Here is a 55,612-nt window from a genome sequence, read left to right as displayed (position 1 = left end):
ATGCAGCGTATCCGCTTGTGGGATCCGGTCGTGCTGGCCTGGCTGGGCGGCGGTGCCTTGCTGTTGGGCGGGTTCATGGCGCTGCTGGCGACGCTGTCCGCGACGGCGCTGGCGTCGTTGTCCTCGCTGCTGGGCAATCTGACGCTGTTCGCCATCATCATGGCTTTCCTGATCGCCGGCGCGTGGCGCAAGGTGCCACTCTACGAGACCTTCATCGAGGGCGCGAAGGACGGCTTCGACGTCGCCAAGAGTCTGTTGCCGTACCTGGTGGCGATGCTGTGCGCGGTCGGCGTGCTGCGCGCGTCGGGTGCGCTGGATTTCGCGTTGGACGGCATCCGTTGGCTGGCGCATGCCGCGCATCTGGACACGCGTTTCGTCGACGCGCTGCCGACGGCGCTGGTCAAACCGCTGTCGGGCAGCGCGGCGCGCGCGATGATGATCGAGACCATGCAGCACTCGGGCGTCGACAGCTTCCCGGCGCTGCTGGCGGCGACCATGCAGGGCAGCACCGAGACCACCTTCTACGTGCTGGCCGTGTACTTCGGCGCGGTCGGCATCCAGCGCGCGCGCCACGCCGTGGGCTGCGCGCTGATCGCCGACCTGGCCGGCGTGCTGGCCTCGATCGGCGTGTGCTACTGGTTCTTCGGCTAGCCGCTTCGGACACCTGCACGCAACGCATTGCGGCTACCATGTTGGGGAGTCTTTCTCTTTGCTCGCCTGAATGGACGTCTATCCCATGCGCATCGGTCTCGCCGTCAACCAGCTCCATCACGCCAACCGCGACGCCGCGTTGTATCGCTGGCTGCGCGTGTGCGAGGACAGCATCCGCGCGCTGCAGATGGAACTGCACGTGGTCGGCCGCACCTACGACGCGATGCTCGGCGAGGGCATGCTGCAGGGCTATCCGCCGCTCAAGCGCTATCCGTACGGCCGCCACGGTGGCCTGATGAAGCTGGTGGCCGAGGTGGTCGGCCTGGGCGAGACGCGCACGCTGGACGGCGCGATCTACCTGATCGATCCGGTCGATCCGTCGTCGGACTATCCCGAGGCCGCGGCGCTCAAGCGCCAGTGCGTGATCCACCACAAGCCGTTCGTGTCGACGGTGGCCGGCGCCATCGACTTCATCGAGTGCCAGCGCATGCACGCGGGTCTGGAGCCGCTGCCGGCCGCCGACCGCCTGTTCGCCTTCGAGCGCCAGACCGTGGCGCTGATCGCCCACGATGCGCTGAAGCAGGAAATGTTCGACTTCGCCGGCGCGCATTTCGATCTGCTGTCGCGCTTCGCCACCCGCGTGGCCACCGGCACCACCGGCCAAGGCCTCAACGAGTTGGCCTGGTCGCGCGGCTGGCCGAAGGACAAGGAGTGGGTGGTGCGCTACAACAGCGGTCCGCTGGGCGGCGACGCACAGATCGCCGACCGCATCCTCGATCAGCGCTGCCAGCGCGTGATCTTCTTCGAGGACCCGCACGTCGCGCGCCAGCACGAGGCCGACATCCGCCTGCTGGAACGCGCGGTGACCACCGTCACCGATGAGGCCATGTGCATGACCACGCCGGTCGTGGCGCAGCGCTGGATCGAGGCGGTAACCAAACGCGAGGCATTTTGAGCGCAGGCTGCCCTTGTGCGTGAAAGCGTAGGGGCGGGCGTTGTCCGCCGTGCACGCGAGATGCCGAAGCGCGCGACGTTCGTGCGGATGGCGGAAGCAGTCCGTCCTGCGCTTCAGCCGCCCAGGATGTCGCCGTCGAGGTAGTACCAGCGACCGTCCTCGCGCAGGAATCGGCTGCGTTCATGCAGGCGCTGCGCGCGGCCGCCGCCGACGCGGAAGCGGGCGACGAATTCGACCATGGCATGGTCGTCGTCCTGGTTTTCGTGCGCCTTCACGCTCAGCCCCAGCCATGTCGGCGTGGGTTGCTGCACGCCCAGACGTAAGGAGGTCGGGCGGGTCGACGGGTGCCAGCTGGCCAGAAGATAGTCCTCGTCGCGCAGCACATAGGCGCTGTAGCGCGAACGCATCAGCGCTTCGGCGGTGGGTGCGGGTTCGCCCCGGTGCAACGGCTGACAGCATTGTGCATAGCCGAGCAGGTTGCCACAGGGGCAGGGCGTAGAGGTGTCGACGGCTTTGAGAGTGTGGGCGCGAGCCATGCGCGCATCATGCCGCGTTTGCCGCGGGCGGGCGAGTCCTGCGCCGGGCGGCGCAGGACTCGCGACCGGAACTTACTTGTCGGCGCCAGTACCGAGGTACTTGGCGAACCAGTGGGCGGAACGCTTCATCACGTCGATGCGATCCTTCATCTTGTGGAAGCCGTGGCCTTCGCCGGCGTAGACCACCAGCTGCGTCGGCACGCCCATGGCGCGCAGCGCATGCCAGAACTCGAACGACTGCGGCGCCGGGCATTCGGCGTCACGTTCGCCGACCACAACCAGCGTCGGCGTCTTGTTCTGCTTGATGAAGTTGATCGCCGAGCTCTTGGCGTACACCGCCGGATCGTCGTAGACCGATTTGCCGAAGAACGGCAGCATCCACTGGTCGATCATGTTCTGGCCGTAGTAGCTCTGCCAGTTGGACAGGCCGGCGCCGGCCACCGCGGCGCGGAAGCGATGCGTCTGCGTCGGCGCGAACATGCTCATGAAGCCGCCGTAGCTCCAGCCGCTGATGCCCAGGCGCTTGTCGTCGACCGGGTACAGCTTCTCGACCTTGTCGACGCCGGCGAGGATGTCGCGCAGATCGCCGTAGCCCATGTCCTTGCGCACGGCCTGGGTGTAGGCCGCGCCCTCGCCGAGGCTGCCGCGCGGGTTCGGCATCAGCACGAAGTAGCCCAGCGCCGAGTACAGGCCGTTGCCGCCCCAGCCCGAGCGCACGTTCCACACCGGGCCGCCGTGCACATTGACGATCATCGGGTAGGTCTTGTGCGGATCGTAGTTCGCCGGCAGCAGCAGCCAGCCTTGCACGTGGTAACCCTCGTTGGTCCACTCCACCGACACGGCCTTGCCCCACAGCGGCTTGAGGTCGTTGTTCTTGTGCGTGACCGCGCGCGGGGCTTGGGCGATGCGCGTCGGCTGGTTGTCACGATCGGTGGCGAAGCGACCGCTGTAGATCTCCGGCGCATGATCGAAGGTGCTGCGGATGAAGGCGAAGCGCATGTGGTTGGCGGCCACGGCGACGGCCGAAGCCACGCTGCCGTCGCCGAGACCGGACGGGTCGGTCAGCAGCGGCTGCTCGTGCGCGGGCTTGTCGCCGTCGAGGGTGAAGCGCGAGATGCGTGTCTTGCCCGAGGCCATGGCGGCCACCAGCAGATGGTCGTTGCCGGTCCAGGTCAGCCACGACGGCGAGGTGTGGATGCCCGGCGTCACGTCGACCGGCGCGCCGCCGTGGGACGGCACCACGTAGATATCGCCGCCGGTTGCGCCCTGATCGCTCATCAGGCCGCCGATGAAGGCGATGCGCGAGGCGTCCGGCGACCAGCGCGGCAGCGCGATCTGCAGGCCGTGCAGCGAACCCTTCACGGTGCCCGGATCGACCACCACGCGCGGCGCGCTGCCGTGGGCGGTGTCCTGGGCGTACAGCTTGGCCACCCACCAGTTGTTCTCGCCCGGCGGCGGCGCGGCGACGAAGGCCACGGCGTCGGACTTCGGCGACCAGCTGTATTCATAGACGAACAGCGACTTCGGCGTGACCGCGTGCGGCACGCCGTCCATGCCGACGACGTTGAACTGCTGATGCGAGATGTTGCTGACGCCGATCACGCCCACGCGCGCCTTGGTGGCGGCGGTGGCGCCGACGCGGTGGCGATCGCCGGCCACGTACAGCAGGCCGAACTGCTTGCCGTTCGGCGCCCAGGTCAGGTCGTGTGCGTAGCCATCGAGCTTGGTCACCGCATGGGCGACGGGCTTCGACGCGGCGGCGTCGGCGACGAAGATGTCCGCCTGGCTCGGGTGCTTGTCGTTGCCGCAGTTGCCGAGAAAGGCGATGCGGGTACCGTCCGGCGACCAGTGCGGGCGCGCGATGTCGCGGCAGGCCTTGTCGGTGCCGGTGACGCCGACGTTGCGCACGTGACGGCCCCTGGCGTCGGCCAGTTGCAGGTGCTCGCCGTCCTTGTCGTGGAAGGTCCAGGCCAGCGTCTTGCCATTCGGCGAGACGGCCACGCCGCCGAAGCGCGTGGTCTTGCCCAGCGTCTTCAGGATCGCGGAGATCTTCGCGCTGGTGGCGTCCGAAGCCTTGGGGGCGGGCTGGTCGGCGTGAGCGGCGGCCGGCACGAACGCGGCCGCGAGCAGGCAGGAAAGCAGAGTGTGGGTCTTCATGGGGATTCCCGGGGACATGACCGATTGACGCTAGCACACCGTCCGGAGTGCCGGCCTGTGCCAGACGTACGGGTCGAGAGGATGTCCGTGAAGGCCGGAATCGGGATCGATGCGCACGCAGGTTATTGAAACCAGAGCCGTCTATACGTCCATTCGTCATTTTGACGTATCGCGGTCCCTGTGCTTTAGTGATGGTTCCCCTCACGCACCGCGACGTACGTGCTCAGGAGCGACTTGCCTTTGTGGCCGGACGCTAGCGGTGGTCCGCCTGTTTTCGAGGTATCGCTTGACCGAATCGCGCGCACGCACTCTTTACGACCCCGCTTTCGAGCATGACGCCTGCGGCTTCGGCCTGCTGGTGCATGTGGATGGACGCACCAGCGCGCAACTGGTCGACGACGCCTTCGTCGCTCTCGCACGACTTTCCCACCGCGGCGCGGTGAACGCCGACGGCGTCAGCGGCGACGGCTGCGGCGTGCTGATCCACGGCGCGCAGGATTGGCTGCGCGCGCTGGCCGAGGCCGACAGCATTGACCCGGCGCCGCAATTCGCTGCCGGTCTGGTGTTCTTCGAGCGCGCCGAGGCCGAGCGCCATGCGCAGACGCTGGAAGACGCACTGGTCGAATCCGGCCTGTCCGTCGCCGGCTGGCGCGAGATCGCGGTCGACACTGAACCCTGCGGCCCACTGGCGACGGCGACCATGCCACGCATCCGCCAGGTCTTTGTCGACGCGCCGGGCGACATGGATGCCGCCGCCTTCGAGCGCGCCCTGCTGCGCGCGCGCCGCCGCGCCGAGACCGTGTTCGACGACGACGGCTGCTACGTGGCTTCGCTGTCCGCGCACGCCGTCGCCTACAAGGCCATGGCCGCGCCGGGGCGTCTGCGCGACGTGTTCGCGGACCTGAACCATCCGGCCCTGCGTGCCCGCGCCGTGCTGTTCCATCAGCGCTTTTCCACCAACACCACACCGCAGTGGCGCCTGGCGCAGCCGTTCCGCGTGCTGGCGCACAACGGCGAGATCAACACCATCCGCGCCAACCGCCGCTGGATGCTGGCGCGCGCGCCGGTGCTGGCCTCGCCGCACATCGATTTCACCGAGCTGGGACCGCTGGTGCGCCAGCACGGCTCGGATTCGGAAAGCCTCGACAACGCGCTGGAGATCCTGCTGGCCGGTGGTCTCGATATGCTCGCGGCCATGCGCGTGCTGGTGCCGCCGGCGTGGCAGGCCAACGACAACCTCGACGAGGATCTGGCTGCTTTCTACGAGTACTACGCGCTGCACACCGAGCCGTGGGACGGTCCGGCCGGTCTGGTGATGTGCGACGGGCGCTACGCCGCCTGCGCGCTGGACCGCAACGGCCTGCGCCCGGCGCGCTGGTCGCTGTCCGACGATCAGGTGTTGTTGGTGGCCTCGGAAACCGGCATCCGCGATGTGCCGACTTCGTCCATCGTCGCCAAGGGCCGCCTCGGCCCCGGGCAGATGCTGGCCGTCGATCTGGAGCGCCATCGCCTGTTGCACGACGCCGACATCGACGCCGTCAACGCCGCGCGCGCGCCGTTCCGCAACTGGCTGCGCGCCGGCGTGGAATATCTGGAATCGGACCTGATCGATCCCAGCCTGGCCGCGCAGCCGCTGCCAGTCGATGAATTGCGCCGCCTGCAGAAGCTGTACGGCCTCAGCCGCGAGGAGCGCGAGTCCGTGCTCAAGGTGCTGGCCGAGACCGAGAAGGAAGCCACCGGCTCGATGGGCGACGACACCCCGATCGCCGCATTGTCGCGTCAGGTGCGCGCGCTGTACGACCGCTTCCGCCAGGGCTTCGCTCAGGTCACCAACCCGCCCATCGACCCGCTGCGCGAGCGGCTGGTGATGTCGCTGACCACGCAGATCGGCCCCGAGGGCAACTTCTTCAAGCTGGCGCCGGAGAACGCGCGCCAGATCATGCTCAATTCGCCGGTGCTCTCGCAGCGCAAGCTGCGTCAGCTGCTGGCCGTGGAGCCGTTCGTCGGGCACACCGTCACGCTGGACTTGTGCCGTCCCGGCAGCGAGGACCTGGAATCGGCCATTCGCCGCCTCTGCGACGAGGCCGAGCAGGCCGTGCGCGAGGGCGCGGCGCTGGTGTTCCTGACCGACCGCTACCCGCGCCGCGACAGCGTGCCCGTGCACGCGCTGCTGGTCACCGGCGCGGTGCACGCGCGGCTGATCGACGTCGGCTTGCGCTGCCGCTGCAACCTGATCGTGGAAACCGCCACCGCGCGCGACGCGCATCACTTCGCCTGCCTGATCGGCTACGGCGCGACGGCGGTGTACCCGTGGCTGGCCTACCAGAGCCTGCTCGACCTCGGTCGCGCCGGTTTCATCCGCCAGGACAAGGACGAGCCGTTCGAGGTCGGCCGCAGCTACCGTCGCGGCATCCGCAAGGGGCTGTTGAAGATCCTGTCGAAGATGGGCATCTCCACCATCGCCGGCTACCGCGGCGCGCAGCTGTTCGAGATCATCGGTCTGGCGCCCGAGGTGGTGGACCTGTGCTTCCCCGGTACCCCCGCGCGCATCGGCGGCGCGAGTTTCGACGACCTCGACCGCGACCAGCGCCAGCTGGCCGCCGAGGCGTGGGACGAAAGCGTGGCGCTGCGTGCAGGCGGCCTGTTCAAGTACGTGCACGGCGGCGAGTACCACATGTACAACCCGGACGTGATCGCCTCGCTGCAGGAAGCCGTGCGCAGCGGTGATGCCACGGCCTACCGGCGCTACGCCGATCATGTCGATCAGCGCCCACCGTCGGCGCTGCGCGATTTGCTGCGCCCGATCGAAGCCGAGACGCCGTTGCCGCTGGAAGCGGTCGAGCCGCTGTCGGCCATCGTGCGCCGCTTCGATTCGGCCGGCATGAGTCTGGGCGCGCTGTCGCCCGAGGCGCACGAGGCCCTGGCCATCGCCATGAACCGCCTCGGCGCGCGCTCCAACTCCGGCGAGGGCGGCGAGGACCCGGTGCGCTACGGCACCGAGAAGATGTCCAAGATCAAACAGGTCGCCTCCGGTCGCTTCGGCGTCACCCCGGCCTACCTGGTCAACGCCGAGGTGCTGCAGATCAAGATCGCGCAGGGCGCCAAGCCCGGCGAGGGCGGTCAGCTGCCCGGGCACAAGGTCAATTCGATGATCGCGAAGCTGCGCTTCGCCAAGCCGGGCATCGGTCTGATCTCGCCGCCGCCGCACCACGACATCTATTCCATCGAGGATCTGGCGCAGCTGATCCACGATCTCAAGCAGGTCAATCCCGAGGCGCTGATCTCGGTGAAGCTGGTCAGCCATGCCGGCGTCGGCACCGTCGCCGCGGGCGTGGTCAAGGCCGGCGCCGACCTCATCACCGTGTCCGGCCACGACGGCGGCACCGGCGCCAGTCCGCTGACTTCGCTCAAGTACGCCGGCACGCCGTGGGAACTGGGCCTGTCCGAGACCCGCCAGACGCTGCTCAAGCACGGCCTGCGCGACCGCGTGCGGCTGCAGACCGACGGCGGTCTGAAAACCGGCCTGGACGTCATCAAGGCGGCCATCCTCGGCGCCGAGAGCTTCGGCTTCGGCACCGCGCCGATGGTCGCGCTGGGCTGCAAGTACCTGCGCGTGTGCCACCTCAACAACTGCGCCACCGGCGTCGCCACCCAGCACGAACTGCTGCGCCGCAACCACTTCGTCGGCCTGCCGGAGATGGTCGAGAACTTCTTCCGCTTCATCGCCGAGGATGTGCGCCAGTGGCTGGCGCGGCTGGGTGCGCACAATCTGGAAGAGATCATCGGCCGTACCGAATTGCTCGAACGTATCGACGCGCAGCTGGCCGGTCTGGAGAAGATCGACCTTGCACCGCTGCTGGCCCACGAGCACGGCCACCGCGATATGAAGCCGTACTGCATCCGCAGCCGCAATCCGGTGCGCGAGACCTCGGCCCTGGTCGAGGCCATCCAGGCCGACACCGCCGCCGCGGTCGCCGTCGGCAGCGGCGGACGCTTCGCCTACGCCATCCGCAACGCCGACCGCGCTGTCGGCGCGCGCCTGTCCGGCGCCATCGCGCGGCAGTGGGGCGACGCCGGCATGGCCGACCGCCCGCTGACCCTGGCCCTGTCCGGCAGCGCCGGGCAGAGCCTGGGCACGTGGAACGCGGCCGGCCTGCACATCGACCTGACCGGCGAGGCCAACGACTACGTCGGCAAGGGCATGGCCGGCGGCCGCATCGTGCTGCGCCCGCCCGAGGACGCCGGCTACGCCAGCCACGAGGCACCGATCCTCGGCAACACCTGCCTGTACGGCGCGACCGGCGGCGAGCTGTTCGCCGCGGGCACCGTCGGCGAGCGCTTCGCGGTGCGCAACTCCGGCGCGCTGGCCGTCACCGAGGGCGCCGGCGATCACTGCTGCGAATACATGACCGGCGGCGTGGTCGTGGTCCTGGGTCGCGCCGGCCTCAATTTCGGCGCCGGCATGACCGGCGGCTTCGCCTACGTTCTCGACCTCGACCGCGATTTCGTCGACCGCTACAACCACGAGCTGGTCGACATCGTCCACATCACGCCCGAAGGCACCGAGCACCACATGCAGCACCTGCGCAACCTGATCCGTCGCCACGCCGAACTCACCGGAAGCGCGTGGAGCAAGCGCCTGGTCGACGACTTCCGCGGCGTGCTGCACCGCTTCTGGCTGGTCAAGCCGCGCGCCGCCAGCCTGGAAGCGCTGGCCGAGGAACTGCGGAGGGCCGCATGAGCGACGAATCCCTGTTCCGCTTCGTCGACATCCCGCGGCAGATGCCGCGCCGCGTGCCGGTCAAGGTGCGCGTGATGGGTCACGACGAAATCTACGGCGACTTCCTGCCCGACGACGCCGGCGAGCAGGCCGGTCGCTGCATCGACTGCGGCAACCCCTACTGCGAGCACGCCTGCCCGCTGCACAACTACATTCCCGACTGGCTGAAGCTGGTGCAGGACGGCCACCTGACCGCCGCCGCCGAGCTGATGCACCAGACCAACCCGCTGCCCGAAGTGTGCGGTCGCGTGTGCCCGCAGGACCGCCTGTGCGAAGGCGCGTGCACGCTGGAGCAGGGCGACTTCGGCGCCGTCACCATCGGCGGCATCGAACGCTGGGTCACCGACCAGGCGATCCGCCAGGGCTGGCGTCCCGACCTCAGCCGCGTGCGTTCCATCGGCCGCCGCGTGGCCGTGATCGGCGCCGGACCGGCGGGCCTGGCCTGCGCCGACGTGCTGGTGCGCCACGGCGTCGAGGCGCATGTGTTCGACCGCCACGAGGAAATCGGCGGCCTGCTCACCTTCGGCATCCCGCCGTTCAAGCTCGACAAACACGTCATCCGCCAGCGCCGCCGCGTGCTGGAGGACATGGGCGTGCACTTCCACCTCAACACCGAGATCGGCATTCACCGTCGCTTCGACGATCTGCTGAACGACTTCGATGCGGTGTTCCTGGGCACCGGCGCCTACCGCGCCATCGATGGCGAGCTGCCCGGCCGCGACCTGCACGGCGTGCATGCCGCCCTGCCGTTCCTGATCGCCAACGTGCGCCGCATCCTGCACCACCAGCCGCTAGACCCGCGCTTCGACGTGGCCGGCAAGCGCGTGGTGGTGCTGGGCGGCGGCGACACCGGTATGGACTGCGTGCGCACCGCGATCCGCCTCGGCGCGTCCGAGGTCAGCTGCGTCTACCGCCGCGACGAGGCCAACATGCCCGGTTCGCGGCGCGAGGTGCAGAACGCGCGCGAGGAGGGCGTGAACTTTCTGTTCCACCGTCAGCCGCTGCGCATCGTCGGCGACACGCAGGTCGAGGGCGTGGACCTGGTCGAGACCAAACTGGTCGACGACGGCAGTGGCCGTGCGCGGCCGCAGAACGTGCTCGGCAGCGAGAAGGTGCTGGCTGCGGATGTGGTCATCATCGCCTTCGGGTTCCAGGTCGATCCGGCCGAGTGGATGGATCAGGCGGGCATAGAGCATCTGGCGTCGGGGCGCACCATCGCGGGCGGCGACGGGCGGTTGCCGCATCAGACGGCGCATCCGCGGGTTTTTGCGGGGGGGGATATGGTGCGGGGGGCGGATCTTGTCGTGCGCGCCGTGCTCGATGGGCGTGAGGCGGGGCATGCGATGGCGCGGATGTTGCGCGCTGAGCTTCAAGCGGCCTGAACTTCCTGCACCGTTCTCGACGGTTCATGACTTCGATGAAGAGCGGTTCCGACCGGCTGGCGCCGGCTGGGTTCCTTTCTTGTTCGCCCAAGAAAGGAACCAAAGAAGGGCGCCCCAACGTCCGCGCCTTCCGGCCCTTCGGGCCTCCAGGTCCGCTCCGGGTTCCGGGGGTTCGTCGACAGGTCATCCTGACCTGACGACGAACTGGCGCACATCCCTGTGCGCCACCCTGCGGGCCTGATCCTCCACCCTCCGCCGCTATCGAAGGGGAGGCGTAAACCGGCACGTTACGGCACGAGCTAACTACCCCGTCATCTTTGGCGCGCCCTTCCTTCACACGGCAGGTGTCACAAGTTCGATCCTTGTACCGCCCACCAATGAACGCTATGACAAAGGCCACCCCTCGGGGCGGCCTTTGTCGTTGTACGGACATCTGTACGGAAAGTCCGGATCAACTTTGTGTCAGAAAGCTATCTGTCAGCCAGCAACGAACTAGCGATCTTCGCAATCCTGAATATGGCAGCCATGGTAAAGACTGCGAGGCCCCCCAAGACCACTTGAAGGAACCAGCACGAATCGGGCACCCAGAACGATACCCACGTAACAAAGCACAGCAGCAAGCTGGACCATAGAGCCTCATGGAGGTAATCCAGAAGATCTTTGAGGTACTTGGAATCTCGCAGTCGTTCGAATGTCTCGTCTCGCATCGAATACAACAACGCGGTCAAGGTCGCCATAAAGCCCGCGAATATTCCACCCAAGGTCAAGAGCGCAGACTTGTACGAATCGCCGGTAGGCATCTGGAGCCCCCAGACATAGTGACCCACGAGCAGCGCCGCTGCGGAGCATACGCCCCACAGCCAAGGGAACAAGCGTTCGCGCTGCAATTCGGTCATCTGAGGATGTCTCTCCAGTGGTTACGCGCCCAGATCAGGGCACGGAATCTTTCCTCTTGGTCTAAGCGTCGACCCGGGCCAATGGTGATGCTGGCCTCCGCAGTTAGCTTTTCTTCCAACAGGTCAATGACCTCAACTTGCCCTTCCGGGGTCTCACGCCCTGCGATTTGAGCCCCAGTGACCATTTCTGAGTTCTGGATCATGTCAGTTACGGCATCCTTAACTTGTCCGCCCAGTCGACGTTTCCTGTCCATGCCCACGGAAAGGGTAAGCTTCAGCTTGGCTCCGTTGAGGTTAGCGCCGTATTGCGCAACAGTGCCAAGTCCCAACCCCCGATCCCTGTCTGCCGCGCGCATCTGGGTTAGATCTAGGTCGAGCTCAACGCGACGGACGTCATTCGTTTCCATGAAGCGCCGCTCAGCATCAGGGTCGAGTTTGATGCTTAATTCATAAGAGTTGGTTTGCTGTTGGTCGAAGTAACTGAAATATGACGCCATGGCATTCGGACGAACGCCAAAATGGTTGTACTGGACAAGCAGCCATCTCGATTCAGGTACGTAGAGCGCCGCTGTTTCCTCACCGAAATATTCGTCCGGACCCAAATCGAAGTCACTAACTGCGTGATCGCGAGACGCTTTCCCCGGACCATGCGTATCACGAAACCTCACGAAGTCCATTAGCTTGTAGGTCTCCCGAGGCGCATCGTTGTGCCTCGTGGTTACCCTTTCAATGCGGACGCTGGAGGTTACGATTGTCCTAACTCGGTCCTCTAGGCGGTGGCGACCGATCCTATCGATTAAATTTTCGAGGTGAGCACTGTTGGCGGTTTTCGAAACTCGAAAGGCGTGGATGTGGATTCTTGCGGTATCAGGCATGGTTATTCCCTTAGTCCGACCATGGACGGGAGCCGGCATTACCTTTTAACCCCGTTCCCTTCGCCAAATCCTAACGCAACTGGATCTCCCGAGCGGGCAGTCCCAATGGTCCTGGATAACGGTTCGGTTGATAACGGTTCCGGTTGATAACGGTTCCAGGTTCACTTACAACCGTTTGAAGTGAATGCTGCAGTGGCTTCCGGCGTGCAACCCTATCCCCTTCGGCAGCGGCGGAGGGTGGAGGATCAGGCCCGTAGGGTGGCGCACAGGGATGTGCGCCAGTTCGTCGTCAGCACAGGAGGTGCTGTCAACGAACCCCCGGAACCCGGAGCGGACCCGGAGCGCCGCAGGCGCGTAGGGCGCGGACGCTGGGGTGTCCTTGTCTTGGTGACTTCTATTGGACAAGCAATAGAAGTGACCCGGCCGGCGCCAGCCGGTCGGAACCGCTCTTAAGAGATGAAACGCAACGGAAAACAGCGCGCAGTGCCCGCCTTACGAGCCGTCCTTCAACAGGAGTCGGGGGCATTAAATGCTTTCGATTCTCTCACTCTGTCCAGCAGGCATCATGAGGCGGCATCGTCAAAGAACGGGGCCAGGTTCTCTTACGCCCGATTGAATGGAGTATGGGACTGTACCCGGCACTGTTCTTGGGCCGCTGGATGGGTACGGAGCGGCGTTGGATGTATCGGCCATGCTGCGGTCGTCTCCTCAGGCTGAGTATGCAAGTGACTGTCTTGCATATGGAAAATGATTTCCGGAAGATGGTCTTCAAGCCCGAACGGTTCGCTTCAGGCCGGGTTGCGTGTCTCGCACAGTCTTCAGGTCACGCGATGCGCCGGCAACCGCTTCGGGGAGGGGGACGGGTTCGTACGAACCTTCGCGTATGCCATCTCGGGGGAGCATGGCGACGATCCCTTCTTCGCTGGCCTTGCCATGACGGCGTGGCTTCCAATGCAGCGTTCTTGCCCCCTTTGCGGTGGGGCGGGCGCGAGGTCGTCGACAGGACACGGGGGCGGCAGCATTCGATCGATGATGTGCCTGGAGACCATGATGCTCAGGAAACTATTCTTGCTGGCCGGGATCTTGCTCTCGGTCACCGCGCAGGCTGGCAACATGTCATGCCAGAGGCGATATGAGGTCGCCGTCAAGCAGTGCAAGGTCCTGGGGGGTCTGTGCATGGATGTCGGGGTGTGCCGTCATATCCGGGAGAAATGTCCGCAGGGCGTCGGCACCAAGCAGGGTTGCCAGGCCTTCGGCGCCTGCACGCGGCGAAACACGCCGCCGATTTTCAATAACGTCTGTCGCTACGTGTGGCGCGAATCCCCGGCCGGCGGCGCCTGCAAGCCCAACAATGCCACCACCGAGCGGGTCGCGATCACCTGTCCGGGGTTCAACACGAAGTTGCCGGGACAGCCGGCCAAGAGCGGGGCCCTGGGACAGCTCGTGGGTGAGGCTGGGCAGTACGCGGATGCCACGTTCTCTTGTTCCGCGCAAGGGCAACGTTTCATGGCACAGCGGGAAAAATGCGTACACGCCATCCATTACTACTACCAGGGCTGTGCGACGGATCCGAATCGGCCGACCATACCCGTCCGCAGTTGCTTGGAGGCCAATGCATTATTTGGTCCCGTATTGAAGTCGCCGATCGACATTACCGTGCATCAGGCCGGGTATGGCGGCACGAGACGGGGTTCCATTTTGGCAGATCGGCGGCTTCCCCTGGAATGGGAAAGGAAATTGGGTGTCGAATACGACCAAAAGCCCCTCGAAGTCCAAATCACGGAAAGGGGCAAGGGTGGATCGAGGACCTTGTACGAGACCACGTTTGATGGTCGGCCTGGTCTTCGACCGGGAAGAGAGCTGGAAGTGCGCGTCAAGCTGAAGGTGGACAAAAACAATATCCTCACCGGCAGCCTATACCTGGTGGATACGGCCAAGGACAAGTACACCAATTACAACGTCAACACCCTCGCCGAAAAGGATATCGGGCCGGTTCACCTGGACCGTCCAAAAGTCAGGACGAAGCCGAAAGAAAACGTCCGCGCCGCGTCCAGGCCACCACGAAGCGATGCAGCTTCTTCAAGACCCGCGCCCGCGGCACGCGCGCCGGTCCTGAAGAAAACGATCGGTATCGTGACGCAGGGCGGCAAGTTCTTTCCGCTGATTCCGGCGACACACCGCCTTCCCGTCACGTTCGCCGACACCTTTGCCAACGCCGAGACCAATCAGAAGGAATTGGAAATTCAGCTGGCACAAAAGGGAGAGGGCGAAGCGAAAAAGTTTTTTGATGCCGTGCTGACTAATCTTCCCCCGCGTCCGGCTGGGAAACTGATGGTGCGTATCAAGATCAAGGTCGATGCAGAGAAAAAACTCACCCTGAGCGCAAACATTCCAGAGACCGGTTACTACAAGGAATTTGGTCCCTTTGCCGTGGAATAGCGGCCACCTGCATGCTGTGCATCGGGTGATGTAAACACACTGCGTTTAGCGTCGTTGTGCGAAAGCCGCCCAGGTGATAACGGTTCCAGGTTCACTTACAACCGTTTGAAGTGAATGCTGCCGTAGCTTCCGGCGTGCAACCCTATCCCCTTCGGTAGCGGCGGAGGGTGGAGGATCAGGCCCGCAGGGTGGCGCACAGGGACGTGCGCCAGTTCGTCGCCAGCACAGGATGTACTGTCGGCGAACCCCCGGAGCCCGGAGCGGACCCGTAGCGCCGCAGGCGCGTAGGGCGCGAACGCTGGGGTGTCCTTGTCTTGGTTACTTCTATTGGACAAGCAATAGAAGTGACCCGACCGGCGCCAGCCGGACGGAACCGCTCTTCGAAAACGGAGCGCAGCGGAATGCGGCGGACAGTGTCCGCCCTACGAGCCGCCCGCTGCCGGAGTGTGTGAATTCCCTCACGCCCGGCCGCAGCCGCGAGCCAAGTTCATCGACCTGTCACGCAGCGTCGATAGGTTCCGAGTGCACCTCGCGCTTCATCACTCAACCACCCCATACGGAAGGGAATGACCATGCTTTCTCGAAGCAAGCTGAATGTCGTGATGCTGGCGGCCGCACTGGCCCTGCCCCTGTTCGCGCATGCCCACGGTCACGGCCATGGACACGGCCATGACCACGATCACGGCAAGATCCATGTCGCGCTGTGGGGCGATCAGTTCTACGCCGACGATCCGGCCGTGCAGGCTGCGCAGGAAAACCAGACCATCGACTCGCTGAACGACCACGATCTGGACTTCACCATCTTCGTCGGCGATACCAAGAACGGCCACAGCCTCTGCACCAATCAGGCCATTGGCCAGGATGTGGTCAACCGCTTCGACCGCGTGTATGCGCCGACGATCTACAGCCTGGGCGACAACGAATGGACCGACTGCCATCGCACCAGCAACGGCGGCTACGACCCGCTGGAACGGCTCGCCTACCTGCGCAAGACGTTCTTCAGCAAGAACGTCAGCCAGGGGCTGCATCCGATGCGGGTCGATCGCCAGGGCGCACCGGGGAAGGCCTACAGCGAGAACAGCCGCTTCATCCGTGATCGCGTGATGTTTGTTTCACTCAACGTGATCGGCAGCAACAACAACTTCGTGGCTACGGACAAGGAGTGCACGAAGAAGTCCATGCGTACCGCGGCCGATTGCGCCGCCGCCACCGCCGAATACCGCGCGCGCAATGCCGCGAACTTGCAGTGGCTGGCGGACGCCTTCGCCGTGGCCAGGAAGCGGCACCTGGCCGGTGTCGTGATCGCTATTCAGGCGGATATGTATGGCGGCATCGATGTCGCCGACGGCAACTACAAGGATACCTTCCTGCCAACGCTGGACCCGAGCTACAACGGCTTCGCCGATTTCTTCCACGCCATGATCGACGAGACCCAAAACTTCGACGGCCAGGTGGTACTGGTGCATGGCGATTCGCACTACTTCCGCGTCGACAAGGCGATGGTGAAGGACAACGGCCAGACCCAGCCGAACTTCACCCGTGTGGAAGTGTTCGGCAACGCCGACAACAGCTGGGTGGAGATGACGGTCGACCCGGACAGCAAGAACGTGTTCTCGTTCCAGCCGGTGTTCCTGCAGTAATCGCGGTACCAGGGATCGGACGGGGTACAGGGATGTACCCATGGGCGGCAGCAAGGAATGCGATCATATGCGTCATGTCGACGCGCCATGCGCGCACGCAGGCACCGATCCGGATGCCATGGCGCGATCTAGTTCGGGCAAGGGGTGCGGCGCGGTCACGGTCGTGCCGGTCGGTCCAGCGACGGCGCCAGCAGCGCAGCGACCCAGTCCATGAATGCGCGCACCCGGTTCGGAAGGTTGCGCCGTTGCGCATACAGCAGCGTGACCGGCATGGGTTCGGCGTGCAGCTGCGGTAGCACTTCCACCAGGCTGCCGCTTTCCAGCAGCGCGGCCACGCCGGGGCGCGGAACCTGGACCAGGCCGATGCCGGCCAGGCAGGCGGCGACATAGGCCTCGGAACTGTTCACCGTCAACGCGCCGGCCATCGGCAGGCTGCGATAGCTGCCGCCCTCGGCGTATTCGAATCCGGGCGAACGCGCCCCGAGCGTGGATACGTAGTGCACAAGTTTGTGTGCATCCAGGTCGTCCAGCGTGTGCGGCATGCCGTGACGTTCCAGATAGGCCGGACTGGCGCAGGTGATGACTGGCAAGACCCCGAGTTGGCGCGCCACCAGCGCGCTGTCCGCGACCGGGCCTACACGAAGCACGCAGTCGAAGCCCTCGCGGATCACGTCGACATAGCGGTCGGTGCCGCTGAGTTCGATCTCCAGCTGTGGGTGGGCATCGAGAAATTCGGGCAGGTGCGGCAACACGAAGTTGCGCGCCAAGCCGCTGGACATGTCTACGCGCAGACGCCCACGCAACGCTTGCGACCCCTGCTGGAACATCGACTGCAAATCGTCGACGTCATCGAGGACTTCCTTGCAGCGCTCGTAGAAGGCCTCGCCGTCGGCGGTCAGGCGCACGCGGCGCGTAGTCCGGTGCAGCAGCTGCGTGTTCAGCAGCGTTTCCAGCTTGCGCACGGCGGTCGAGGCGCTGGCTTTTGGCAGGCCCAGACTGTCGGCTGCGCGCGTGAAACTGGACAGTTCAGCCACCCGCACGAAGACCTGCATGATGTCGAGTCGGTTCATGGCGGCATAATTGTTCAAAATATATGAACATTCAAATCATATTTTATGGATTTATTGTCTCTTTAAAGATCAATAGATTGACGCCTGTCCAATTCCCCGACAGGAGATCGCCATGCATACCTCCACACCCATCGCCCTCATCACCGGCGGCAGCCGCGGCCTCGGACGCGACATGGCCCTGAAGCTGGCTGCACAGGGCACCGACGTGATCCTGACCTACCGCAGCCGCCACGACGAGGCCGCGGCCGTAGTCGCCGCCATCGAAGCCATCGGCCGTCGCGCCGTGGCGCTGCCGCTGGACGTTGGCGACAGCGCCGGTTTCGACACCTTTGTCGAGACGGTCGCCGAGGCGCTGCGTACGCACTGGCAACGCGAGCGCCTCGACTTCCTGGTCAACAATGCCGGCATCGGCGCCCATGCATTGTTTGCCGACACCGAGGAGGCGCAGTTCGACGCGCTCATGAACGTGCACCTGAAGGGCCCGTTCTTTCTGACCCAAAAACTGCTGCCCACCCTCGCCGACGGCGGCAGCATTCTCAACGTCTCCAGCGGCCTGGCACGTTTTTCCCTGCCCGGTTTTGCTGCCTACGCGGCCATGAAGGGCGCGATCGAGGTGCTGACCCGCTACCAGGCCCGCGAGCTGGGCGAACGCGGCATCACTGTCAACGTGCTGGCGCCGGGCGCCATCGAGACCGACTTCGGCGGCGGTGCGGTGCGCGACAATCCCGAGCTCAACGCCTTCGTCGCGGCCAATACCGCGCTGGGTCGCGCCGGACACGTCGACGACATCGGCGATGCCGTCGCCGCACTGCTCGGCCCCGGCGGCCGCTGGATCAACGGGCAGCGCATCGAGGCCTCCGGCGGGATGTTCCTGTAGGTCCTGACCGACGGCCCGGGTGCGCGGTGCTGCGTGATGCACCGACCCCGGGCCGTCCGTTTTCCGTTGCGGACGGCGGTCGCGCGTGCCGCCGAATCCGACCGACGCAGGTCGCCGCGCCAAGTCCGTGCCCAGCGGCCGTGCGGAAGACGCGTTGAAGTCGATTGCGCAGCGCACCGGCCGAAGCACGTCCTTCCGATTCGATCATCCAAGCTCCAGGAGCATGCGTCATGCCCGCAACCTTCATCCTTCTTTATCGATACACCGACGACGTGGCACGGCAGGACGCCGTACGCCCGGCCCATCTCGCGCACCTGCGCCGTCTCGTCGACGCAGGCACGCTCGTGGCGTCGGGACCCTGGGGGTCCGGGGAGGTCCGCGGCGGTCTGCTGATCATGCACGCCGACGATCTAGCCGCCGTGCAGACCATCGCCGAGCGGGATCCGTTCATGATCGAGGGTGTGGTCGCCACGCATGAGATCCGCGAATGGCTACCGCTGCTTGGGCCGGCGGCAAGTGCGCTTGCGGTGGCGAAGACTGCCGCCAGCTGAGTCGCTTCCGGAGGGGGTAACCGGCTTCAGCGGCGAGGGTGCTCATCCAGTCGTTGAAGGATGCGTTGCGCTCCAGTCTCGGCGCCGTCCTTCCGCGCCACGATGGCGCCCACTTCGGCGGCGCGGTGGTTCAGGGCGTCATCCTCGAGCATGGCGCCGAGCGTGACGGCGGCCTGATCGGCGCGGTACCTGTGTCGCGGCCATGCACGGCCGACGCCCAGGCGTTCCACGCGCGCCGCGTTGTCGGGCTGGTCGACCAGATGCGGTACCACCAGTTGCGGTCGCCCGCCGCCCAGCGCGCGACGCGTTCGTCATCCAGCACGAACACCGTGCGTGTGCCCAGCGTGCGTACCGCGGCCAGACTTTCGCGCACGAAGATTTCCGCGTCATGCACGGCGGAGGTGCCCTGGGTGAACACTAGCGGCGGTGGACCGGCGTCGAGGAACCGCTGTGTGTCCGCATCCAGCGTCGCGGGAACGCCGCGCTCGCCGTCATGAAAAGCGAAGCCGACGATGTCCGTATGCGCTGTATGATCCGGCTGCGGCGCACCGAAAAGCGAGGAGTACAGCGCCAGCACGCCATCATCCGAGAACGCGCCTTCGAACAGTGGGTGCGCGTCGGCGGGCGGCAGATCGAGCACGTGTCGCAGGGCGTCGATGGGCCGCGCCCAGCGTCGGCTCACGCGCTTGCCGAGGTCGATGAAAGCGCGCGTCAGCGTCGGGCCACGGCGATACACCCAGCGCGACAGCCTCTCGGCGTTGGCGATGATCGGCGGATCGTAGGCCGACCAGAACACCATCGGCTGCAGCGCGATGCTGAAGTCCGGCAGCCCACGCTTCTCGGCGGCGAGCTTGGCGCCGTAGGCCACCGAGTGCGTGACCAGCGCGTCGGCATCGGCGCTGATCGCCATGATGTCCTCGTAGGCGTCGCGCAGCGCTGGCATGACGATGTGGGTCAGCAGGAACTGCGGTTGGCGGGCGATACGCAAGGTCAGTTCGTGTTCGTCCAAGCCGAGGCGGTCGATGACCGCCTGCATGTCCGGTCGCATCCGCGCGAACGTCAGGCCTTCGGCTTCGACCTTCTCCCGATATTCGCTCGCCGCCGCCAGCGTTACGCGCGCGCCGTGTCGCTGCAGCGCGAGCGCCAGCGCCATGAACGGATGCAGGTCGCCGTGCGTACCGAACGTGGCCAGGACGATGTGCGGAAGGGGCTTCATGGCGGCCGAGGACTCGTTCGATGGAATCGATGACTGTACCTGCATTCGCGCGGATTGCTGGGTCCGTGGAACAAGCCGGATTCCGGGTTTGCTTCCCTTCTGCGGGTAAATATTTTCGATACGCGTTGCTTGCAATTCAAAACAACCGCGAATAGGATGCCCGCCCTCGCGCTGATCTGCGGCGCGCGATTCATCAGGATATTCATCATGTGCAGCTGGCACCACAACGCGATTCGCATCGAACAGACGCCCGTCATGCGTCTGCGCGATGACGGGCGTGTGCCGTTCGTGCTTGCACGTGGCCCGATGCATTCATTGACCTGATCGCACATCGCGAGGAGGTCGATTCACGATCTCCCCGGTATCCGCGAACGCCCCGGGAAGGCTCTGCCCCCGGGGCGTTTTCGTTTCTACCGGCGTTCGCGCGACAAGGGATTTTTCTCGCAAAGAATTCGGCGCGTGGATGCGCGTCAAACGAATGGCTGTTTCGGCAAGAGACAGTCATCTGTGACCGGTTGGCATCGGTTCGCAGCGGTCCGGGTTGTACATCCCGGCCGGTGCGCGCGGCGCTGCCGTGGCGTATGCCGAGGGTCGGTGGCGCCGGTCACACGCTGAAGGTAGCTCAGTCTGGGAGAGCGCAGCATTCAGATTGCTGATGTCGCAGGTTCGACTCCTGCCCTTTGTATCGATAGCTCAATGGGTAGAGCAACGGTCTCATAAACCGTAGGTTGCGGGTTCGAGTCCCGCTCTTTGGCACCCGGGACGCAAGTCCCACACACGGGAACGCTCCTTGGGCGCGCCTGTCGCGCGGTTGCTTCGGCGGCTGCCGGTGGACGCGTCCAGCACTGGCCTCGGCCGGGGCGGAGCCGTCGGACGCGACGAACGTTGCGCCGGAGCCGCATGTCGACGCGCGCAGGGAAGCGACGTCGATGCGCGGACGACGCGCGACGCGGATCGCGGACGACCGCCCGACCTCCGCCGCGGCGGTGTCGGGGGCGTTCCCACCTTCTTCGTCTCCGCAGGGGAGGCAGGCGTCACGAGCGCGGAGCAGTCCGGCGCGCGGGACGATGAAAAACGGACTGCATGATGACAAGGAGAAACGTCATGTTCATCAAGCGCATCGTCATCGGCGACGGCGAGCGCGGTTTGCTGTACCGCAACCGTCGCCTGGAGCGCATCCTGCTGCCGGGTGTCACTTGGGTGAGCACTCGCTGCGAGGTGCGTATTCACGACATCACCCAGCCGGTCTATACCGGCAAGGACGCCGAGGTGCTGATCGAGCGTCTTGGCGACGAGCTGGACACGCACTTCCTGCTGGCCGACATCGGTGTCGACGAGGTCGGTCTGGTGTCCTGCGACGGCCGTCTGCGCGGCGTGCTGGAGCCGGGTGCGCGCTTCCTGTACTGGAAGGGTCCGGTCCGCGTAGGCATCGAGCGGATCGCCATCGGCGACGAGCTGCAAGTGCCCAAGGCCGTGATGCGTCGTCTGCGTCAGATCGGCGTGCTGTCGCGTCACGCGGTGGTGAGCGAGGTGCCGCAGGAGTCGACCGGCATGCTGTTCGTCGACGGCACTCTGCGGCGCACGCTGACGCCGGGCGCGTACGCGTTCTGGAACTTCCAGAAGAACGTGTCCGTGGAAGTGGTCGAGCTGCGCGTGCAGGCGATCGAGGTGTCGGGTCAGGAACTGTTGACCCGCGACAAGGTGAGCCTGCGCGTGAACCTGGCCGCGAGCGTGCGCGTGACCGACCCGGTCGCCGCGCGTACCCGCGTGGCCAAGTATGGCGACTACCTGTACCGCGAGCTGCAGTTCGGTCTGCGCAAGGCCGTGGCGTCGAAGACGCTGGACGAGCTGCTCGGCGACAAGGCGTCGCTGGACGGCGACATCTTCGGTTACGTGCGCGGTCGTGTGACCGACCTTGGCATCGAGGTGCTCGGCGTGGGCGTCAAGGACGTCATCCTGCCGGGCGAGATGAAGACCATCCTCAACGAGGTGGTGCAGGCGGAGAAGTCGGCGCAGGCCAATACCATCCGCCGCCGCGAGGAGGCCAACGCGACGCGTTCCGCGCTGAACACTGCGCGCCTGATCGCGGACAACCCGACGCTGATGCGTCTGAAGGAACTGGAGACCCTGGAGAAGGTCACCGAGAAGATCGACAAGCTGACCGTGTTCGGTGGCCTGGACGGCGTGCTGGGCCAGGTCGTCAGCCTGAAGGATCGCTGAGATGCGGCGTCGATGCCGACACCCGTCTCCGGCGCAGGACGCGCCTTGAGCCGCCCGGTTTCCGGGCGGCTTTTTTTATCTCATGAACGTGCCGCGATCCTTGTTGTATCCGGTCTCGCCGATACGCTAATTGACGTAGCCGAGGATGCCTTCCACCCGATAGCCGTGGTTAGTGCCTTCATCGGGATTGGTGGTCGACATATGGTCGCCCACGGATGAGTTGTAAAGTCGGTACAAGGCACTGTAGCCGGGGCGCGAATGGCTGGAAATGAATCCATACTGACCTTCGTAGCGTTGTCCCTCGCAGTCTTGACGCGTCGACAGGAAGTGATCGTGGTTGCCCTCGCGGCAACGGTATATGGGTTCCATGCCGCTATCGATGGCATTCGGATAGACATGCATTGTCGTGCCCTCGAATTGGTAGCCCGCACTGGCGCCTTCCGTATAGATCGCGGTCAGTAAATGATCTTTTCCGTTATAGAAGCGGAACAACGGAGAGGGTTGGCTTGTACTTTGTACCAGCCGGTTTTCGGCAGCCATGACCTCGTCGACGGTGCCGATGGCAATGAAGCAGTTGTAGGTGTAGGTATCGCCTGCGAGGATATTCGTTGCTCGATAGACGCAGTTCCATTTCGTGGTACTGGGGAAACGGAATCGCCCATAGCCTAGGTTCGGATATGAGGCTTGAGGTAGCCCGGGTGATATGACTCCCATGGCGTTAAGGCCATTCGTGGTGGCCAAGATCACGGGCGTGGCTTGCTCGCCCGGGCCGTCAGACAAGACACTGAGATGTCGTGTCTTGGGGTTATAGGCGAGAAATTGGGAAAAGCTGGGGGGCATGTAGCCTGTCGCCGCCTCGAAGGTGGCGCTGTTGTGGTTTTCAGCAGGAGTGAACGAGGCGCTGTAGCGTATGAGGTTAGGTATGCCCTGGTACCCGATCGTTACGGTTTTGCTGAAGATGTGCCCAGACAAAGGGCTTACATACCACATTTGCCCACAGCTATTGACATAGTTCGATCCTGGGTAGATCCAGAACGCCATGTTGTTGGTGGTCTGAAGTGTGTTGCCTGAAGCGTAGGCGCTTATCAGTATCGACGTACTTGAGGAACCGGTGCCGTCTTTGCTGGATCCCGCTTCCGTGGGATTGAAGCATTCGCCCAGGCCATCGAAAGACGAAGCCGATTGCAGCTCTCGACCATGATCGTAGTGATCGATGTATTCAGTGCCTCGATAGGTGACTGAATATATAGCGCCTGCGTACTGGTCCTTCGATGCAACGATGCGTAGCGCTTGTCCGTTCACATCCTGCTGGATGGAGATGTCGGTGGCCGATGCGGACACGGAAGATAAGGTCATGAGCAAACCCGCGGCGAGCAGGCCCGCAAAGTGAGGGTGCTTCATACGATTCCTTTCTGGTTGATGAGTGAGGTCCATGTGCTTGATGGTGCGAGGTGCACGACAAGCCGTGTCGGATTGACATGATACGCGAAGCCCATGTCGAGACATTCGAGCCCCGACATGGGCGGATGGAAGCATTCGGAAACGTCCGTTTCAGCAGGCCTGCTTTAGCTCGAATGAGTCTTGTCCGATTGGAAAAAGTGGCAAAAGGAAGAGGGAGCGGAGGCAATTAATTCGTGCCGTGAGGTCCGGGTCTGCAACTCCATCCCATTCGGTAGCGTCGGGGGGCGGGGGATCAGGCCTCCAGGGGGCACAGGGATGTGCGCCAGTTCGTTGTCAGCACAGGAGGTGCTGTCGACGCCTCCCCGGGGGAGTTTTCTTGGGAAATAAGAGAATGACCTGGACGGCGACGCGTATCGCAATGCGGTCGCGTGTGGCGGGTGCAAACCTTTTCCTGCTTGATGGCATCTATACGACCGTTGGCCCTTCGGGCGAACGGTTTTTTTGACGGGTTTCCCCGAATGCGGACGGAGTCGTGCTGCAAGCGAGTGTGCGCGGCCTGGTTGCATCGGGATGTCGGACCTGTCCGCAGCAGGTCAGGGAGTTTCCATGGGAAAGCGTTACTTCGTTTCGTTCCATTTTCTCGTCGTACTTGTTCTTGCCGGTCTGTGGGCGACAGCGCGAGCGGCTCCAGTGGTCCCGGTAAAGGCAGCGGGCCGGCTGACGCTGGCGAAGGAATTTCACCTCGCCTCGGCGGCGCTGGGCGACGAGCGCACGATTCTGGTTTCGGTGCCCGACGGCTACGACACATCCAAGGCGCGTTACCCGGTGATCTATCTACTGGACGGCATGCAGAACATCCGCCACGCGGCTGGTACCCGCGATGTGCTGGTGCGTTCCGGGGACATGCCGCCGGTGATCCTGGTCGGTCTCAAGAGTGTCGACCGCACGCTGGACATGACGCCGTCGCGTATGGCGGGAAATCCGCAGAGCGGCGATGCCGCGAAGCTGCTGGCGCATCTCCGGGACGAGGTGATTCCTTTCGTCGAAAAGCACTACCGCACGAATGGTTACCGGGTGCTCGCCGGACATTCTCTCGGTGGACTGTTCTGCGTCTATGCATGGATGAAGGCGCCGAAGCTGTTCGGTGCCGAGATCGTCATGTCGCCGGCGCTGTGGTGGAACCACGAGGAAATGACGAAGGAGGTCGGTCCCTTTCTCGAGACGCATCCGAAGCTGAAGACCTCGCTGTATTTCGGTATCGGTGCCGAGGATGGCCAGGGCATGCGCCAGGAGCTGAAGCGCTTTGTCGATGCGGTGAAGGCGGCGCGTCCGTCGAATGTGCGTGTGGGGTACCGGGAATTCGATGGCGAAGGTCACATGTCCGCGCCGCTCAGAATCTTCTACCGCGGCGTGAAGTTCATCTTCGCCGACCTGCGGTTGCCGCAGGGAATCATCGACCATTTCTCGACCGACGCCTTTCTGGCCCATGAACACATGATCCAGGACAAGTACGGCGCGGCAGCGCGGCAGGCGCAGGAAATCTATGTACCGTTGGGACTGCAGCTGATGCAGCAGGGCCGCTACGAAGCGGCGATTGCCGTGCTTCGGCGCAATGCCAAGGCCTATGCCGACAACCGCTATCCGCGGAACAACGCCTGGCTGGCCAGCGCCTACGAGAAGGCCGGACGCAAATCCGAAGCGCTCGCCGAATACCGGCGTGCCTATCGTCTTGCCGTCGAGACCGGCTATGGCGAAGTCGAGAACTATCGTCGGAAGCTCGTCGAGCTGGGTGGTCGCGTGGACTGATTTCTGGCGGGTGGACCCAGGCGTGCACGTCCGTACAAAGGTCGTGGTGCGGGTTCACATGCTTGTGCTCATGGTGTGTCAGCGAGCGATTGAATAACCGTATGGACATCCATGTTGGAAGTCCTCGCTGTTCGGGCGTCATGTCGTTCTGCGCAGACGTTAAGATGGTGGTTCATGCCAAGGAGAATGACGTGAACAGACGCACACCGGTGACGTGTTTCGTTCTGACGCTTGCCTTGTCGAGCGCGGTCATGGCTGCTTTACCGCAGCAGGCCCGTGCCGCCGCTGCGAAGCAGTCCCTGTACGCCACGGTGTCGAAACTCGATGCCGGCTTGTTCGATTCCTTCAACCACTGCAGCTCGCCCGCGCAGCTGAAGAAGCACGCGAGCTATCTGGCGCCGAACCTGGAGTTCTATCACGACAAGGGAGGCGTGACCTAGACGCGCCAGGCCTACATGGCCAACACGGAGAAGAACGTATGCGGTCATTATCGTCGCGTACTGATTCCCGGCACTCTCGAAGTCTTCCCGATCAAGAACTACGGTGCGATCGAGCAGGGCCGGCACAAGTTCTGCGAGATCAAGAGCGACAAGTGTTTCGGCGAAGCACAGTTCCTGATCGTGTGGCATCAAACGTCGGACAAGTGGGGCGCGACGCGCATTCTCAGTTACGGACACGAACCCATCCAGCCGAAGACGCATGGCAAGACGCGCTGATGCGTAGCGTTTCGCCTGCATGGAAAAGAGTGCTTCGCGCCAGTCCATCCGATCCAGCCAGGTGACTCTTCATGCCGCATTGGATGCGTGATGTCTGCGAGGCAAACGGCATCGATATCCAATACCTGCGAACCGGTGGAGACAAGCCGCCGTTGGTACTGCTGCATGGGTTGATCGGTAGCGGAGCGTGTTGGACGCCCGTGGCGCGTGCGCTGGAGAGTGCGTACGACGTGGTGATGCCCGATGCCCGCGGTCACGGCGGTTCGAGCGCGCCGGATCACGGGTACGGATACGAGGATCATGCCCGCGATGTCATGGGATTCATCCAGGCGCTCGAGCTGGCATCGCCGGTCCTGGTGGGACACTCCATGGGCGGCATGACGGCAGCGCTCGTGGCGAGTCGCGCCTCCGCCCTGCTGCGCGGTGTGGTTCTGGTGGACCCGACCTTTCTGAGCGCGCAGCGTCAGGTCGAAGTGTTCGACAGCGATTTCGCAGGAAATCATCGACCACCTTGCGGATGCGCGATTGCGGACACGCATCGAAGCGTTCGAAGTGCTTCGCCCGCCGAATCCCGACTACCGCCAGCTGATCCGCGCCATCGACATTCCGACGCTGCTGATCACCGCCGAGTCCGGCATCGTGACGAGCGAGATGGCCGATGCGCTGCAGCGGATGCATGCATGCATTCGCGTTGCGCAGATTCCGAATGCGGGGCATGGCGTTCCGTACGACAAGCCCGAGCAGGTGGCGTCGGTGGTTCGATTGTTCCTGCCTGCCCGGTAAGCGTGCGAACACATCACCCCATCGGATTCACGCCGAACAACGCCATGTGCAGCCAGAACGCGAACACCGCCCAGCCGATCACGCCGGCGATCACGGTGATGACGTCGCCCTTCGCGGTGCCGGCCGGATAGGTGACGCCGGCTTTGCGGTCCCGTCGCTTTGCGGCCATGTAGGCGACGATGGCCCACGCCAGGAATGCGCCGAACAGCACCACGTCGCGCAGGAAGCCGATGGCGAGCAGGTGGCCGAAGGCCCAGACCTTCGCGCCCAGCAGCATCGGGTGGCCGAGCCGGGCCTTGAAGTGGTTCGAAGGCACGTACGCGGCGGCGAAGAGGATGAAGGCGATCAGCGTGAACAGGCTGTTGAGGTGGCGCAGCATCGCCGGCGGTGCGTACAGCAGCGTGGGATGCAGCCGCGCCTGGCCGAAGCCCCAGACAATCAGCACGAAACCGAGCAGCGAGATCAACGCGTAGATGGCCTTCCACGGCATCGGGCCGAGACGTTCGATCATGCGCGTGCGCCAGCCGTCGGCAAAGATGCGCACGCTGTGCATGCCGAGGAACAGGATCAGTCCGAGGATCAGCAGGGTCATCGCAGGTATCCGTTGGCGTTTATATCTCCGAGTATAAGGAGATACGCGCAGATGGGCAGTGTGGCATCGTCCACATGATGCGCGGTTCGTGACGCATGGGTTTTCGCAGTCGTCATTCCGGCGCACGCCGGAATCCAGTGCCTTTTTGTGAAGACGCGTGCAGGCGCCAGGTTCCGGTGTGCGCCCGGATGCCGGTTTTTGCTGTGCGGCTGCGGAAGATCGTGCGCGCGTCAGGTGGTCGACGGCTGTCGTGTGTGTTCGGTATGACGCAGCGGTTCGTGGCGCTGGTTCTCCAAGGTCTTCATGCCGGCACGTGCCGGAACCGAGCGTTTTCGTGGAGGTGCGTGCAGGCGCTGGGTCCCGGCGTTCGCCGGGATGACGGCTCTGCGGAGATGACGGTCCTGCTGGGATGGCCGTGCGGTTAGGTGATGCGGTCGGGCGTGGGCGGTCGGGCGTGCGCTGTGGTTTCAGACGGTCGTCTGGGGCCGCGTATGCTCAATGATGCGCGCGAACGGCGGTAGCGCGGCGAGCATGCGTTGGCCGTAGCGGCGCACGATGACGCGGCGGTCCAGCAGCACGATGCGTCCGTGGTCGGTTTCGGTGCGGATCAGGCGGCCGCAGTACTGCGTCAGCAGGCGCGTGGCGTCGGGCACGCTGACTTCCAGGAACGGGTTGCGGCCCTGCGCTTCCAGCCACTCGGCGTAGGTGGCGCCGACCGGGTCGGTGGGCACGGCGAACGGCAGCTGTGTGACGACCACGGTTTCGCACAGCTTGCCCGGCAGGTCCAGGCCCTCGCCGAACGAGGCCAGTCCGAACAGCGTGCTGCCCTGACCGGCTTCGATGGCCTCGGCGTGATCGGCGACCAGCTGCGACTTGGCCTTGCTGCCCTGCGCGCGAATCTTGCGCACCTTGTCGATGGGCAGCAGCTGCAGCACGCGCTGCATCTTCATGCGCGAGGTGAACAGCACCAGGTTGCCGGTGTCCCAGTCGAGGCCGGTTTCCAGCCAGGCGGCGACGGCCTCGGCGTGCGCCTCGCGGTTGTCGGGAAGAATGTCGAGCAGCGGTACTTCGAGCGTGGCCTGGCGTTCCAGGTCGAACGGCGAGGGCAGGCTTAGCGTCAACGCGTCGTCGGGCAGGCCGACGGCGTCGGCGAAGCCGCGGAAGTGGCCGCCGGCGCTGAGCGTGGCCGAGGTCATCACCGCGGCGGCGGCGTTTTCCCACAGCACTTCGCGCAGCAAGTGCGCGGCGGACACGGCCGAAGCGTGGCAGACGACCTGCTGTTCGTGGTCGAGCGTGACCCAGCGCGCCAGCGGCGGCTGGTCGGACGGATCGTCGTTCGACCACGCGGTCCAGGTCGATAGCTGACGGCCGAGACGTTCCAGGGCGATGCCCAGCTCGCGCGCCAGCAGTTCGCCGGCGGGACCGGCGTGCTCCATCTCGGTGACTGCGCCGCGCACGGCGCGCACCCAGCGCTGGATCTCGGCGGTCTGCAGCATCAGCGACTGCGCCTGCGCGATCCATGCCGCGGGCAGTTCGCCCAGCGAGGCGCGCCACTGTGGTTCGGTCTCGTGCGCGGCCGGCGTCCAGTGCAGCTTCACCTCGCGCTCCATCGCTGTCAGCGCGTCGCCGAGCGTGGCCAGCAGCTCGCTTCCGCGCTCGTAGTGCATGCCGCCGAGGCGTTCCTTCTCGGTGTGCGAATACGCGCCGCGCACGTGCCGGTCCAGACGTACCAGCTGGTTGGCCGCCTGCGTCAGATGGGTGAACGCCGCGCCGCGCTCGACGGCCTTGGACGGCATGTGATGCGCTTCATCGAATACGTACAGGGTTTCGTCCGGGCGCGGCAGGATCACGCCGCCCCAGGCGTCGTCCTCGCGCGGCATGGTCAGGTCCGACAGCACCAGATCCTGGTTGGCGACGATGATGTCGGCGTCGGCCACGTCGCGGCGCGCGGCGAAGAACGGGCAGTGGTGGAAGTGCGCGCAGCGGCGGCCGGTGCAGCCGCCGGCGCTGGTGGTGACCATGCGCCGCACCATGTCCGGGATCTCCACCGGTGCGGCGTCCATGTCGCCGTCCCAGCTGCCGTCCGAGAAGGTCGCGCCGAGGGTTTCCAGCGCGCGGGTTTCCTCGGCCTTGGGCGGGCGCGACCATACGGCGAGATCGTCGCCGAGGCCGAGCGAACCCTGTGCATCGTCGGCCGAGGTGCTGGTGGCCATGCGCAGATCGCGCGGGCAGACGTAGCGCTGGCGGCCCTTGGCCAGGGCCACGCGCGCTTCGGTCTCGCACACGGCGAGGTACTGCGGGATGTCGCGGCGCACCAGCTGTTCCTGCAGCGCGACGGTGGCGCTGGCGATCAGCAGCTTGCGCTTCTGCGCGCGGGCGACGGCGTGGCCGGCGATCAGATAGGCCATGGATTTGCCGGTGCCGGTCGGCGCCTCGATGGCCGCCGCGCCGCCGGGTTCGGCCAGCGCCTTGGCGACTTCGGCCACCATGCGGCCCTGCGAACGCCGCGTACGGAAGCCGGGAAGACCCGTCTTCAGTGTCGCGTAGGCGGCGCGGATGGCGTCCTTGGTGGCATCGTCGAGCATGATGCCGGCTATTGTCCCATGAGCGCGCCCCGACGGGCGGGGCGCGTGTCCGATTCGTGCGGAGTGATCAGCCGGCGCTGGCGGACGGAGCTGGTTCGGTGGCCGGCATCTGCTGCCCGGTGACGGCGGCGCGAATGGCGCGCAGCTTGGCCTTTACCTTGGCTTCGCGCGCGGGACCGAGGCGCAGCAGCATCTTCTGGCCGACGGCGAGGTTCTCCAGCTGCGGATTCTGGAAGCGGTACACCCCGGCCGCGCCTTCCAGGTACGGCGGCTGCGCCGGATCAGGCGTGGCCAGCAGCAGGTCGAGCACCTGCACCAGACGGTCGTTGAAGTGCTTCTGCGGGTAGCCGAGCTGACGCCAGGCTTCCTCGAACAGCGGGTAGTTGCGCACATACCAAGCCACCAGCTGGTCGGTGTCGGCCTTCTCCAGCGCGTCGACATACGGCGCGTAGCGTGCCGCGTTGGTCGGGGCCATCACGGCGCTGCTGCCATCGGCCTGGGTCACGGTGAAGTGGCCGCGCGGCGCGTGCACAGGCAGCACGCTGGCCGGCAGACGCCTCCCGGGCAGGGCGTTGATGGTGGCGACGATGTGCGGGATCAGCGCCTTGCCGGTCAGCAGGTCGGCGGCCTTGTCGCCGCCGAAACGGGTCGCCGCCTCGTGCACCAGGCTGTCGCTGTCGTCCAGCGAAGGCAGCGGTGCGGTGCTTGCCGAGGCCGGCGCCACCGCCTGGCTGATTGGGTGCTGCGGCGCGGTCGAGACCGGTGCGGGTGCGGTGGAGGCCGCCGGTGCGGGAAGATTTTCGGGTGCGGGTTTGTGGCCGCGATGCGTCACGAGGTAGTAGCCGCCGCCGGCGACCACGACGACGACCAGCAGACCCATGGTGATCCATTTGGCCGGATTGGAAGTGCTCACGAGGACATTCCCATGTGGGGGGTGGTTAGCGATTTGGACTGGCGCGAGCGGGCTTGGTTCCGTGATCGCGCCAGGGTGGGGGTGGTGCGGTAGGCCGTCAGCATGTCGCGCATCTGCCGGCCGCTGGCATGGGGATGCACCAGCAGGCAGCGCGTGACGCCGTTGTGCGTGCGTCGCAGCGCCGCGCAACGGCACAGCTCGCCGTCCATGGCCACGATGGCCGGGCGCTGCGGACGCGCCGCGTCCTGACGCACGATCAGCGTACGGCCATGTTCCGGGCCGCCGACCATGATGCACTCGATGCGAATCTTCTGCATGCCGATACCTCGCTGTGGAGAACGAAGCGGACCGGTGCGCATCCTGCGCGGCGGGGACAAATCCGGTCCGCCCGGTCACGATGCTTACGATGCGAGGCTGAACGGGCGCGGAAACGGCCTGCATGAGGCGAAACGCGGGCGGATTCTGCGAATCAGTCCGCGCTTTCCCCGGCGGTCTGCGCGGGCGAGACCGCGATGCGGCGGGTCAGCCGCCAGGCGAACAGCACGCAGCCGGCGAGGATCAGTGCGCCGACCAGGAAGGCCGCGCCGGGCAGCTTGTACTGCGGGGTGCGGATGGACCAGGCGAAGATCTGCGTGAACAGCGTCGGGCCGAAGATGCCGGCGAACGCCATCAGACTGCTCAGCGCACCCTGCAGGCGGCCCTGCTCCTCCGGCGAGATCTGCTGCGTCATCATCGACTGCGTGGCCGGTTCGGCCAGACCCCACAGTGCCATTACCGGAATCGACGCCACCAGCAGCCAGGGCGAGGCGGCCAGCCCCATCATCAGCAGCGAGAGCGCGCCGAAGCCGAGGCCATACAGCAGCAGGCGTCGTTCGCCCAGGCGCGGCGCCAGCTTTCCGGTCAACCAGGCCTGCACGATGGCACTGCAGATGCCGACCAGCGCCAGCACGTAGCCCACTTCGCGCGGCCCCCACGCATAACGGAAATCGGTGTACAGCACGAAGGTGCTCTGCAGTACGTAGTGCGCCAGCTGGCTGAGGAACACCAGCATCGCCAGGCCCAGCACCAGCGGATGGCGGCCGAGGAACTTCAGTGTGCCGATCGGGTGCGCGGTCTTGAAGTCGAAGCGCGGGCTGCGTTTCTCCGGCGGCAGGGATTCGGGCAGCACGAAGTAGCCGTAACAGAAGTTGAGTACGGCCAGCCCGGCGGCGACCCAGAACGGCAGGCGGATGTCGATGTCGCCGAGCACGCCGCCCAGCGCCGGGCCGATCACGAAGCCGATGCCGAAGGCCGCGCCCAGCATGCCGAAGACGCCCGCGCGCTTTTCCGCGGGGGTGACGTCGGCGATGTAGGCGTTGGCGGTGCTGAAGCTGGCGGCGGTCAGGCCCGACATCGCACGGCCGATGAACAGCAGCCACAGCGAGGGCGCCAGTGCCATCAGCGCGAAGTCGATGCCGAGACCGAGGTTGGACAGCAGAATCACCGGACGCCGCCCGAAGCGGTCCGACAGCGCGCCCTGGATCGGCGAGGAGAAGAACTGGATGGCTGCGAACATGGTGCTGATCACGCCGGCCCAGATTGCGGCGTGCGCGATGCTGCCGGTCAGTTCCTCCAGCAGGTGCGGCAGCACGGGGATAACGATGCCGAACGACAGGATGTCGATCAGCACGGTGATGAAGATGAAGGCGAACGCGGCGCGGCGTCGGTGCGGAGAAAGCGCGTTCATGCTGGGATCCGGACGGAACGGACAGGCACGATAGCGTAGCGCGCGTGCGGCGCACAGACGATGTGCTGCATAAGGACTTGCCGGCCACGCTGCACGCACAGCAGTGCGACGATGCCGAGTCCGGCGACCGTGGCCAGCATGATGTTGACGATGCGGACGTTCACCGCGCGCTTCCCCGTGCGCCGCGATGGCGACGCGCAGTGCGAGCTTAGCTCACCCGGCAGAACGCGGCCTTCAGATAGCGGCCTTCGGGCACGTTGGCGGCGACCGGATGGTCCGCGCCCGCGCCGCGCAGGTCCAGCACCTGCACGTCGCGTGCAGCCGAGAGGCCGACGCGGCGCAGTGTGTCGAGGAAGTCGTCGGCGCCGACCAGGCCGGTGCACGAGCACGTCAGCAACAGTCCGTCTGACGTCAGCGCGTCCAGCGCGGTGCGGTTCATGGCGAAGTACTTCTTCAGCGCCTGGGTCACGCGGCGGCGGTCGCGGGTCAACTTGGGCGGGTCCAGCACGATGGCGTCGAAGCGTTCGCCGCGGTCGATGGCGGCGCGTAGCCAGTCGAACAGATCGGCGGCCTCGAAGCGCACATCAACGTTGTTGGCCTCGGCGTTGGCACGGGCGATGTCGAGAATGCCGGTGTCGGCATCCACGGCGATGGCCTCGCGCGCGCCGGCGGCCATGGCGTGGATGGCGAAGCCGCCGCTGTTGCAGCACAGGTCCAGCACGCGGCGACCGCGCGCCAGTTCGGCGAAGCGGCGGCGGTTGTCGCGCTGGTCGGCGAAGAAGCCGGTCTTGTGGCCGGCGCCGGGCGCGGCGTGGAAGGTCAGGCCGTGTTCGGTCACGCGCACGGGCGCGGGCGCCTCGCCGCTGTGGCAGTCAAACGATTCCTGCTTCTGCACGTGCTGCTCGGCGAAGGCGTACAACGTCGCGCCGGGGAAGTGCTCGCGCAGCGCGGCCTCGATCACTTCGCGCAGCCGCCACATGCCGGCGGCAAAGTATTCCAGTACCAGGGTGTCGGCATAGCGGTCCACGACCAGGCCGGACAGGCCGTCGCCCTCGCTGTTGACCACGCGCCAGGCGTTACCGATCTCGTCGAGCTTCAGCACATCGCGGCGCAGCGCCACGGCGCGGGCGATGCGCGCGGCGATGAAGTCGGCGTCGATGTGCACGGCTTCGTCGGTGGTCAGCACGCGCAGCGCCACGCGTGCATGGCCGTTCCAGAAGCCGTGTCCGACGAAGCGTCCGCGCGCATCGACGATGCGCACCACCGTGCCCGGCGGCAGATGCTGTTCGGGTTTGCGCACCTGTGCCGACCAGATCCATGGATGGCCCGGCAGGCGTTCGGTCTTGAGGGTGATGGTGGGCGTGTCGATGTGCGTCATCCGGGTATTGTAGTCGTGCCGCGGCCGCCGCGGACTTCGCCGTTTCGCGGACGTGGCCCGGTCGCGCGATCAGGGGGCGAAGAAGCGCGCGTCAGGCGCGCTTCCAGCGCAGGATCAACCACGCGGCCAGCGCGACCAGGTTGACGCCCAGGTGCCAGTCGTGCGGACCGGCCGGCGCCAGCAGCCAGTGCCAGGAGCCGAGGTGGCCGCCGAACGCCAGTCCCAGTGGGCGGTGGATGATGACGGCGAGATTCAGGTGCGCGCCGGCGTGCAGCGCGTAGCTGAGGAACGGCGTGCCGATCACCGGCAGCTGCGCCAGCTGCAGCCAGCGCGACATCCGCGTGCCGGCCGCGTGATGCTCCAGCAGCAGTACGCCGGCCACCAGCATCAGGCCGAACAGCAGCGCGCCGATCAGCGCGACGATCATGTCGAGCATGCCGCCCCAGGGGAACAGGCGTTCGACTTCGGCGACCAGGCCGAACAGGCCGCCGGCGATTTGCAGGATGCCGATCAGGCGCAGCAGGGTTCGATGCATGAAAACGGACTCGTCGGGAGCAAACGCGCAGGATAGCCGGTTCAGGCCAGCGCGTCGGTGGCTTCGCGCAGATCGTCGATGTGTTCCTGCCACCAGCGCGCCTCGGCGGCGTACGGGAAGGCAGCCGGGAACGCCGGATCGTGCCAGCGTTGCGCGATCCAGCCGGCGTGATGCGCCTGACGCATGGCGCGCAGGGCCGGAATCAGGTGCGGTTCGGACGGGTCGAGATCGGCGAACTGCGCATAGCCTTCCAGCAGTTCGCGCAGGCCGCGTTCGTCATCGGCGAGCATCCACAGGTCCTGGATGGCTGGGCCGGTGCGGGCGTCGTCGAGGTCGACGAAGTGCGGGCCGGCGTCGGTCCAGAGGATGTTGCCGGGGTGGCAGTCGCCGTGCAGGCGCAGCGTGCGCAGGGGCGCGACGGCTTCGAAGCGCGCGGCGACGGCGGTGTCCAGTTGCGCGATGGCGTCGCGGTAGGACGTCTCAAGGTGCGCGGGCAGCAGGCCCGACGCCAGCGCGGCCCGCGACGGCAGGCCGATCAGGTGCTCGCGGTCGAAGCGCTGACGATGATGGAACGGCGCGCGTGCGCCGATGCCGTGCATGCGTGCCAGCAGGCGGCCCATCCACTGCAGCTGGTCGGCCGATTCCAGTGACGGCGCGCGACCGCCGCGGCGCGGATACAGCGCGTAGCGGAAGCCTTCATGGCGCAGCAGCGTGGTGTCTTCGAAGGTCAGCGGCGCGACTACCGGAAGTTCGGCGGCGGCCAGTTCGGCGCTGAAGTCGTGCTCTTCCTGGATCGCTTCGTCGCTCCAGCGTCCCGGACGGTAGAACTTGGCGACCAGGAAGCGCCCGTCTTCCAGACCGATCTGATAGACGCGGTTTTCGTAGCTGTTGAGCGCCAGCAGGCGTCCGTCGGCGAGCAGGCCGGTGGCGTCGACGGCATCCAGTACGAGGTCCGGCGACAGCCCGGCGTAGGGCGCTTCGTTGGCGGTCATGGTCGACTCACGCGCCGCGGATCGCACGCTTGGGCACCACGGCCATGGTCAGGCGCGACATGCACACCAGGTGCCCGGCTTCGTCCTCGATGCGGATTTCCCACACCTGCGTGGTGCGGCCTATGTGCAGGGCGCGCGCAGTGCCGGTGACGGTGCCGCTGCGCACGGCGCGGATGTGGTTGGCGTTGATGTCCAGGCCGACGGTGACTTCCGTTTCCGGGTCCACGCACAGCATGGCCGCGCTGCTGCCCAGGGTCTCGGCCAGCGCCACGGAAGCGCCACCGTGCAGGATGCCGTAGGGCTGGTGGGTGCGGGCATCCACGGGCATGGTGCCGCGCAGGAAGTCGTCGCCGATTTCGGTCAGGCGGATGCCGAGCACCTGCATCAGGGTGTTGTCGCTCCAGCCGTTGAGCCGGTCCAGGTCGGGTTCGTGTTTCCACAAGGCCATGTGTGTGTCCGCGGGCGGAATAAGAGGTGCATTGTCGCGCGCGGGCCGTATTGGCGACAATGTACGTTCATCGAACCTGGATCGACCGTGTCGTTCACCGTCACTCTGAAAGCCAGCGGCCGCCAGTTTCCCGTCGACGACGGCGAAACCGTGCTCGAGGCCGCGCAGCGCGCTGGTCTGGCGCTTCCGTATTCGTGCCGCGCCGGTTTGTGCGGTAGTTGCAAGGCCATCGTTCTCGAAGGCCGCTGCCATTATCCGCGCCATCCGCCCTCGGCACTGAATGCCGCCGAGCAGGCGCGGCATGCTGCGCTGCTGTGCCAGGCGGTGCCGCTGTCGGACCTGACCCTGGAAGTACGCGAGGTGGCTTCGGTCGAGGATATTCCGCGGCGCGAAGTGGACGTGCGCGTCAGCGCCAAGGATCGTCTGGCGCCCGACGTGGTGCGTCTGCGCCTGATGCCGCAGGGCGATCGGCGTATGCGCTGGCTGCCCGGCCAGTACATCGAGGTACTGCTGGACGACGGCAAGCGTCGCGCATTCTCGCTGGCGCGAGCGCCGCACGAGGGCGACGAGCTGGAAGTGCATGTGCGTCACGTCTCCGGCGGCGGTTTCACGTCCTGGGTGTTCGACACGCTCGATGTCGGCGACGTGCTGCGCGTGGAGGGGCCATTCGGCACCTTCGTGCCACGCGAAGATTCCGAGCGGCCGATGATCCTGATGGCCGGCGGCACCGGGTTCGCGCCGGTCAAGGCGATGGTCGAGCACTTCCTGCACCTGGGCACGCGCCGCCCGATGCATCTGTACTGGGGCGCGCGCAGCGGTGCGGACCTGTACCTGCGTGACCTGCCCACGCGCTGGGCCGAGCAGGTGCCGACGCTGGATTTCCATCCGGTGGTGTCCGATCCGCAGCAGGCGGCGCAGGCGCGGGTGCGCGGCGGACTGGTGCACGAGGCCGTGCTCGAGGACCATCCAGATCTGTCTGCCTACGATGTCTACATGTGCGGGCCGCCGGCGCTGATCGACGCTGGCCGGCGCGCCTTCGTCGAGGCCGGTCTGCCGGAATCGCGGCTGTACTACGACTCCTTCGACTACGCGCCCGAGGTGCTGGCGCGCATCCTCGATGCCCGCGCCGGCATCCACGGAATGTGACGCTCGCGCGCGTCGTTCGGCATCGTCCGTTGTGATGCAGCGCGCGGACCTTTTCGCGCGTCTGCATTACATCTAGGAGAACGCGTCCGGCAGGGGGCGGCGCAGGTGCAACATCGGATCACGACAAGGAGGCCAATCGGTCATGCGCGCGCATTCACTCATGTTTCGGCGGGGCGGGTTCGTCCTGGCCATGCTCATCCCGGCCGCGGCCGTCGCGGGGAGTGCATCCCTGCCGGTTCGGGCCATGCCGAGCCTGCAGGCATTCCGCCAGGGCTCGACCAGTCTTCAGCAGGCGATCGCCCTGCTCGGACAGCCGGTCAGCATGGGCACCGAACAGGCGCAGGGCGCGCAGCGGCAGGTCGTGCGCTGGCGCGGCGTCACGCCGGCGGCCACGGAGCACGACACGGCGCGTTCGCTGGGACACACGGCGGCGCGCAGCGCCGTGTCCAGTTCGATCCGGCACGGGCTGAGTCGTCTGTTCGGTTCGATGTCCTCGCACGGCACAGCGCAGGACATCGCCAACGATGCCGCGCGGAGCACGGCCGATCAGGCCGGTTCGCAGGCGCGCGCGTCGGCTGACCGGGCCATCGAGAAAAGCGGCAAGGGTTCGCGGCCGTGGACCTGCACGCTGTATTTCACCCAGGGCGGCCTGTATCAGTCTGGCCGCTGCGCCGTCGACCGCTGACGGCGTGTCGCGTGGACCGGCGTGCGCTTCAGCGCTTGCCGGTCGCCATCGGCATGTTGGCCTGACGCCAGGCATACATGCCGCCGCGCAGGGTGTGCACGCGGGTGAAGCCGGCCTTGACCAGACGCTGCGCGGCGCCGCGGGCGGTCTGACCGGATTTGCAGACCACCACGACCGGCAGGTCCTTGGCCTTGGCCAGATCCTTGTTCTCCGGGTCGAACTGGCTCATCGCCACGTGGCGCGAACCGGGCACGTGGCCCTTCTCGAAATCCGCATACGGCGAGATGTCCACGACCAGCGCGTCCTCGCGGTTGACCAGCAGGGTCACCTCGGAGGGATTGAGTTCCTTGTACTTGCGCGTCAGGCGCATGATCTCGCCGACGATGATCGCGACCAGCAGGATCACGAACAGCAGGCTGAGCCAGGGATGGTTGCCGATGAATTCGGGCAACGTGTGCAGGAAATCACTCATGGGGAAGTCCGTGGGCGCGAAGTGCGCGTTGAGTCGAGCCGGACATTATCCGAGAGCCGGCGGTGCGGCGCAAAGGCGACCGGGGCGTCGAACGGTGTCCGGACCGGGGAGGAGCCGGTCGAGGTTCAGTGGCCGGGCGTGATGTCGGGCAGGCCGCTTTCCAGCCACCAGTGGTTCTTGACCGGGTCGTAGGTCCACGTCTGGCGGTCGATGATGGTGCGCTGCGCCTGCGTGTTGACGTTGATCAGGCCGATGCGGACGATCTGGCGCACGGTTGTGTCGTCGACGGGAATCGGGCCGCTTCCATCATCGTATTCGCTGACGCGGACCTGGTGGTAACGCTCCATTTCCAAGTGCGTGAGCGGGTGTTTTTCCAGGTATTTGGGGTCCAAGAACGCGCGCGCCTGATCGAAGCTGCCCCAGCGCACGGCTGCGCCGTAGGCGGTCAGCGTATCGCGCAGCTTGCTGCTGCGGCGATCCGTGGCGCATCCGCCGAGTGCGAGCAGCGCCAGCAGAATCGTCAGCACCGCACCTGTCATCCAACGCTTGTTCATCGTTCGCACCTCCCCGAGCAAGGGGTCATTGTGCCGCATGCGCTTCATGGTTGCGCAGACGGGCAACGAAACGTGCTTCCAGGGTGGCGGCTTCGCCCTCGCTGGTCAGGGTGCGGCACACGACCTGAATGCGCGACTTGCCGCGCGATGCCAGCGTGTCGAGGAAAGCATCGGGGTCGGCCTCCGCGGCGAACTGCGCCTCGGCGCGCAGGTCTTCCCACACCGGTTTGAGGTAGCGCACCTGGGAGTCGGCCACGAACACATCGCAGTCGTGGCCGTGCTCGCGCAGCAGCAGTTCCACCAATGACCAGCCGGCCAGCGTCATCAGGCTGGTCAGGCTGCCGCCGAAGGCGCAGCCCTTGTCGTTGACATTGGCGGCCAGCGGCGCGCCCATGAGCAGGCGGCCGGCATCGTGTTCGAGCAGTTGCAGTTGCATGGCCCGCGCCGGCGGGATGCTGTCGAGAAGGAAGCGCTCCAGCGAGCGCGCGCGATCGGAGACGGTGGTGGTATTCATCAGGCGCGTCAGTGTGCCGAGCCGCTCGACAGTCAGCAAGCAGAATCGGCTTCGTGCGCATGCGCGATGCAGGTAGCATCGACGGCATGGATTCCTGCGCACAGACGCTGGCGGGCGTCGACATTGTCATCACGCGGCCGTCCGGCACCGCGCGTGCGCTCGCGCGCCATGTGCGTGCGCGCGGCGGCGAACCGCACCTGTTGCCGGGGCTGTCCCTGCGCGCCATGCCCGAGGCCGAGGCGGGCAAGGCTTGGCGGCAGGCGCAGCGGGACGATCTGCTGATCTTCACCAGTCCGGCTGCCGTGCGTTTCGCCCAGCGTCTGGCGCCGCTCAACACGCAGGCGCGCGTGCTGGCCGTGGGCAGCGGCACGCGGCGCGCCCTGCAGCGCGCCGGTTGTATGCAGGCGGAATCCCCGCCGCGGCGCAGCCAGCACAGCGAGGGGCTGCTGGAACATCCGTGGCTGCAAAGCGTGCGTGGTTTGCGTGTGAATCTGATCACCGCGCCGGGCGGGCGAGACCTGCTTGCGACCGCGTTGATCGAGCGTGGCGCACAGGTCCGCATCACGCATGTCTACGAGCGCGTCCGGCCACGGCTCGGTCGCCGGCATGTACAGATGGTGCAGGCGCTGGACGCGTCGGCCTGGCTGCTGGTGACCAGTGCGCAGGCGCTGGACAACCTGATGCAGGTCCTGCCTGAGGCCGCCGTGCGGCATCTGCAGGCGTGCCGGATCGTGGTCAGCAGCGCGCGGTTGCAGCAGCATGCGCGAGAAGCCGGTTTCGGCGAGCCGGTGCGCGCGGCTTCGGCGTCCGCCGGGGATCTGCTCGACGCGGTCGCCGCGCACCGGCACCCGCGCTGAACCGCCATATGGCCGTTGCGCCGCGCTCGGGCTAGCATGAGCGTATGAGCGCATCCGACTCCGACCACGAAACTTCCGCTCCGACGCCTGCGGCTCCGGCGTCGGCTCCCGCTCCCGACGCTTCGAAGAAGCGCGAGCGCAAACCACGTCGCGGGCAGGGGCTGGCCGGCCTGGCCCTGGTGCTGGCCCTGATTGCCCTGCTGGCCGCGGCCTACGGCGGCTGGCGGGTGTGGCGCCTGCAGCAGGGCGGCGCCGAGGACACGCGCGCGCTGTCGACGGTGCAGACGCAATTGAAGTCGCTGGGCGACAAGCTGAATGCGCTGGACCAGAGCGGCCGCCAGCTTCAGCAGCAGACCCAGGCGGCGCAGCAGCAAGGGCAGTCGCTGAGTGGGCAGGTGCAGAGCCTGAACGAGCGCAGCCGCAGCCTGGAGAACGCCGTCGCCGGCCTGACCGCGCGGGCGCAATCCGGCCACGATGCGGTGCGGCTGGACGAAGCGGCGATGCTATTGCGCATGGCGGACGAGCGATTCACCCTGTTCCACGACGCCGACGGCGCGATGCACGCCTACGCCATGGCCAATCGCGTGATGGCCGAGGTCGAGGACCCCGCCTACGCGGCCGTGCGCCAGAGCATCGACCGCGAACGTCAGGCTCTGGCCGCGACGCATCCCGGGCAGCGCCAGAGCGATCTCGACACCCTGGCGCGTCTGCGCGGCCAGGTCGACACGCTGCCGCTGAAGCCGCTGGATGCGCCGGTCGAACAAACCGGCAACGGCTTCTGGGCGCGCGTCAAGCACGCGTTCGCGGGACTGGTGCAGGTGCAGCGCGACGACGGTGTGACGCCAGCCCAGCGCCGTCTGGCACAGACCCTGACCGCGCTGGACCTGGCGCAGGCGCAGGCCGCGCTGCTGGCGTGGGACCCGGACGGTTACCGGAGTGCGCTGACGCAGGCCGATCAGCGCCTGCAGCGTGACTTCGACGGTCACGCTGTGGCGGTGCGCACCTTGCGCGCGCAACTCGCCGAACTGCGCGGTCGCACCGCGAGCCCTGCGCCGGAACTGGGCGCGGCGCTGAGTGAGCTGAACAACCTGCGCGCCGTGCACGGCGCGGCGATGCCCGCCCCCGCGACGACTTCGGACAAGGGAGTGCAGCGATGAAGGTTTGGCGCTGGGTGCTGCTGCTGGCGATCGTGGTCACGATCACGGCCTTCGGCTGGCACTGGGTCGCCGAGGACCCGGGCCAGGTGCTGATCCGCATCCGTGGCTGGCGGGTGCAGTCGACGCTGGTCACGGCGATCGTGCTGCTGCTGGTGTTCTGGGGCGTGATCTCGCTGGGCTGGCGTCTGCTGCGCTGGCCGTTCGGCGCCGTCACGCGTCGGCAGCGCGCGGTCAGCCGCAAGCGTTTTCACGATGGTCTGCTGGCGCTCGCCGAGGGGCGTCATGGCGAAGCCGAACGCGACCTGGGTCGCGCGGCGCGTCATGCGCCGCAACGCGCGCCGGCACTGTTGGCCGCGGCACGGGCCGCGCATGCTCGCGGTGACATCAAGCGCGCGATGGAGGCGCTGGATCAGGCCACACAGAGCGCGCCGCAGGCCGCGCGCGTGGTGCGCGCGCGCATCCTGCGCGAGGACGGTCGCGCCGAGGAAGCGCTGGCGCTGCTGGCGCCGGAAGCGGACGCGGGACGCCTGCCGCCGGGTGGCTGGCTGGAACTGGCCGAATCCGCCCTGCAGCGCGGCGATGTCGACCGCGCGCGCGGCGCGCTGGACCCCCTTCGCAAGAGCGGCGCGCTGGATGCCGAAGCCTATGCCGCACTGCAGCTTCGCGTGGTGCGTGCCGCGCTGCAGCGCGCGCCGAGCGTCGATGCGCTGCACGCCCTGTGGGCCGACCTGTCCCGCGCGCAGCGGCGTCAGCCGGAACTGATCGCGGCCTACGCCGAGCAGGTCTCGCGCTTCGGTCGGCCGCTTCCGGCCATGGACGAAATCGAGTCGGCGCTGCGCCGGAACTGGTCGCCGGCGCTGGTGGCGGCCTACGGACAGCTGCAGGGACAGGATATCGAGGGCCGCCTGCGCCGCGCCGAAGGCTGGCTCGACGCGCATCCCGGTGACGCCACCCTGCTGACCGCAGTGGGCCGCATGTGCGTACGCATCCAACTGTGGGGCAAGGCGCGCCAGTACCTGTCGCAGGCGCTGTCGCTGGAGCCGTCGGCCGAAGCCTGGGAAACCCTCGGCGAGACCTACGCCGGCCAGGGCAACCCGCTGCTGGCCCAACAGTGCTACCGCAACGCCCTGCGCATGACCCGCGGTGAAGCCACCGAAGCGCTGCCCGGCGCGCACGCCGTGCGTGAAGTGGCGCTCACGGTCGATCCCGAACTGCGCAATGCGCATGGCGTGCCGCAGTTGCCGGGTGAGCGTGACGCTTGAGTTACGCGCGCTAGGCAATGAAAAAATTTAAGAACGCATCAGACGTCACTCCTGAAGAGTACGAGCTTCAGGTGAAAGCATGGCTTGAGTCTGTCGGACACGAACTTGAAGCGTTTTCAGCCGTTCATCGTGAAAAGCTTAGTGGTGCGGACGGTGAATACGAGATAGATGTTGTGGTTCGCTTCAAGGCACTTGGTGGTATTTCGTTTAAGACGCTTGTTGAGTGCAAAAAGCACAAAAACCCTATTAAAAGAGAGCTAGTCCAAGTCTTGCATCAAAAGCAAGAGTCTCTGGGCGCAAGTAAGGCAATTTTTGTCAGCACATCCCCTTTTCAAGATGGGGCAATTGAATTCGCCAGAGCGCATGGGATCGCGTTGGTAAGGCTTATCAGTGGGGTTGCTATGTACATTCAAGGGAGTAAAAGCAGCCATGCCCCAGTTCCTCATATCCCTGCCGATGCAGATCCATATGCGGGACTCATGTACTCCTCCGGTCAAGGACTCGCTCCCGAGGGGTTCAATAGCCACAAAAATTTTGCTTTAGAGCGCTATCTTCAAGTGGCCGGCATCCAGCAAGGCATTTGTGCCACACATCTTGCTTCCGATGCTTAAGTGGTTGACGGGAAACGGGGTGATTTCGTCTCGTGGATTTAGATCGGCGTGAGATTGGCGTAAGCCAACACCAGCCACTTGCTGCCGGCGTCGTCGAAGTTCACTTGCACGCGCATGTGCGCGCCGCCGCCTTCTGCGCTGACCACCACGCCGTCGCCGAAGCTGGGGTGGCGAACGGCCTGGCCCAGTTTGATCGGCAGGTCGTCGTCGACCGGCGCGGTGGTGAAGCGGTTGCGTGACACGCCACGGCTGACCTGCACGCGCGGGCGCACTTCGTCGAGCAATTCGCTGGGCAGCTCGGCGAGGAAGCGCGAGGGTCGTGCCAGCATCTCGGTGCCGTGCATGCGGCGCGATTCGGCATAGCAAAGCATCAGCTTCTCGCGGGCGCGGGTGATGCCGACGTAGGCCAGGCGGCGTTCCTCTTCCAGGCGATCCTCCTGTTCGACCGAGCGCTGGCTGGGGAACAGGCCGTCTTCCATGCCGACCAGAAACACCACCGGGAATTCCAGACCCTTGGCCGAGTGCAGCGTCATCAGCTGCACGCAGTCGTCGCCGCTTCCGCCCTGGCCCTCGCCGGCTTCCAGCGTGGCGTGGGCGAGGAACGAAGCCAGTTCGGACAGGCCCGATTCCTCGTCTTCCGGCGTGGGCTGGTAGCGGCTGGCGACATTGACCAGTTCGTCCAGGTTCTCGATGCGCGATTCGGCGCTGCCGCGGCCGTCGTCGCGCTCGTGATACTCGCGCAGGCCGCTGTGCACGATGGCGTGCTCGACCTGTTCGGACAACGTCAGGCCGCCGTTCTCGCCGTCGCCGGCGAAGCTGCGCGCCATGCCGTCGATCAGTTCGAGAAAGCCCTTGACCGCGTTCTTGGCACGTGCGGCCAGTTCGCCGCCAGTGAGTTCGGCCAGCGAGGCGTCCCACATCGAGCTGCGCTCGGCGCGGGCGCGGCGGCGCAGGATGTCCAGCGTGCGCTGACCGATGCCGCGTGGCGGCGTGTTCACCGCGCGCTCGAAGGAGGCGTCGTCGTGACGGTTGGCGGTCAGGCGCAGGTAGGCCAGGGCGTTCTTGATCTCGGCGCGCTCGAAGAAGCGCTGGCCGCCGTACACGCGGTAGGGCAGGTCGCGCTGGATCAGTTGTTCCTCGAAATTGCGCGACTGTGCGTTGGAGCGGTACAGGATCGCGCAGTCGACCGCGCTGCCGCCCTGGTCGATGTGCTCGGCGATGCGCTCGATGACGAAGCGCGCTTCGTCCTGCTCGTTGTAGGCCGCGTACAGCGCGATGCGCTCGCCGTCGCCGTCCTCGGTCCACAGGTTCTTGCCCAGGCGGTCGCCGTTGCGCGCGATGATGGCGTTGGCGGCCTTGAGGATGTTGGCCGACGAGCGGTAGTTCTGCTCCAGGCGGATGGTCTTTGCGCCCGGGAAGTCCTTGAGGAACTGTTGCATGTTCTCCACGCGCGCGCCGCGCCAGCCGTAGATCGACTGGTCGTCGTCGCCGACCGCGAATACCTGGCCGGTCTGGCCGGCCAGCACGCGGATCCATGCGTATTGCAGCGCGTTGGTGTCCTGGAATTCGTCCACCAGCAGATAGCGCCAGCGTTCGCGGTAGTGCTCGAGCACCTCGGGCTTGTTCAGCCACAATTCGTGCGCGCGCAGCAGCAGTTCGCCGAAGTCGACCAGGCCGGCGCGGCGGCAGGCGTCCTCATAGGCGGTGTAGATCTCCACCAGCGTGCGCGTGGCGGGATGGTCGCGGTGCTCGATGTTGTCGGGACGCTTGCCGTCGTCCTTCCAATGCGCGATCTGCCACGCGGCCTGGCGCGGCGGGAAGCGCGATTCGTCCAGGCCGAGGCCGGCGACCACGCGCTTGACCAGCCGCTGCTGGTCGTCGGCGTCGAGAATCTGGAAGCCTTCCGGCAGGCCGGCATCCTGCCAGTGGCGACGCAGCAAGCGATGGGCGATGCCGTGGAAGGTGCCCACGGTCAGGCCGCGCGTGCCGTGCGGCATCAGTGTGTCCAGACGCGCGCGCATCTCGCCGGCGGCCTTGTTGGTAAAGGTCACGGCGAGAATCGACCACGGCGAGGCGCGCTCGACCTCGGCCAGCCAGGCGATGCGGTGAGTCAGGACACGGGTCTTGCCGGAGCCGGCGCCGGCCAGCACCAGATAGTGGCCGGGCGGCGCGCTGACGGCCTCGCGCTGGGCCGCGTTGAGCGAATCGAGCAGGTGCGATACATCCATCCGCTCATTGTAGCGTCAGAGACCGGGTACGCCGTTCCTGTGGCGCAAACAAAAAGCCCGCCGCACGGTGGCGACGGGCTTTTTCGGAGCGCGATGCGAGGCGCCGATCAGCGCTTGCGCAGCAGGCCGGCCAGGGTCAGCACACCGCCGACGGCCACGCCGGCAATGCCGGCCCACTGCGGAATGGCCTTGTCGTGGGTCGCCTTGAGTGCGTGCGAACCGACGCTGACGACGGTTTCGGTGGTGCTGTAGCTCCCGTGTCCGGCCAGTACCCAGATGCCTGCGATGAGAAGAATGATGCCGATCACCATCAGCGCGATACGCATGCTTGGTTCTCCTTGATTGTCGAAGGCTCGATCATAGCAACGCGCAGGCAGGAGCCGTGCCTCGGGCTGCGCCGTTTGTTCAGGTTTCCGCGCCGGACATAAAAATGCCCCGGGAGTCAGGGGGGGACGCCCGGGGCTGGGATAAGGGTCATGGGGAGGACCCGTTATCTCGGGGGGTTCACTCAGGGAGGTGAGTGAGGTGAACGCCATTGCGTGCGTTCATGGGATTAGATGCAGCTGGTGTGGGAAAGTTGCACGTTTTCGGAAAAAAATTCAGGATCGATTCATTGATATTAAAATCAATGATTTGCGATCGTTTTCGACCATGACTTTCGGCATGGCCGAGGATTTTCGGTGGCGCGGCGGATCAATGCGCCTCGTCCCAGTTCGCACCGACGCCGACCTCGACGATCAGCGGTACGGCCAGGTCGGCCGCGCCCTGCATGCGTTCGGTCACGCCTTCGCGGATCGCCTCGACGGCATCTTCGCGTACCTCGAACACCAGTTCATCGTGCACCTGCATCAGCATGCTGGCGTCGTCGCGGCCGATCAGCCAGGCGTCGACGGTGAGCATGGCGCGCTTGATGATGTCGGCGGCGGTGCCCTGCATCGGCGCGTTGATGGCGGCGCGCTCCGCGCCGGCGCGCAGTGCCTGGTTGCGGGCCTTGAGATTGTCCAGATACAGGCGGCGGCCGAACAGCGTCTCCACGAAGCCGGTCTCGTGCGCCTTCTCGCGGGTGCGATCCATGAATTCGCGCACGCCGGGGTAGCGCGCGAAGTAGCGGGCGATGTAGTCGGCCGCCTCGCCGCGGTCGATGCCGAGGTTGCGCGCCAGGCCGAACGCGCTCATGCCGTACATCAGGCCGAAGTTGATGGCCTTGGCGGCGCGGCGCTGGTTGCTGTCGACCTCCTCGGGCTGCACGCCGAAGACCTCGGCGGCGGTGGCTCGGTGGATGTCGGCGCCTTCGCGGAAGGCTTTCAGCAGGCCTTCGTCGCCGGACAGGTGCGCCATGATGCGCAGCTCGATCTGCGAATAGTCGGCGGCCATCACCACCCAGCCCTTCGGCGCGACGAAGGCTTGGCGGATGCGCCGACCTTCCTCGGTGCGCACCGGAATGTTCTGCAGGTTGGGGTCGGACGAGGACAGCCGGCCGGTCGCGGCCACGGCCTGGTGATAGCTGGTGTGCACGCGGCCGGTGTCCGGGTTGACCATCTCCGCCAGTTTGTCGGTGTAGGTCGAGCGCAGCTTGGCCAGACCGCGGTAGTCCAGAATCAGGCGCGGCAGCGGGTGTTCGTCGACGATGGCGTCGAGCGCTTCCTCGTTGGTCGACGGCGCGCCCTTGGAGGTCTTCACCTTCACCGGCAGGCCGAGTTCGTCGAACAGGATGGCCTGCAGCTGCTTGGTCGAGGCCAGATTGAATTCGCGGCCGGCGTGCTCGTAGGCCTGCTTCTGGATCTCCAGCATGCGCTTGCCCAGCGCCTGGCTCTGGTGCTTGAGGTTGTCGACGTCAATCAGCACGCCGCGCTTTTCCATGCGCGCCAGCACCGGCACCAGCGGCATCTCGATATCGGTGTAGACGGCCTTCAGACCGGCCTCGGATTCGAGCTTCGGCCATAGCGCGTGGTGCAGGCGCAGGGTGATGTCGGCGTCCTCGGCGGCGTAGTGGCCGGCGGTGTCCAGGTCGACCTCGGCGAAGCCGATCTGCTTGGCGCCCTTGCCGGCGACCTCGCTGTACTTGGTGGTGGTGTAGCCGAGATAGCGCGACGCCAGCGAATCCATGTCGTGGCGCGTGGCGGTGGCGTTCCACACGTAGGATTCGAGCATGGTGTCGTGGGCCAGTCCGCGCACCTCGACCTTGTGCTCGCCGAGCAGATGGCTGGCCAGCACGTTGATGTCGTACTTGCCGTGCTGGGCGACCTTCGGCCGTTCCGGATCCTCCAGCGCCGGCTTCAGCGCCGCGAGCACGGTGGCGCGGTCCAGCTGCTTTGGTACGCCAGGATAGTCGTGCGCGACCGGGATATAGGCGGCCTTGCCCGGCTCCACCGCCAGCGACACGCCGACGATCTCGGCGCGCAGCGCGTCGAGCGAGGTGGTCTCGGTGTCGAAGGCGATCAGGTCGGCGTGTTCGAGGCGCTCGACCCAGGCCTTCAGCTGTTCCTCGGTCGTGACCAGTTCGTATTCGCCGGGGCGGGCCGCATCGTCCGAAGGTGCTTCGGTGGCGTCGCGCAGCGTCTGCGTGGCCGGGGCCTGCTCGGCAGCGGACGAGGGTTCGACCTTGGTCTCGCCGTTGTCCAGATCCTTCAGTGCGGCGCGGAAGTCATAGCGCGTGTACAGCTCGCGCAGGCGTTCGACGTCGGCTTCGCGCAGCGCCAGATCGGTCGGGCCGACATCGAGCTCGACGTCGGTCTTGATGGTGACCAGGTCGCGCGACAGCGGCAGATGGTCCAGCGCCGCGCGCAGGTTTTCGCCGATCTTGCCGCCGACGTCGTCGGCCTGCTGCATCAGGTTTTCCAGCGAGCCGTACTTGTCCAGCCACTTGGCGGCGGTCTTGGGTCCGCACTTGTCCACGCCGGGCACGTTGTCGACCTTGTCGCCGGTCAGCGCCAGGAAATCGACGATGCGCTCGGGCGCGACGCCGAACTTCTCCTTCACGCCAGCCTCGTCGGTGCGCGTGTTGGTCATGGTGTTGACCAGCGTCACGTGCTGGTCGACCAGCTGCGCGAAATCCTTGTCGCCGGTGGAGATGACTACCTCGATGCCCTGGTCCGCAGCCTGCCGCGCCAGGGTGCCGATGACGTCGTCGGCCTCGACCCCGGGCACGCGCAGGATCGGGAAACCCTGCGCCTCGACGATGTCCAGCATCGGCTGGATCTGGCCGCGCAGGTCGTCGGGCATCGGCGGACGATTGGCCTTGTACTGGTCGTACATCTCGTCGCGGAAGGTCGGGCCGGATGCGTCCTGCACGAAGGCGACGTAGTCGGCGCCGGCCTTCAGCGTGGCGCGCAGCATGTTGACCACGCCGAACAGGGCGCCGGTGGGTTCACCCTCGGCGTTGGTCAGCGGCGGAAGCGCGTGGAACGCGCGATACAGGTACGAGGACCCGTCGATCAGAATCATGGAAGCCATGCGGGAATTCTCGCATGGCCCGTTCACGTTCGCGCACCCGGGTCGCTGCTATCCTGTGCCTGCATTCAGGAGGTGCGCCCATGTCACGTCATTCCACGCTATTCGTTCTCGGTGCCACGGCCCTGCTGGCCTGCGCCTCCGTCCAGGCTCAGAACGCGGATCAGCGCGCGCCGGTGCCGCCGCCGCCGGGCATGAGCGATCCCGGCGTGCAGGCCGCGCCGGCTGCCTCTGCGCCGGCGTCGAGCGCGCAGAAGGGCGGCCTACGCGGTCTGCCCGAGTTGCCGGCCGTCGGCAGTGGCGGCGCGCAGCGCGACCTGCGCGGTGACCCGCCGCCGACCGTGGACGTGCGCACTGTGGGCAAGGACAAGGTCGAGGAGTACCGGATCAACGGCAAGCTGTACATGATCCACGTGATTCCGGCCCACGGCGTTCCGCAGACCTACATGGCCAACAGCGAGGGCGTGTTGCAGCGTCAGGCCGGCCAGCCGCCGGTGAAGCCGGTCTACTACACGATCTACCAGTGGGGCGGTCCGGCCAAGAAGAAGGCTGGCGACGGCCAGTAACGACATCGCCCCGGAGCGCATGCGCGCAGCCGGGGCGGGACAGAATGTGTAGTGCATCGGTGCCCGGCTTGTCCGGGCGCCTTGCGTATCAGTGGCGGAAGTGGCGCATGCCGGTGAACACCATCGCCATGCCGTGCTCGTCGGCGGCGGCGATGACTTCCTCGTCGCGGCGCGAGCCGCCCGGCTGGATCACGGCGCGGATGCCGGCTTCGGCGGCGGCGTCGATGCCGTCGCGGAACGGGAAGAAGGCGTCGGAGGCCATCACGCTGCCGGGCACATCCAGACCGGCGTCGGCGGCCTTGATCGCGGCGATGCGCGCGGAGATCACGCGGCTCATCTGGCCGGCGCCGATGCCCACGGTCTGCCCCTTGTTGGCGTAGACGATGGCGTTGGATTTCACGTACATCGCCACGTGCCAGGCAAACAGCAGGTCGCGCAGTTCGTCGGCGTCGGGCACGCGCTTGCTGACCACCTTCAGGTCGTCGGCCAGCAGGGTGTCGCGATCGCTGTCCTGCACCAGCAGGCCGCCGGCGACGCGCTTGTAGTCCAGCGTGGCGGCCGGCTGTTCCGGCCACGCGCCGGTGTCCAGCACGCGCACATTGGGCTTGTCGGCGAACACGGCCAGGGTGTCGGCCGGGATGCTCGGCGCCAGCACCACCTCGACGAACTGGCGCTCGACGATCATGCGCGCGGTGTCGGCGTCCAGCGGCTGATTGAAGGCGATGATGCCGCCGAAGGCCGACGTGGCATCGCAGGCGTGTGCGCGGTCGTAGGCTTCGGCGATGTTCGCGCCCAGCGCCACGCCGCACGGGTTGGCGTGCTTGACGATGACGCAGGCCGGCACGTTCTGGAACGCCTTCACGCATTCCAGCGCGGCGTCGGCGTCGGCGATGTTGTTGTAGGACAGTTCCTTGCCGGCCAGGATCTTCGCGGTGGCGACGATGCCCTGTGCGGGTGCGTCGCGCTCGACGTACAGCGCGCCACCCTGGTGAGGGTTCTCGCCGTAGCGCAGCGTGGCCTTGCGGTCGAGCGCCATGTGCAGGGTCGGCGCGAACGGGCCTTCCTCGTCCTCGCCGGTGTGCGCGCCGAGCCAGTCGGCGATCATGCCGTCGTACTGCGCAGCGTGGGCGAAGGCCTTGGCCGCGAGCCGGCGGCGCAGGGCGATGCTGGTGCCGCCGTGTTCGTGCAGGGTCTGGATGACTTCGGCGTAGTCGGCCGGGTCGACTACCACCAGCACGCGGTCGTGGTTCTTCGCCGCCGCGCGCAGCATCGCCGGGCCGCCGATGTCGATATTCTCGATGGCGTCGTCCAGGGTGCAGTCCGGTCGCGCGACGGTCTGCGCGAACGGGTACAGGTTGACCACCAGCAGGTCGATCGGCTCGATGCCGTGCTCGCTCATCACCGCGTCGTCGGTGTGACGCCGACCCAGCAGGCCGCCATGGATCTTCGGGTGCAGCGTCTTCACGCGACCGTCCATGATCTCCGGGAAATCGGTGATCTCGCTGACGCCGCGCACGGGCAGGTGCGCATCGCGCAGCGCGCGCGCGCTGCCGCCGGTGGAGATCAGTTCGACGCCCAGCTTGTCCAGGCCGCTGGCCAGTTCAGCCAGGCCGTTCTTGTTCGAGACGCTGAGCAGCGCGCGTCGGACCGGGGTCAGGGTTGCGTCGAACATGGTCGGGCCTTGATGCGGGAAAACGGCAAGTATAGCCGCTGCCGGCAGGGTTCCGAACCGCTTATGACCGATCGCCGCAAGGCGGCGGAATGCAGACGCGCGGGCAGGACAGCGCGGTGCGCGGATCGGGTCTCGACCGGGGCGCGACGACGAGTCGCGCCGGAATCGACGCGTTACAGCAGGCCGTGCGCGGCCAGCTTCTTGCGCAGGGTGGCGCGGTTGATGCCGAGCGCGACGGCCGCGCGGCTCTGGTTGTTGTCGTGGAAGTCCATCACTTCGCGCAGCAGCGGGGCTTCGACTTCGCGCATGACCAGGGCGAACAGACCGTCGTCGCAGGGGGTGTCGCCGATGTCCACAAGATAACGGCGGACGGTACGGCTGACGCATTCGTTGAGTGCGCTGCGGCCGGAGTCGGACGTGTCGACTTCCATGCGAGGCATTCGGACGGCGTTGGCGTGCATGTTCCCCTGGATGCTCCATATGCGGCGGCTACGAGGTCGCCGGTTCTTGTTCGTTCGTGCTGCGGGCTCGCGCCGCCGGTCGGCGATCCTGCCGAAGGCATGCGCGCGAGAAACAGCAGTCTACTCGGCGCGCGTCTTATTTTGTAGCGCGACAGCGGGCGATGTCCGTGATCGGGCGCAGGGCTCGGCGAATCTACTGGAAGCTGAACTCGAAGGCGACGGCCTTCTTGCCGGGATCCTTTACCTCGAATACCAGCGAGGCACTGGCGCCCGCGGCCAGGCCGGCGGATTGAGCCGCCGGGTCGTCGAGGTAGTCCGAGGGACGGAAGCGGCGCATGGCGATGCGGTTGCCGTCCAGGTCCGAGAGCGTGATCGCGACGACCGGATACGGCTGCGTGAACGAGGCATCGTTGCGCACCGTGGCGCTGATGATGAGCGCACCCGGCACCGAGGGATGCGGACGCACATCACGCGAGATCAGTTCCAGCTTGCTCAGGTCGGCGACCGGCGGCAGCGTGCAGCCGAGCCAGCCGCACAGGGTCTGCATCCAGGGACGTGTGTTCGGGTTGGCGGTGAGCGGGCGGCGTTCAGCCCAGACCAGCTGCGCCGCGAGCACCAGCGCCAGCGCGCCGCAGACGGCCACCCAGCGACCCACGCGGTGCGTCGTGCGTTGCGGCAGGCGCTGCAGCCGTGCGAACGAGGGCATGCCGGCGGGTGCGTCGTCCTCGTCTTCTGCGGCAGGCGGTGCGTGCGCGAACAGCGGCGCCTGCACGGCGTCCTCGGGACCGGCGCGCACCACGCTCATCATCAGCACCGGCGGCGCCGGGCTGGACGGGTGCACCGGCAGCGTCTCGTAGGTTTCCTCGGGCAGCTGCTCGGTCAGTGTCGGCAGGCAGTCGAAGGTCGCGCCGCACTTGCCGCACGCGACGGTGCCGTGCGCCTGCGCGACGGTCTCGGCGTCGAACGAGAAGACGGTCAGGCATTCGGGGCACTGGGCGTACATGGTTCGATTGTATGCCAAGCCGCGGCGCGCGAGGCGGCTCAGGCGCGGCGGCGTCCGTCGATGCGGATCCAGTCCTCGCGCTGCTGCGTGCGCAGGTCCTCGAACCACGGCGCGTAGCAGTCCAGCAGTTCGTGCTGCTGGCCGTCGAGGATGCCGGACAGGGCGAACGGCGCGCCCGGCTTCACCAGCGCGGCGAAGCGTTCGGCGAGCTCACTCAGCGGACCGGCGAGGATGTTGGCGACGAAGACGTCGGCCGGCGCGTCCGGCGCGTCCTCGGGAAGATGGACGTCCAGACGATCGCCGACGCCGTTGCGCTCGGCATTGTCGCGGGTCGCGGTCAGCGCCTGCGGGTCGTTGTCCACGCCCAGGGCGCGGGCGGCGCCGAGCTTTAGGGCGGCGATGGCCAGTACGCCGGAGCCGCAGCCGTAATCGGTCACGCTGCGGCCGTCGAGGTCGAGGCCGTCCAGCCATTCCAGGCATAGCGCCGTGGTCGGGTGCGTGCCGGTGCCGAAGGCCAGGCCGGGGTCCAGGCGCACCACCACGGCGTCGGGTTCGGCGAACGTTTCGTCGTTCCACGGCACGATCCACAGACGGCGCCCGAAGCGCATGGGCTTGAACTGGTCCATCCAGGCGCGTTCCCAGTCCTGGTCGGCGACCGCGCGGAAGTCCAGCTGCGCCGGCTGCAGTTCGGGCAGGACGCGGCACAGTTCGGTGGCGATGAATGCGCGATCGGCGTCGTCCTCGAACAGTGCCGTCAGCACCACGCGGCTCCACAGCGGCGTCTGGTCCACGCCGGGTTCGAAGATGGCTCGCTCGTCCGGTGTCTCGGCGTCGGCATCCTGCAGCGTGACCGACAGCGCGCCGAGCTCTTCCAGCGCGTCTTCGCACTCGGGCTGGCGGTCAGCGGGCAGGGTCAGGGAAAGTTCGAGCCAGGGCATGTTCGGTGGTCGCAGGTCGGGGCGCCGCAGCGTGCGGGGCCGGAAGGTCGAACGCCGCCCCGAAGCAGGGCGGCGTTCCGTTCGGTGTGCAAGCGCCGGGTCGGCGCTCAGCCCATGCCGATGGCTTTTTCCTTGCGCTCGGCGATGCGCTTTTCCAGGTAGTGGATGTTCTGGCCGCCAGTCTGGAAGCCGCCGTCGTCCATGATGCGCTGCTGCAGCGGCACGTTGGTCTTGATGCCTTCCACGACCATCTCCGACAGCGCGATGCGCATGCGCGCGATGGCGGTGGCGCGGTCGGGGCCGTGCACGATCAGCTTGCCGATCATCGAGTCGTAGGTCGGCGGCACCTTGTAGCCGTCGTAGATGTGCGTGTCCACACGCACGCCGGGACCGCCCGGGGCCTCGAAGCGCTTGATGGTGCCGGGGCTGGGCATGAAGTTGTCCGGGTCCTCGGCGTTGATGCGGCACTCGATGGCGTGGCCGTTGATCTCCAGGTCTTCCTGCTTGATCGAGAGCTTCTCGCCGCTGGCGATCAGCAGCTGCTCGCGGACCAGGTCGACGCCGGTGATGAGTTCGGTCACCGGATGCTCGACCTGGATGCGGGTGTTCATCTCGATGAAGTAGAAACGCCCGTCCTCGAACAGGAATTCGAAGGTGCCCGCGCCGCGGTAGCCGATGCGGATGCAGGCGTCGACGCAGACCTTGCCGATCTCGGCGCGCAGCTCCGGAGTGATGCCCGGCGCCGGCGCTTCCTCGACGACTTTCTGGTGACGGCGTTGCATGGAGCAGTCGCGCTCGGCCAGGTGAATGGCGTTGCCCTGGCCGTCGGCCAGCACCTGGATCTCCACGTGGCGCGGGTTCTCCAGGAATTTCTCCATGTAGACCTGGTCGTTGCCGAAGGCGACGCGCGCCTCGGAGCGAGTGGTCGCGATGGCGTTGCCCAGATGCGCTTCGGTGTGCACCACGCGCATGCCGCGCCCACCGCCGCCGCCGGCCGCCTTGATGATGACCGGATAGCCGATCTCGCGGGCGATGCGCTGGCTGCGTTCCACGTCTTCGTCCAGCGGGCCGCCGGAACCGGGTACGCACGGCACGCCGGCTTCCTTCATGGCCTTGATGGCCTCGACCTTGTCGCCCATCAGGCGGATGGTGTCGGCCTTCGGTCCGATGAAGACGAAGCCCGAGCGCTCCACCTGCTCGGCGAAGTCGGCGTTCTCCGAAAGGAAGCCGTAGCCGGGATGGATGGCGCTGGCGTCGGTGACCTCGGCCGCGGCGATCAGTGCCGGAATGTTGAGGTAGCTCTGCGCGCTCGGCCCGGGGCCGATGCAGATGGCCTCGTCGGCCATGCCCACGTGCTTGAGATTGCGGTCGGCGGTCGAGTGCACGGCCACCGTCTTGATCCCCAGCGTGTGACAGGCGCGCAGGATGCGCAGGGCGATTTCGCCGCGGTTGGCGATGACGACTTTGTCTAGCATGGCGCGTTCCCGGCGGGTCAGGCGATCACGAACATGGGTTCGTCGAATTCGACCGGCTGGCCGTTCTCGACCAGGATGGCGACCACGGTACCGGCGGTTTCGGCCTCGATCTGGTTGAACATCTTCATCGCTTCGATGATGCCCAGCGTCTCGCCGGCCTTGACCTTCTGGCCGACCTTCACGAACGGGTCGGCGCCCGGCGTGGAAGCGGCGTAGAAGGTGCCGACCATCGGCGCCTTCACCTGGTGACCGGCCGGCGTGTCGTCGGCGGCTTCGGCAGGAGCGGCTGCGGGCTGGGCGGCCGGAGCGGGTGCGGCCGGTGCCGGAGCCACGGGGGCGGGCGCGGCCGCGACGGTCACGCCGCCTGCGGGCACGCGCGACAGGCGAACCACTTCCTCGCCTTCCTTGATTTCGAGTTCGGAGAGGTTGGACTCTTCGAGC

Annotated in this window: 50 protein-coding genes, 1 tRNA gene and 1 pseudogene (2 of these 52 only partly in view); 23 read left to right on the top strand and 29 right to left on the bottom strand. The window is 66.4% G+C overall.

The window, feature by feature from the left end; all coding sequences use genetic code 11:
• Nucleotides 1-651 carry the 3' portion of a nucleoside recognition domain-containing protein gene (locus tag HF690_RS06330; protein ID WP_113064134.1) on the top strand. It extends 579 nt beyond the left edge of the window, so the window shows 651 of its 1,230 coding nt (coding positions 580-1,230); its start codon lies off the left edge, out of view; the stop codon is at nucleotides 649-651.
• 85 nt (nucleotides 652-736) lie between these two features.
• Complete coding sequence (locus HF690_RS06325) at nucleotides 737-1,606, top strand: methylglyoxal synthase (RefSeq protein ID WP_168608847.1); 870 nt, start codon at nucleotides 737-739, stop codon at nucleotides 1,604-1,606.
• 113 nt (nucleotides 1,607-1,719) lie between these two features.
• On the opposite strand, the gene HF690_RS06320 is transcribed toward HF690_RS06325, so the two are convergent.
• Entirely contained in the window at nucleotides 1,720-2,142 is a 423-nt protein-coding gene (locus HF690_RS06320; RefSeq protein ID WP_168608846.1) for a YchJ family protein, read from the bottom strand.
• 72 nt (nucleotides 2,143-2,214) lie between these two features.
• The gene (locus HF690_RS06315) at nucleotides 2,215-4,299 is read right to left on the bottom strand and encodes an alpha/beta hydrolase family protein (protein WP_168608845.1); all 2,085 of its coding nucleotides are present in this window, start codon (nucleotides 4,297-4,299) and stop codon (nucleotides 2,215-2,217) included.
• Nucleotides 4,300-4,585: 286 nt separating this feature from the next.
• Here HF690_RS06315 and gltB point away from each other — a divergent pair, with 286 nt between their 5' ends.
• Nucleotides 4,586-9,040: a glutamate synthase large subunit gene (gene gltB / locus HF690_RS06310; protein ID WP_240151616.1), complete on the top strand. Its 4,455-nt coding sequence runs from the start codon at nucleotides 4,586-4,588 to the stop codon at nucleotides 9,038-9,040.
• Nucleotides 9,037-10,461, top strand: coding sequence for an FAD-dependent oxidoreductase (locus HF690_RS06305; protein ID WP_168608843.1), 1,425 nt, complete (start codon nucleotides 9,037-9,039; stop codon nucleotides 10,459-10,461). Before gltB ends, HF690_RS06305 begins: the two co-directional genes overlap by 4 nt.
• Nucleotides 10,462-10,931: 470 nt before the next feature.
• Here the strand turns inward: HF690_RS06305 and HF690_RS15005 are convergent, their stop codons facing one another.
• Both HF690_RS15005 and HF690_RS06300 read right to left on the bottom strand, forming a co-directional pair.
• Nucleotides 10,932-11,357 carry a hypothetical protein gene (locus tag HF690_RS15005; protein ID WP_205300802.1) on the bottom strand — a complete coding sequence of 142 codons (426 nt, stop codon included), beginning with the start codon at nucleotides 11,355-11,357 and terminating at the stop codon, nucleotides 10,932-10,934.
• A complete protein-coding gene (locus HF690_RS06300; protein WP_168608842.1) occupies nucleotides 11,354-12,232 on the bottom strand; it encodes a DUF6731 family protein in 879 nt (292 codons plus the stop codon). Before HF690_RS06300 ends, HF690_RS15005 begins: the two co-directional genes overlap by 4 nt.
• Before the next feature lie 1,029 nt (nucleotides 12,233-13,261).
• On the opposite strand from HF690_RS06300, the gene HF690_RS06295 reads away from it, so the two are divergent.
• Nucleotides 13,262-14,671 carry an Hsp70 family protein gene (locus HF690_RS06295; RefSeq protein WP_168608841.1) on the top strand — a complete coding sequence of 470 codons (1,410 nt, stop codon included), beginning with the start codon at nucleotides 13,262-13,264 and terminating at the stop codon, nucleotides 14,669-14,671.
• Between the two features lie 572 nt (nucleotides 14,672-15,243).
• The gene (locus HF690_RS06290) at nucleotides 15,244-16,311 is read left to right on the top strand and encodes a hypothetical protein (protein WP_168608840.1); all 1,068 of its coding nucleotides are present in this window, start codon (nucleotides 15,244-15,246) and stop codon (nucleotides 16,309-16,311) included.
• 155 nt (nucleotides 16,312-16,466) lie between these two features.
• On the opposite strand, the gene HF690_RS06285 is transcribed toward HF690_RS06290, so the two are convergent.
• Complete coding sequence (locus HF690_RS06285) at nucleotides 16,467-17,381, bottom strand: LysR family transcriptional regulator (protein ID WP_168608839.1); 915 nt, start codon at nucleotides 17,379-17,381, stop codon at nucleotides 16,467-16,469.
• A gap of 112 nt (nucleotides 17,382-17,493) precedes the next feature.
• Between HF690_RS06285 and HF690_RS06280 the strand changes: the two genes are divergently transcribed.
• Both HF690_RS06280 and HF690_RS06275 read left to right on the top strand, forming a co-directional pair.
• The gene (locus HF690_RS06280) at nucleotides 17,494-18,258 is read left to right on the top strand and encodes an SDR family NAD(P)-dependent oxidoreductase (protein WP_113064142.1); all 765 of its coding nucleotides are present in this window, start codon (nucleotides 17,494-17,496) and stop codon (nucleotides 18,256-18,258) included.
• 230 nt (nucleotides 18,259-18,488) lie between these two features.
• Nucleotides 18,489-18,809, top strand: coding sequence for a YciI family protein (locus tag HF690_RS06275; protein WP_168608838.1), 321 nt, complete (start codon nucleotides 18,489-18,491; stop codon nucleotides 18,807-18,809).
• Nucleotides 18,810-18,939: 130 nt separating this feature from the next.
• Here the strand turns inward: HF690_RS06275 and HF690_RS06270 are convergent, their stop codons facing one another.
• Entirely contained in the window at nucleotides 18,940-20,025 is a 1,086-nt protein-coding gene (locus HF690_RS06270; RefSeq protein ID WP_168608837.1) for a glycosyltransferase, read from the bottom strand.
• Nucleotides 20,026-20,181: 156 nt separating this feature from the next.
• Between HF690_RS06270 and HF690_RS06265 the strand changes: the two genes are divergently transcribed.
• The 3 genes from HF690_RS06265 to HF690_RS06255 all read left to right on the top strand — a co-directional run bounded on the left by HF690_RS06265 (nucleotide 20,182) and on the right by HF690_RS06255 (nucleotide 22,245).
• Entirely contained in the window at nucleotides 20,182-20,349 is a 168-nt protein-coding gene (locus tag HF690_RS06265) for a hypothetical protein (RefSeq protein WP_168608836.1), read from the top strand.
• A gap of 286 nt (nucleotides 20,350-20,635) precedes the next feature.
• A tRNA-Leu gene (locus HF690_RS06260) sits at nucleotides 20,636-20,710 on the top strand.
• A gap of 401 nt (nucleotides 20,711-21,111) precedes the next feature.
• A complete protein-coding gene (locus tag HF690_RS06255; RefSeq protein ID WP_168608969.1) occupies nucleotides 21,112-22,245 on the top strand; it encodes a slipin family protein in 1,134 nt (377 codons plus the stop codon).
• Nucleotides 22,246-22,371: 126 nt separating this feature from the next.
• On the opposite strand, the gene HF690_RS06250 is transcribed toward HF690_RS06255, so the two are convergent.
• Nucleotides 22,372-23,646: a hypothetical protein gene (locus tag HF690_RS06250; RefSeq protein WP_168608835.1), complete on the bottom strand. Its 1,275-nt coding sequence runs from the start codon at nucleotides 23,644-23,646 to the stop codon at nucleotides 22,372-22,374.
• A gap of 606 nt (nucleotides 23,647-24,252) precedes the next feature.
• Here HF690_RS06250 and HF690_RS06245 point away from each other — a divergent pair.
• From HF690_RS06245 to HF690_RS15080, 5 genes and pseudogenes are all read left to right on the top strand, one after another.
• Entirely contained in the window at nucleotides 24,253-25,452 is a 1,200-nt protein-coding gene (locus tag HF690_RS06245) for an alpha/beta hydrolase (RefSeq protein WP_168608834.1), read from the top strand.
• Between the two features lie 251 nt (nucleotides 25,453-25,703).
• Nucleotides 25,704-25,892, top strand: a complete 189-nt coding sequence (locus HF690_RS15090; RefSeq protein WP_240151614.1) for a hypothetical protein — start codon at nucleotides 25,704-25,706, stop codon at nucleotides 25,890-25,892.
• 15 nt (nucleotides 25,893-25,907) lie between these two features.
• Entirely contained in the window at nucleotides 25,908-26,168 is a 261-nt protein-coding gene (locus HF690_RS15085; RefSeq protein ID WP_240151613.1) for a hypothetical protein, read from the top strand.
• A 71-nt stretch (nucleotides 26,169-26,239) separates the two neighbouring features.
• Nucleotides 26,240-26,674 (top strand): annotated as a pseudogene (locus tag HF690_RS15275) (alpha/beta fold hydrolase); the annotation flags it as partial.
• Between the two features lie 19 nt (nucleotides 26,675-26,693).
• Nucleotides 26,694-26,951, top strand: a complete 258-nt coding sequence (locus tag HF690_RS15080) for an alpha/beta fold hydrolase (protein WP_240151611.1) — start codon at nucleotides 26,694-26,696, stop codon at nucleotides 26,949-26,951.
• A 13-nt stretch (nucleotides 26,952-26,964) separates the two neighbouring features.
• Here HF690_RS15080 and HF690_RS06230 read toward each other — a convergent pair whose 3' ends face one another.
• The 10 genes from HF690_RS06230 to HF690_RS06185 form a co-directional block, all read right to left on the bottom strand.
• Nucleotides 26,965-27,543 carry an NnrU family protein gene (locus HF690_RS06230; protein WP_168608833.1) on the bottom strand — a complete coding sequence of 193 codons (579 nt, stop codon included), beginning with the start codon at nucleotides 27,541-27,543 and terminating at the stop codon, nucleotides 26,965-26,967.
• Nucleotides 27,544-28,010: 467 nt separating this feature from the next.
• Nucleotides 28,011-30,128, bottom strand: a complete 2,118-nt coding sequence (gene dinG, locus HF690_RS06225) for an ATP-dependent DNA helicase DinG (RefSeq protein WP_168608832.1) — start codon at nucleotides 30,126-30,128, stop codon at nucleotides 28,011-28,013.
• 67 nt (nucleotides 30,129-30,195) lie between these two features.
• On the bottom strand, nucleotides 30,196-31,041 hold the full coding sequence (locus HF690_RS06220) for a DUF3014 domain-containing protein (protein ID WP_338042880.1): 846 nt from the start codon (nucleotides 31,039-31,041) through the stop codon (nucleotides 30,196-30,198).
• A complete protein-coding gene (locus HF690_RS06215) occupies nucleotides 31,038-31,358 on the bottom strand; it encodes a hypothetical protein (protein WP_168608831.1) in 321 nt (106 codons plus the stop codon). Before HF690_RS06215 ends, HF690_RS06220 begins: the two co-directional genes overlap by 4 nt.
• Before the next feature lie 152 nt (nucleotides 31,359-31,510).
• On the bottom strand, nucleotides 31,511-32,767 hold the full coding sequence (locus HF690_RS06210; RefSeq protein ID WP_113064154.1) for a TCR/Tet family MFS transporter: 1,257 nt from the start codon (nucleotides 32,765-32,767) through the stop codon (nucleotides 31,511-31,513).
• Nucleotides 32,764-32,931: a hypothetical protein gene (locus HF690_RS06205; RefSeq protein WP_168184664.1), complete on the bottom strand. Its 168-nt coding sequence runs from the start codon at nucleotides 32,929-32,931 to the stop codon at nucleotides 32,764-32,766. Before HF690_RS06205 ends, HF690_RS06210 begins: the two co-directional genes overlap by 4 nt.
• Before the next feature lie 44 nt (nucleotides 32,932-32,975).
• Nucleotides 32,976-34,145: a class I SAM-dependent rRNA methyltransferase gene (locus HF690_RS06200; RefSeq protein ID WP_168608830.1), complete on the bottom strand. Its 1,170-nt coding sequence runs from the start codon at nucleotides 34,143-34,145 to the stop codon at nucleotides 32,976-32,978.
• Between the two features lie 91 nt (nucleotides 34,146-34,236).
• Nucleotides 34,237-34,680 (bottom strand): hypothetical protein, encoded by a 444-nt coding sequence (locus tag HF690_RS06195; RefSeq protein WP_113064156.1) that lies wholly within the window; start codon nucleotides 34,678-34,680, stop codon nucleotides 34,237-34,239.
• 41 nt (nucleotides 34,681-34,721) lie between these two features.
• Nucleotides 34,722-35,672, bottom strand: coding sequence for a serine/threonine protein kinase (locus tag HF690_RS06190; protein WP_168608829.1), 951 nt, complete (start codon nucleotides 35,670-35,672; stop codon nucleotides 34,722-34,724).
• Nucleotides 35,673-35,679: 7 nt separating this feature from the next.
• Nucleotides 35,680-36,120, bottom strand: coding sequence for a hotdog fold thioesterase (locus tag HF690_RS06185; protein ID WP_113064158.1), 441 nt, complete (start codon nucleotides 36,118-36,120; stop codon nucleotides 35,680-35,682).
• An 87-nt stretch (nucleotides 36,121-36,207) separates the two neighbouring features.
• Between HF690_RS06185 and HF690_RS06180 the strand changes: the two genes are divergently transcribed.
• Nucleotides 36,208-37,266 carry a CDP-6-deoxy-delta-3,4-glucoseen reductase gene (locus HF690_RS06180; protein WP_113064159.1) on the top strand — a complete coding sequence of 353 codons (1,059 nt, stop codon included), beginning with the start codon at nucleotides 36,208-36,210 and terminating at the stop codon, nucleotides 37,264-37,266.
• Nucleotides 37,267-37,510: 244 nt separating this feature from the next.
• Nucleotides 37,511-37,951 (top strand): hypothetical protein, encoded by a 441-nt coding sequence (locus HF690_RS06175; RefSeq protein ID WP_168608828.1) that lies wholly within the window; start codon nucleotides 37,511-37,513, stop codon nucleotides 37,949-37,951.
• A 28-nt stretch (nucleotides 37,952-37,979) separates the two neighbouring features.
• Here HF690_RS06175 and HF690_RS06170 read toward each other — a convergent pair whose 3' ends face one another.
• The 3 genes from HF690_RS06170 to HF690_RS06160 all read right to left on the bottom strand — a co-directional run bounded on the left by HF690_RS06170 (nucleotide 37,980) and on the right by HF690_RS06160 (nucleotide 39,491).
• On the bottom strand, nucleotides 37,980-38,423 hold the full coding sequence (locus HF690_RS06170) for a rhodanese-like domain-containing protein (protein WP_113064161.1): 444 nt from the start codon (nucleotides 38,421-38,423) through the stop codon (nucleotides 37,980-37,982).
• A gap of 125 nt (nucleotides 38,424-38,548) precedes the next feature.
• Nucleotides 38,549-38,977 (bottom strand): hypothetical protein, encoded by a 429-nt coding sequence (locus tag HF690_RS06165; protein ID WP_240151610.1) that lies wholly within the window; start codon nucleotides 38,975-38,977, stop codon nucleotides 38,549-38,551.
• A 25-nt stretch (nucleotides 38,978-39,002) separates the two neighbouring features.
• Nucleotides 39,003-39,491, bottom strand: a complete 489-nt coding sequence (locus HF690_RS06160) for a YiiD C-terminal domain-containing protein (RefSeq protein ID WP_168608827.1) — start codon at nucleotides 39,489-39,491, stop codon at nucleotides 39,003-39,005.
• Nucleotides 39,492-39,550: 59 nt separating this feature from the next.
• On the opposite strand from HF690_RS06160, the gene HF690_RS06155 reads away from it, so the two are divergent.
• The 4 genes from HF690_RS06155 to HF690_RS06140 are packed head-to-tail and all read left to right on the top strand — an operon-like array spanning nucleotide 39,551 to nucleotide 43,378.
• Nucleotides 39,551-40,348 carry a uroporphyrinogen-III synthase gene (locus tag HF690_RS06155; protein WP_240151608.1) on the top strand — a complete coding sequence of 266 codons (798 nt, stop codon included), beginning with the start codon at nucleotides 39,551-39,553 and terminating at the stop codon, nucleotides 40,346-40,348.
• A 44-nt stretch (nucleotides 40,349-40,392) separates the two neighbouring features.
• On the top strand, nucleotides 40,393-41,505 hold the full coding sequence (locus tag HF690_RS06150) for a uroporphyrinogen-III C-methyltransferase (RefSeq protein ID WP_168608826.1): 1,113 nt from the start codon (nucleotides 40,393-40,395) through the stop codon (nucleotides 41,503-41,505).
• A complete protein-coding gene (locus HF690_RS06145) occupies nucleotides 41,502-42,767 on the top strand; it encodes a heme biosynthesis HemY N-terminal domain-containing protein (RefSeq protein ID WP_168608825.1) in 1,266 nt (421 codons plus the stop codon). Before HF690_RS06150 ends, HF690_RS06145 begins: the two co-directional genes overlap by 4 nt.
• Nucleotides 42,768-42,784: 17 nt before the next feature.
• Entirely contained in the window at nucleotides 42,785-43,378 is a 594-nt protein-coding gene (locus HF690_RS06140) for a restriction endonuclease (RefSeq protein WP_168608824.1), read from the top strand.
• Nucleotides 43,379-43,416: 38 nt separating this feature from the next.
• Here the strand turns inward: HF690_RS06140 and uvrD are convergent, their stop codons facing one another.
• The 3 genes from uvrD to polA form a co-directional block, all read right to left on the bottom strand.
• Nucleotides 43,417-45,606, bottom strand: a complete 2,190-nt coding sequence (gene uvrD, locus HF690_RS06135) for a DNA helicase II (RefSeq protein ID WP_168608823.1) — start codon at nucleotides 45,604-45,606, stop codon at nucleotides 43,417-43,419.
• A 107-nt stretch (nucleotides 45,607-45,713) separates the two neighbouring features.
• Nucleotides 45,714-45,932 (bottom strand): hypothetical protein, encoded by a 219-nt coding sequence (locus tag HF690_RS06130; protein WP_113064166.1) that lies wholly within the window; start codon nucleotides 45,930-45,932, stop codon nucleotides 45,714-45,716.
• A 367-nt stretch (nucleotides 45,933-46,299) separates the two neighbouring features.
• Complete coding sequence (gene polA, locus HF690_RS06125; protein WP_168608822.1) at nucleotides 46,300-49,059, bottom strand: DNA polymerase I; 2,760 nt, start codon at nucleotides 49,057-49,059, stop codon at nucleotides 46,300-46,302.
• A gap of 80 nt (nucleotides 49,060-49,139) precedes the next feature.
• On the opposite strand from polA, the gene HF690_RS06120 reads away from it, so the two are divergent.
• Nucleotides 49,140-49,622: a DUF2782 domain-containing protein gene (locus HF690_RS06120; protein ID WP_240151606.1), complete on the top strand. Its 483-nt coding sequence runs from the start codon at nucleotides 49,140-49,142 to the stop codon at nucleotides 49,620-49,622.
• 88 nt (nucleotides 49,623-49,710) lie between these two features.
• On the opposite strand, the gene purH is transcribed toward HF690_RS06120, so the two are convergent.
• The 6 genes from purH to accB form a co-directional block, all read right to left on the bottom strand.
• Nucleotides 49,711-51,294, bottom strand: coding sequence for a bifunctional phosphoribosylaminoimidazolecarboxamide formyltransferase/IMP cyclohydrolase (gene purH / locus HF690_RS06115; RefSeq protein WP_113064168.1), 1,584 nt, complete (start codon nucleotides 51,292-51,294; stop codon nucleotides 49,711-49,713).
• A 173-nt stretch (nucleotides 51,295-51,467) separates the two neighbouring features.
• Nucleotides 51,468-51,725, bottom strand: coding sequence for a helix-turn-helix domain-containing protein (locus tag HF690_RS06110; protein ID WP_240151605.1), 258 nt, complete (start codon nucleotides 51,723-51,725; stop codon nucleotides 51,468-51,470).
• 223 nt (nucleotides 51,726-51,948) lie between these two features.
• Nucleotides 51,949-52,758: a zinc-ribbon and DUF3426 domain-containing protein gene (locus tag HF690_RS06105; RefSeq protein ID WP_168608820.1), complete on the bottom strand. Its 810-nt coding sequence runs from the start codon at nucleotides 52,756-52,758 to the stop codon at nucleotides 51,949-51,951.
• A 38-nt stretch (nucleotides 52,759-52,796) separates the two neighbouring features.
• Complete coding sequence (gene prmA, locus HF690_RS06100; protein ID WP_168608819.1) at nucleotides 52,797-53,696, bottom strand: 50S ribosomal protein L11 methyltransferase; 900 nt, start codon at nucleotides 53,694-53,696, stop codon at nucleotides 52,797-52,799.
• Between the two features lie 107 nt (nucleotides 53,697-53,803).
• Nucleotides 53,804-55,171 (bottom strand): acetyl-CoA carboxylase biotin carboxylase subunit, encoded by a 1,368-nt coding sequence (gene accC, locus HF690_RS06095; protein ID WP_113064172.1) that lies wholly within the window; start codon nucleotides 55,169-55,171, stop codon nucleotides 53,804-53,806.
• A gap of 17 nt (nucleotides 55,172-55,188) precedes the next feature.
• Nucleotides 55,189-55,612 carry the 3' portion of an acetyl-CoA carboxylase biotin carboxyl carrier protein gene (accB, locus tag HF690_RS06090; RefSeq protein WP_168608818.1) on the bottom strand. Its footprint extends 35 nt past the window's final position, so the window shows 424 of its 459 coding nt (coding positions 36-459); its start codon lies off the right edge, out of view; the stop codon is at nucleotides 55,189-55,191.

Origin of the sequence: Oleiagrimonas citrea (assembly GCF_012395255.1) — a bacterium.
GTDB classification, from domain to species: domain Bacteria; phylum Pseudomonadota; class Gammaproteobacteria; order Xanthomonadales; family Rhodanobacteraceae; genus Oleiagrimonas; species Oleiagrimonas citrea.
Note: the sequence above shows the minus strand (reverse complement) of the source record. Positions and strands in the feature narration are given on the sequence as shown.

What these genes read in the sequence shown, in the direction of transcription:
- HF690_RS06325 (WP_168608847.1), top strand. Translation starts at nt 737, where the DNA reads ATGCGCATCGGTCTCGCCGTCAACCAGCTCCATCACGCCAACCGCGAC.
- HF690_RS06320 (WP_168608846.1), bottom strand. Translation starts at nt 2,142, where the DNA reads ATGGCTCGCGCCCACACTCTCAAAGCCGTCGACACCTCTACGCCCTGC.
- HF690_RS06315 (WP_168608845.1), bottom strand. Translation starts at nt 4,299, where the DNA reads ATGAAGACCCACACTCTGCTTTCCTGCCTGCTCGCGGCCGCGTTCGTG.
- HF690_RS06305 (WP_168608843.1), top strand. Translation starts at nt 9,037, where the DNA reads ATGAGCGACGAATCCCTGTTCCGCTTCGTCGACATCCCGCGGCAGATG.
- HF690_RS15005 (WP_205300802.1), bottom strand. Translation starts at nt 11,357, where the DNA reads ATGACCGAATTGCAGCGCGAACGCTTGTTCCCTTGGCTGTGGGGCGTA.
- HF690_RS06300 (WP_168608842.1), bottom strand. Translation starts at nt 12,232, where the DNA reads ATGCCTGATACCGCAAGAATCCACATCCACGCCTTTCGAGTTTCGAAA.
- HF690_RS06295 (WP_168608841.1), top strand. Translation starts at nt 13,262, where the DNA reads ATGATGTGCCTGGAGACCATGATGCTCAGGAAACTATTCTTGCTGGCC.
- HF690_RS06290 (WP_168608840.1), top strand. Translation starts at nt 15,244, where the DNA reads ATGCTTTCTCGAAGCAAGCTGAATGTCGTGATGCTGGCGGCCGCACTG.
- HF690_RS06285 (WP_168608839.1), bottom strand. Translation starts at nt 17,381, where the DNA reads ATGAACCGACTCGACATCATGCAGGTCTTCGTGCGGGTGGCTGAACTG.
- HF690_RS06280 (WP_113064142.1), top strand. Translation starts at nt 17,494, where the DNA reads ATGCATACCTCCACACCCATCGCCCTCATCACCGGCGGCAGCCGCGGC.
- HF690_RS06275 (WP_168608838.1), top strand. Translation starts at nt 18,489, where the DNA reads ATGCCCGCAACCTTCATCCTTCTTTATCGATACACCGACGACGTGGCA.
- HF690_RS06270 (WP_168608837.1), bottom strand. Translation starts at nt 20,025, where the DNA reads ATGAAGCCCCTTCCGCACATCGTCCTGGCCACGTTCGGTACGCACGGC.
- HF690_RS06265 (WP_168608836.1), top strand. Translation starts at nt 20,182, where the DNA reads ATGCCCGCCCTCGCGCTGATCTGCGGCGCGCGATTCATCAGGATATTC.
- HF690_RS06255 (WP_168608969.1), top strand. Translation starts at nt 21,112, where the DNA reads ATGACAAGGAGAAACGTCATGTTCATCAAGCGCATCGTCATCGGCGAC.
- HF690_RS06250 (WP_168608835.1), bottom strand. Translation starts at nt 23,646, where the DNA reads ATGAAGCACCCTCACTTTGCGGGCCTGCTCGCCGCGGGTTTGCTCATG.
- HF690_RS06245 (WP_168608834.1), top strand. Translation starts at nt 24,253, where the DNA reads ATGGGAAAGCGTTACTTCGTTTCGTTCCATTTTCTCGTCGTACTTGTT.
- HF690_RS15090 (WP_240151614.1), top strand. Translation starts at nt 25,704, where the DNA reads ATGGCTGCTTTACCGCAGCAGGCCCGTGCCGCCGCTGCGAAGCAGTCC.
- HF690_RS15085 (WP_240151613.1), top strand. Translation starts at nt 25,908, where the DNA reads ATGGCCAACACGGAGAAGAACGTATGCGGTCATTATCGTCGCGTACTG.
- HF690_RS06230 (WP_168608833.1), bottom strand. Translation starts at nt 27,543, where the DNA reads ATGACCCTGCTGATCCTCGGACTGATCCTGTTCCTCGGCATGCACAGC.
- dinG (WP_168608832.1), bottom strand. Translation starts at nt 30,128, where the DNA reads ATGCTCGACGATGCCACCAAGGACGCCATCCGCGCCGCCTACGCGACA.
- HF690_RS06215 (WP_168608831.1), bottom strand. Translation starts at nt 31,358, where the DNA reads ATGCAGAAGATTCGCATCGAGTGCATCATGGTCGGCGGCCCGGAACAT.
- HF690_RS06210 (WP_113064154.1), bottom strand. Translation starts at nt 32,767, where the DNA reads ATGAACGCGCTTTCTCCGCACCGACGCCGCGCCGCGTTCGCCTTCATC.
- HF690_RS06200 (WP_168608830.1), bottom strand. Translation starts at nt 34,145, where the DNA reads ATGACGCACATCGACACGCCCACCATCACCCTCAAGACCGAACGCCTG.
- HF690_RS06195 (WP_113064156.1), bottom strand. Translation starts at nt 34,680, where the DNA reads ATGCATCGAACCCTGCTGCGCCTGATCGGCATCCTGCAAATCGCCGGC.
- HF690_RS06190 (WP_168608829.1), bottom strand. Translation starts at nt 35,672, where the DNA reads ATGACCGCCAACGAAGCGCCCTACGCCGGGCTGTCGCCGGACCTCGTA.
- HF690_RS06185 (WP_113064158.1), bottom strand. Translation starts at nt 36,120, where the DNA reads ATGGCCTTGTGGAAACACGAACCCGACCTGGACCGGCTCAACGGCTGG.
- HF690_RS06175 (WP_168608828.1), top strand. Translation starts at nt 37,511, where the DNA reads ATGCCGAGCCTGCAGGCATTCCGCCAGGGCTCGACCAGTCTTCAGCAG.
- HF690_RS06170 (WP_113064161.1), bottom strand. Translation starts at nt 38,423, where the DNA reads ATGAGTGATTTCCTGCACACGTTGCCCGAATTCATCGGCAACCATCCC.
- HF690_RS06165 (WP_240151610.1), bottom strand. Translation starts at nt 38,977, where the DNA reads ATGAACAAGCGTTGGATGACAGGTGCGGTGCTGACGATTCTGCTGGCG.
- HF690_RS06160 (WP_168608827.1), bottom strand. Translation starts at nt 39,491, where the DNA reads ATGAATACCACCACCGTCTCCGATCGCGCGCGCTCGCTGGAGCGCTTC.
- HF690_RS06155 (WP_240151608.1), top strand. Translation starts at nt 39,551, where the DNA reads ATGCGCGATGCAGGTAGCATCGACGGCATGGATTCCTGCGCACAGACG.
- HF690_RS06150 (WP_168608826.1), top strand. Translation starts at nt 40,393, where the DNA reads ATGAGCGCATCCGACTCCGACCACGAAACTTCCGCTCCGACGCCTGCG.
- HF690_RS06145 (WP_168608825.1), top strand. Translation starts at nt 41,502, where the DNA reads ATGAAGGTTTGGCGCTGGGTGCTGCTGCTGGCGATCGTGGTCACGATC.
- HF690_RS06140 (WP_168608824.1), top strand. Translation starts at nt 42,785, where the DNA reads ATGAAAAAATTTAAGAACGCATCAGACGTCACTCCTGAAGAGTACGAG.
- uvrD (WP_168608823.1), bottom strand. Translation starts at nt 45,606, where the DNA reads ATGGATGTATCGCACCTGCTCGATTCGCTCAACGCGGCCCAGCGCGAG.
- HF690_RS06130 (WP_113064166.1), bottom strand. Translation starts at nt 45,932, where the DNA reads ATGCGTATCGCGCTGATGGTGATCGGCATCATTCTTCTCATCGCAGGC.
- polA (WP_168608822.1), bottom strand. Translation starts at nt 49,059, where the DNA reads ATGGCTTCCATGATTCTGATCGACGGGTCCTCGTACCTGTATCGCGCG.
- HF690_RS06120 (WP_240151606.1), top strand. Translation starts at nt 49,140, where the DNA reads ATGTCACGTCATTCCACGCTATTCGTTCTCGGTGCCACGGCCCTGCTG.
- purH (WP_113064168.1), bottom strand. Translation starts at nt 51,294, where the DNA reads ATGTTCGACGCAACCCTGACCCCGGTCCGACGCGCGCTGCTCAGCGTC.
- HF690_RS06110 (WP_240151605.1), bottom strand. Translation starts at nt 51,725, where the DNA reads ATGGAAGTCGACACGTCCGACTCCGGCCGCAGCGCACTCAACGAATGC.
- HF690_RS06105 (WP_168608820.1), bottom strand. Translation starts at nt 52,758, where the DNA reads ATGTACGCCCAGTGCCCCGAATGCCTGACCGTCTTCTCGTTCGACGCC.
- prmA (WP_168608819.1), bottom strand. Translation starts at nt 53,696, where the DNA reads ATGCCCTGGCTCGAACTTTCCCTGACCCTGCCCGCTGACCGCCAGCCC.
- accC (WP_113064172.1), bottom strand. Translation starts at nt 55,171, where the DNA reads ATGCTAGACAAAGTCGTCATCGCCAACCGCGGCGAAATCGCCCTGCGC.